Annotated in this window: 53 protein-coding genes, 1 tRNA gene and 2 pseudogenes (1 of these 56 only partly in view); 26 read left to right on the forward strand and 30 right to left on the reverse strand. The window is 32.9% G+C overall.

What is annotated here, in order from left to right:
* Window positions 1–123: 123 nt before the first annotated feature.
* From IGB25_RS07075 to IGB25_RS07085, 3 genes are read left to right on the forward strand one after another with little or no spacing between them, the layout of a single operon-like run.
* Window positions 124–2,340 carry a bifunctional (p)ppGpp synthetase/guanosine-3',5'-bis(diphosphate) 3'-pyrophosphohydrolase gene (locus IGB25_RS07075; RefSeq protein ID WP_211066771.1) on the forward strand — a complete coding sequence of 739 codons (2,217 nt, stop codon included), beginning with the start codon at window positions 124–126 and terminating at the stop codon, window positions 2,338–2,340.
* A gap of 17 nt (window positions 2,341–2,357) precedes the next feature.
* The gene (locus tag IGB25_RS07080; RefSeq protein WP_211066772.1) at window positions 2,358–2,825 is read left to right on the forward strand and encodes a Fur family transcriptional regulator; all 468 of its coding nucleotides are present in this window, start codon (window positions 2,358–2,360) and stop codon (window positions 2,823–2,825) included.
* The gene (locus tag IGB25_RS07085; RefSeq protein ID WP_211066773.1) at window positions 2,825–4,096 is read left to right on the forward strand and encodes an adenylosuccinate synthase; all 1,272 of its coding nucleotides are present in this window, start codon (window positions 2,825–2,827) and stop codon (window positions 4,094–4,096) included. Before IGB25_RS07080 ends, IGB25_RS07085 begins: the two co-directional genes overlap by 1 nt.
* Window positions 4,097–4,100: 4 nt before the next feature.
* Here the strand turns inward: IGB25_RS07085 and IGB25_RS07090 are convergent, their stop codons facing one another.
* The 19 genes and pseudogenes from IGB25_RS07090 to IGB25_RS07180 all read right to left on the reverse strand — a co-directional run bounded on the left by IGB25_RS07090 (window position 4,101) and on the right by IGB25_RS07180 (window position 20,343).
* A complete protein-coding gene (locus tag IGB25_RS07090) occupies window positions 4,101–5,123 on the reverse strand; it encodes a hypothetical protein (RefSeq protein ID WP_211066774.1) in 1,023 nt (340 codons plus the stop codon).
* A pseudogene (locus IGB25_RS15520) lies at window positions 5,120–5,380 on the reverse strand (hypothetical protein); the annotation flags it as partial. The pseudogene IGB25_RS15520 and the gene IGB25_RS07090, both read right to left, overlap by 4 nt.
* A gap of 71 nt (window positions 5,381–5,451) precedes the next feature.
* Window positions 5,452–5,607 (reverse strand): hypothetical protein, encoded by a 156-nt coding sequence (locus IGB25_RS07100; protein WP_211066776.1) that lies wholly within the window; start codon window positions 5,605–5,607, stop codon window positions 5,452–5,454.
* Entirely contained in the window at window positions 5,594–6,217 is a 624-nt protein-coding gene (locus IGB25_RS07105) for a lipid-A-disaccharide synthase N-terminal domain-containing protein (protein WP_211066777.1), read from the reverse strand. Before IGB25_RS07105 ends, IGB25_RS07100 begins: the two co-directional genes overlap by 14 nt.
* A complete protein-coding gene (locus IGB25_RS07110) occupies window positions 6,217–6,939 on the reverse strand; it encodes a glycosyltransferase family 2 protein (RefSeq protein WP_211066778.1) in 723 nt (240 codons plus the stop codon). The genes IGB25_RS07105 and IGB25_RS07110 overlap by 1 nt, the downstream gene beginning before the upstream one ends.
* Before the next feature lie 4 nt (window positions 6,940–6,943).
* Window positions 6,944–7,891, reverse strand: a complete 948-nt coding sequence (locus tag IGB25_RS07115; protein WP_211066779.1) for an NAD(P)-dependent oxidoreductase — start codon at window positions 7,889–7,891, stop codon at window positions 6,944–6,946.
* A 13-nt stretch (window positions 7,892–7,904) separates the two neighbouring features.
* Window positions 7,905–9,197, reverse strand: a complete 1,293-nt coding sequence (locus IGB25_RS07120; protein WP_211066780.1) for a DUF3570 domain-containing protein — start codon at window positions 9,195–9,197, stop codon at window positions 7,905–7,907.
* A gap of 17 nt (window positions 9,198–9,214) precedes the next feature.
* Window positions 9,215–9,427, reverse strand: coding sequence for a DUF4266 domain-containing protein (locus IGB25_RS07125; RefSeq protein ID WP_211066781.1), 213 nt, complete (start codon window positions 9,425–9,427; stop codon window positions 9,215–9,217).
* The gene (locus tag IGB25_RS07130) at window positions 9,424–10,410 is read right to left on the reverse strand and encodes an FAD:protein FMN transferase (RefSeq protein WP_211066782.1); all 987 of its coding nucleotides are present in this window, start codon (window positions 10,408–10,410) and stop codon (window positions 9,424–9,426) included. The genes IGB25_RS07125 and IGB25_RS07130 overlap by 4 nt, the downstream gene beginning before the upstream one ends.
* Complete coding sequence (locus tag IGB25_RS07135) at window positions 10,400–10,828, reverse strand: thioredoxin family protein (protein WP_211066783.1); 429 nt, start codon at window positions 10,826–10,828, stop codon at window positions 10,400–10,402. The genes IGB25_RS07130 and IGB25_RS07135 overlap by 11 nt, the downstream gene beginning before the upstream one ends.
* A gap of 73 nt (window positions 10,829–10,901) precedes the next feature.
* Window positions 10,902–12,278, reverse strand: a complete 1,377-nt coding sequence (locus tag IGB25_RS07140) for an ATP-binding protein (protein WP_211066784.1) — start codon at window positions 12,276–12,278, stop codon at window positions 10,902–10,904.
* Entirely contained in the window at window positions 12,275–12,955 is a 681-nt protein-coding gene (locus IGB25_RS07145; protein WP_211066785.1) for a response regulator transcription factor, read from the reverse strand. The genes IGB25_RS07140 and IGB25_RS07145 overlap by 4 nt, the downstream gene beginning before the upstream one ends.
* A 100-nt stretch (window positions 12,956–13,055) precedes the next feature.
* Window positions 13,056–13,361, reverse strand: coding sequence for a type II toxin-antitoxin system RelE/ParE family toxin (locus IGB25_RS07150; RefSeq protein WP_211066786.1), 306 nt, complete (start codon window positions 13,359–13,361; stop codon window positions 13,056–13,058).
* Window positions 13,342–13,569, reverse strand: coding sequence for an addiction module protein (locus IGB25_RS07155; protein ID WP_211066787.1), 228 nt, complete (start codon window positions 13,567–13,569; stop codon window positions 13,342–13,344). The genes IGB25_RS07150 and IGB25_RS07155 overlap by 20 nt, the downstream gene beginning before the upstream one ends.
* Window positions 13,570–13,753: 184 nt before the next feature.
* Complete coding sequence (locus tag IGB25_RS07160) at window positions 13,754–14,893, reverse strand: efflux RND transporter periplasmic adaptor subunit (protein WP_211066788.1); 1,140 nt, start codon at window positions 14,891–14,893, stop codon at window positions 13,754–13,756.
* 4 nt (window positions 14,894–14,897) lie between these two features.
* Complete coding sequence (locus IGB25_RS07165) at window positions 14,898–19,223, reverse strand: CusA/CzcA family heavy metal efflux RND transporter (protein WP_211066789.1); 4,326 nt, start codon at window positions 19,221–19,223, stop codon at window positions 14,898–14,900.
* A 37-nt stretch (window positions 19,224–19,260) separates the two neighbouring features.
* Window positions 19,261–19,653 (reverse strand): hypothetical protein, encoded by a 393-nt coding sequence (locus tag IGB25_RS07170; protein WP_211066790.1) that lies wholly within the window; start codon window positions 19,651–19,653, stop codon window positions 19,261–19,263.
* Between the two features lie 115 nt (window positions 19,654–19,768).
* Window positions 19,769–20,191 (reverse strand): type II toxin-antitoxin system VapC family toxin, encoded by a 423-nt coding sequence (locus IGB25_RS07175; protein ID WP_211066791.1) that lies wholly within the window; start codon window positions 20,189–20,191, stop codon window positions 19,769–19,771.
* Window positions 20,192–20,196: 5 nt separating this feature from the next.
* Window positions 20,197–20,343 (reverse strand): hypothetical protein, encoded by a 147-nt coding sequence (locus tag IGB25_RS07180; protein WP_211066792.1) that lies wholly within the window; start codon window positions 20,341–20,343, stop codon window positions 20,197–20,199.
* Window positions 20,344–20,531: 188 nt separating this feature from the next.
* Between IGB25_RS07180 and IGB25_RS07185 the strand changes: the two genes are divergently transcribed.
* The 12 genes and pseudogenes from IGB25_RS07185 (at window position 20,532) to IGB25_RS07235 (ending at window position 31,583) form a co-directional block, all read left to right on the forward strand.
* Window positions 20,532–22,235, forward strand: coding sequence for an OstA-like protein (locus IGB25_RS07185; RefSeq protein ID WP_247653666.1), 1,704 nt, complete (start codon window positions 20,532–20,534; stop codon window positions 22,233–22,235).
* Window positions 22,228–23,409 (forward strand): aspartate aminotransferase family protein, encoded by a 1,182-nt coding sequence (locus IGB25_RS07190; protein WP_211066793.1) that lies wholly within the window; start codon window positions 22,228–22,230, stop codon window positions 23,407–23,409. The genes IGB25_RS07185 and IGB25_RS07190 overlap by 8 nt, the downstream gene beginning before the upstream one ends.
* A gap of 157 nt (window positions 23,410–23,566) precedes the next feature.
* Window positions 23,567–24,949, forward strand: a complete 1,383-nt coding sequence (locus tag IGB25_RS07195) for a tetratricopeptide repeat protein (protein WP_211066794.1) — start codon at window positions 23,567–23,569, stop codon at window positions 24,947–24,949.
* A pseudogene (locus IGB25_RS07200) lies at window positions 24,946–25,779 on the forward strand (1,4-dihydroxy-2-naphthoyl-CoA synthase). The gene IGB25_RS07195 and the pseudogene IGB25_RS07200 overlap by 4 nt, the downstream one beginning before the upstream one ends.
* 65 nt (window positions 25,780–25,844) lie before the next feature.
* Window positions 25,845–26,363 carry a PH domain-containing protein gene (locus tag IGB25_RS07205; protein ID WP_211066795.1) on the forward strand — a complete coding sequence of 173 codons (519 nt, stop codon included), beginning with the start codon at window positions 25,845–25,847 and terminating at the stop codon, window positions 26,361–26,363.
* Complete coding sequence (locus IGB25_RS07210; RefSeq protein ID WP_211066796.1) at window positions 26,353–27,840, forward strand: PH domain-containing protein; 1,488 nt, start codon at window positions 26,353–26,355, stop codon at window positions 27,838–27,840. Before IGB25_RS07205 ends, IGB25_RS07210 begins: the two co-directional genes overlap by 11 nt.
* 102 nt (window positions 27,841–27,942) lie before the next feature.
* Window positions 27,943–28,392: a MarR family winged helix-turn-helix transcriptional regulator gene (locus IGB25_RS07215; RefSeq protein ID WP_211066797.1), complete on the forward strand. Its 450-nt coding sequence runs from the start codon at window positions 27,943–27,945 to the stop codon at window positions 28,390–28,392.
* A gap of 4 nt (window positions 28,393–28,396) precedes the next feature.
* Complete coding sequence (locus IGB25_RS07220) at window positions 28,397–29,035, forward strand: NAD(P)H-dependent oxidoreductase (protein WP_211066798.1); 639 nt, start codon at window positions 28,397–28,399, stop codon at window positions 29,033–29,035.
* Window positions 29,036–29,060: 25 nt separating this feature from the next.
* Entirely contained in the window at window positions 29,061–29,456 is a 396-nt protein-coding gene (locus tag IGB25_RS15525; RefSeq protein WP_371815962.1) for a YceI family protein, read from the forward strand.
* Complete coding sequence (locus IGB25_RS15530; RefSeq protein ID WP_371815963.1) at window positions 29,453–29,641, forward strand: YceI family protein; 189 nt, start codon at window positions 29,453–29,455, stop codon at window positions 29,639–29,641. The genes IGB25_RS15525 and IGB25_RS15530 overlap by 4 nt, the downstream gene beginning before the upstream one ends.
* A 116-nt stretch (window positions 29,642–29,757) precedes the next feature.
* Window positions 29,758–30,330 carry a pseudouridine synthase gene (locus tag IGB25_RS07230; RefSeq protein ID WP_211066799.1) on the forward strand — a complete coding sequence of 191 codons (573 nt, stop codon included), beginning with the start codon at window positions 29,758–29,760 and terminating at the stop codon, window positions 30,328–30,330.
* A gap of 509 nt (window positions 30,331–30,839) precedes the next feature.
* Window positions 30,840–31,583, forward strand: a complete 744-nt coding sequence (locus tag IGB25_RS07235; RefSeq protein WP_211066800.1) for a hypothetical protein — start codon at window positions 30,840–30,842, stop codon at window positions 31,581–31,583.
* Between the two features lie 707 nt (window positions 31,584–32,290).
* On the opposite strand, the gene dnaK is transcribed toward IGB25_RS07235, so the two are convergent.
* Window positions 32,291–34,213: a molecular chaperone DnaK gene (dnaK, locus tag IGB25_RS07240; protein ID WP_211066801.1), complete on the reverse strand. Its 1,923-nt coding sequence runs from the start codon at window positions 34,211–34,213 to the stop codon at window positions 32,291–32,293.
* Window positions 34,214–35,094: 881 nt separating this feature from the next.
* Here dnaK and rocD point away from each other — a divergent pair.
* On the forward strand, window positions 35,095–36,375 hold the full coding sequence (gene rocD, locus IGB25_RS07245) for an ornithine--oxo-acid transaminase (protein WP_211064440.1): 1,281 nt from the start codon (window positions 35,095–35,097) through the stop codon (window positions 36,373–36,375).
* 1,337 nt (window positions 36,376–37,712) lie between these two features.
* On the opposite strand, the gene IGB25_RS07250 is transcribed toward rocD, so the two are convergent.
* The 5 genes from IGB25_RS07250 to IGB25_RS07265 form a co-directional block, all read right to left on the reverse strand.
* Entirely contained in the window at window positions 37,713–38,579 is an 867-nt protein-coding gene (locus IGB25_RS07250) for a universal stress protein (RefSeq protein WP_211064441.1), read from the reverse strand.
* Between the two features lie 2 nt (window positions 38,580–38,581).
* On the reverse strand, window positions 38,582–40,195 hold the full coding sequence (locus tag IGB25_RS07255) for a BCCT family transporter (protein WP_211064442.1): 1,614 nt from the start codon (window positions 40,193–40,195) through the stop codon (window positions 38,582–38,584).
* 10 nt (window positions 40,196–40,205) lie between these two features.
* Window positions 40,206–40,436 (reverse strand): hypothetical protein, encoded by a 231-nt coding sequence (locus IGB25_RS15535; RefSeq protein WP_371815871.1) that lies wholly within the window; start codon window positions 40,434–40,436, stop codon window positions 40,206–40,208.
* Between the two features lie 36 nt (window positions 40,437–40,472).
* The gene (locus IGB25_RS07260; RefSeq protein WP_371815872.1) at window positions 40,473–41,342 is read right to left on the reverse strand and encodes a hypothetical protein; all 870 of its coding nucleotides are present in this window, start codon (window positions 41,340–41,342) and stop codon (window positions 40,473–40,475) included.
* Between the two features lie 243 nt (window positions 41,343–41,585).
* Window positions 41,586–41,659, reverse strand: a tRNA-Arg gene (locus tag IGB25_RS07265).
* Window positions 41,660–41,957: 298 nt separating this feature from the next.
* Here IGB25_RS07265 and IGB25_RS07270 point away from each other — a divergent pair.
* Genes IGB25_RS07270 through IGB25_RS07280 form a run of 3 tightly spaced genes read left to right on the forward strand, consistent with a single transcriptional unit; the run spans window position 41,958 to window position 45,133 of the window.
* A complete protein-coding gene (locus IGB25_RS07270; protein ID WP_211064443.1) occupies window positions 41,958–42,464 on the forward strand; it encodes a DUF4199 domain-containing protein in 507 nt (168 codons plus the stop codon).
* 3 nt (window positions 42,465–42,467) lie between these two features.
* Window positions 42,468–43,418 (forward strand): glycosyltransferase family 2 protein, encoded by a 951-nt coding sequence (locus IGB25_RS07275; RefSeq protein ID WP_211064444.1) that lies wholly within the window; start codon window positions 42,468–42,470, stop codon window positions 43,416–43,418.
* Between the two features lie 2 nt (window positions 43,419–43,420).
* Entirely contained in the window at window positions 43,421–45,133 is a 1,713-nt protein-coding gene (locus tag IGB25_RS07280) for a phospho-sugar mutase (RefSeq protein WP_211064445.1), read from the forward strand.
* Window positions 45,134–45,141: 8 nt separating this feature from the next.
* Here the strand turns inward: IGB25_RS07280 and IGB25_RS07285 are convergent, their stop codons facing one another.
* Entirely contained in the window at window positions 45,142–45,819 is a 678-nt protein-coding gene (locus tag IGB25_RS07285; protein WP_211064446.1) for a hypothetical protein, read from the reverse strand.
* A gap of 139 nt (window positions 45,820–45,958) precedes the next feature.
* Between IGB25_RS07285 and IGB25_RS07290 the strand changes: the two genes are divergently transcribed.
* The 6 genes from IGB25_RS07290 to IGB25_RS07315 all read left to right on the forward strand — a co-directional run bounded on the left by IGB25_RS07290 (window position 45,959) and on the right by IGB25_RS07315 (window position 51,323).
* Window positions 45,959–46,855 carry a transcription antitermination protein NusB gene (locus IGB25_RS07290; RefSeq protein WP_247653439.1) on the forward strand — a complete coding sequence of 299 codons (897 nt, stop codon included), beginning with the start codon at window positions 45,959–45,961 and terminating at the stop codon, window positions 46,853–46,855.
* Window positions 46,856–46,915: 60 nt separating this feature from the next.
* A complete protein-coding gene (locus IGB25_RS07295) occupies window positions 46,916–47,407 on the forward strand; it encodes a DUF1573 domain-containing protein (RefSeq protein WP_211064448.1) in 492 nt (163 codons plus the stop codon).
* Between the two features lie 6 nt (window positions 47,408–47,413).
* Window positions 47,414–47,710 carry a preprotein translocase subunit YajC gene (gene yajC, locus IGB25_RS07300; protein WP_211064449.1) on the forward strand — a complete coding sequence of 99 codons (297 nt, stop codon included), beginning with the start codon at window positions 47,414–47,416 and terminating at the stop codon, window positions 47,708–47,710.
* Window positions 47,711–47,779: 69 nt separating this feature from the next.
* Complete coding sequence (locus tag IGB25_RS07305) at window positions 47,780–49,714, forward strand: M1 family metallopeptidase (protein ID WP_211064450.1); 1,935 nt, start codon at window positions 47,780–47,782, stop codon at window positions 49,712–49,714.
* Window positions 49,715–49,769: 55 nt separating this feature from the next.
* Window positions 49,770–50,144: a fluoride efflux transporter CrcB gene (crcB, locus tag IGB25_RS07310; protein WP_211064451.1), complete on the forward strand. Its 375-nt coding sequence runs from the start codon at window positions 49,770–49,772 to the stop codon at window positions 50,142–50,144.
* 18 nt (window positions 50,145–50,162) lie between these two features.
* Window positions 50,163–51,323, forward strand: coding sequence for a GlmU family protein (locus IGB25_RS07315; RefSeq protein WP_371815873.1), 1,161 nt, complete (start codon window positions 50,163–50,165; stop codon window positions 51,321–51,323).
* An 8-nt stretch (window positions 51,324–51,331) separates the two neighbouring features.
* On the opposite strand, the gene IGB25_RS07320 is transcribed toward IGB25_RS07315, so the two are convergent.
* The 4 genes from IGB25_RS07320 to IGB25_RS07335 form a co-directional block, all read right to left on the reverse strand.
* On the reverse strand, window positions 51,332–51,853 hold the full coding sequence (locus IGB25_RS07320) for a porin family protein (protein WP_211064453.1): 522 nt from the start codon (window positions 51,851–51,853) through the stop codon (window positions 51,332–51,334).
* Between the two features lie 275 nt (window positions 51,854–52,128).
* A complete protein-coding gene (locus tag IGB25_RS07325; RefSeq protein ID WP_211064454.1) occupies window positions 52,129–54,009 on the reverse strand; it encodes a LysM peptidoglycan-binding domain-containing protein in 1,881 nt (626 codons plus the stop codon).
* A 38-nt stretch (window positions 54,010–54,047) separates the two neighbouring features.
* Complete coding sequence (gene guaA / locus IGB25_RS07330; RefSeq protein ID WP_211064455.1) at window positions 54,048–55,577, reverse strand: glutamine-hydrolyzing GMP synthase; 1,530 nt, start codon at window positions 55,575–55,577, stop codon at window positions 54,048–54,050.
* 335 nt (window positions 55,578–55,912) lie between these two features.
* Complete coding sequence (locus IGB25_RS07335; protein WP_211064456.1) at window positions 55,913–57,142, reverse strand: HD domain-containing protein; 1,230 nt, start codon at window positions 57,140–57,142, stop codon at window positions 55,913–55,915.
* Between the two features lie 34 nt (window positions 57,143–57,176).
* On the opposite strand from IGB25_RS07335, the gene IGB25_RS07340 reads away from it, so the two are divergent.
* Window positions 57,177–57,671 carry the start of a response regulator gene (locus IGB25_RS07340; RefSeq protein WP_211064457.1) on the forward strand. The gene runs 1,062 nt beyond the window's last position, so only the first 495 of its 1,557 coding nucleotides appear in the window; the start codon lies at window positions 57,177–57,179; its stop codon lies off the right edge, out of view.

Raw genomic sequence — 57,671 nt, forward strand, 5'->3', positions numbered from 1 at the left:
TTATTCTTTTTCTGATTTCTCTTGAAGCATTTTTAATTTTTACTCAAAACTTATTTAATCAATAAAGTCATAAAAAAGTCTTGAAATGATTGACATATAACTAAAATTTTCTAATTTAGTTTTATGCTAACAGAAGAATACATCGACAAAGAAAATAAAGAAATTGCCAAGCAATACAAAAAGCTTTTGCGTATCAGCTATCGATCGTTGAGCAAAAACGATAAAACCCAAATCAGAAAAGCTTTTGAAATTGCCTTAGAAGCTCATAAAGATCAGCGTAGAAAGTCTGGTGAAGCTTATATTTTTCACCCTATAGCCGTAGCACAAATCGTAGCTTCTGAAATTGGATTAGATGCCACTTCAATCATCGTCGCTCTCCTTCACGACGTGGTTGAAGATACCGAATATTCTCTTGCAGATATCGAACAACTCTTTGGTGAAACTGTAGCAAAAATCGTGGACGGTCTCACAAAAATTTCAAGCCTAAAAAAAGATGGAGACATTTCACTCCAAGCTGAGAATTTTAGAAAAATGTTGCTCACTTTAAATGACGACATCCGCGTCATTATCATAAAAATTGCTGACCGTTTACACAACATGCAAACGATGGATGCTATGCGACCCGATAAACAAGTCAAAATTGCCTCTGAAACTTTATATATTTATGCACCACTCGCCCACCGAATCGGGCTTTATAACATTAAAACAGAGCTTGAAGATTTAAGTTTAAAATACACTGAACCTGAAGTTTATCAAGATATTGCTAACAAAATAAAAGAAAGTAAAGAAGAACAAGACCAATATATTAGAGACTTTAGCAATATCATTTCTGAAGCTTTAGACAAAGAAGGATTGAACTACGAAATCAAAGGGCGACCCAAGTCTATCTATTCTATCCGCAAAAAAATAGTGGCTCAAAACATCGACTTTGATGAAGTCTATGACAAGTTTGCCATAAGAATTATTTACAAATCTGACTTGGCTAACGAAAAGTTTTTGGCGTGGAAAATTTATTCTATCGTTACCGACTTCTTTAGACCCAATCCTACCCGATTGCGGGATTGGATTTCTTCACCTAAGTCAACGGGATACGAAGCTTTGCACATCACCGTCATGGGACCAAAAGGTCAATGGGTTGAAGTGCAAATCCGCAGTGAACGCATGAACGAAATTGCCGAAAAAGGATATGCCGCTCATTATAAATACAAACATGGTGATAAAAATATAGACCACGGTTTAGACCAATGGTTGTCAAGACTACAAGAGGCTTTAGAAAACAACACAACCAACGCTGTTGATTTTGTTGAACATTTTAAACTCAACCTATATGCCAAAGAAATTTTTGTATTTACACCACAAGGTGATTTAAAATCCTTGCCTAAAGGTGCAACAGCTTTAGATTTTGCATTTCACATTCATACCGATGTTGGCTTGACAACTCGTGGCACGAAAGTCAATGGCAAACTTACCCCTTTAAGCCATAAGCTAAAAAGTGGAGACCAAGTTGAAGTCATTACTTCTCCAAATGCCAAACCTACGGCCAACTGGCTTGATTTTGTAACCACAGCACGAGCACGTTCTAAAATCAAAACAGCCTTAAAAGAAACCAAAAAACAAATTGCTGAAGAAGGCAAAGAAATTCTTAAACGAAAATTGCGCTCACAAAAAATTCAGCTCAACGAGAAAACCGTCAATGAACTGGTCAATCACTTTAAGCTAAAAACCAGTTTAGATTTGTTTTACCGCGTAGGCAAAGGCACTATTGATAATAAAGAACTCAAAGATTTTGCATCCCAGAAAAACAATGCTTTAGTTTCCTTTTTTAAATCAAAAATCAGACGGCAGTCTAAGCCCCAAAATAAAGAAATTAATGATGATGAAATTTCATCTAATTTTGATCAATTGGTGTTTGGCGATGACGAAGAAACCTTTGATTACACGCTTGCCAAATGTTGTAATCCTATCCCTGGCGATGATGTTTTTGGTTTTTTGACAGTAAATGACGGTATAAAAGTTCATAAAAAAGATTGCCCAAATGCCATACAACTGCAAAGCAATTACGCCTATCGCATCCTAAAAGCCAAGTGGATAGACTCAACCGAAGAAGATTTTAATGCCAAACTCAAACTGTCTGGTATTGACAATCTTGGTCTTGTCAGTCAAGTTACCGATTTAATCTCAAAAAGTTTGAATGTCAATATGAAAAATTTGAACTTTTCAAGTAAACACGGCATCTTTAATGGTGAAATAACCGTAACCATTAAAAACAAAAAAATTCTTAATCAATTGATTGACAAACTAAAAAAAATAGATGGAATTGATAAAGTAAGCCGTGAATAAAGCTTAAATTTGCAATTATGGAAAATTTGAAAAATGTAGAACAAAACAATCAGGCCATTGTTAAAAATGTGTTTACCAAATATTTGGAAGAAAACAAACACCGCAAAACTCCTGAACGCTTTGCCATTTTACAAGAAATCTATGAAAATCAAAATCATTTTGATATCGAGTCGTTGTATATCACGATGAAGAATAAAAACTATCGCGTCAGTCGAGCTACACTTTATAACACTATAGACTTATTACTCGATTGTGGTTTAGTGAGAAAACACCAGTTTGGTAGCACACAAGCCCAATACGAAAAATCTTATTTTGACAAACAGCACGACCACGTCATTCTTTCAGATACTAATGAAGTTATAGAATTTTGTGACCCACGTATAGAATCCATCAAAAAAACAATAGAAGAAGTGTTTGACATCAGTATAGATAAACACACGCTATATTTTTATGGCAAACGCAATCAACCAAAGGACAATTCATAATGACAATAGACTTACTACTTGGCCTACAATGGGGCGATGAAGGCAAAGGCAAAATCGTTGATTATCTCACCAAACAATATGACATTATCGCTAGATTTCAAGGTGGTCCAAATGCAGGACATACCATAGAATTTAACGGCATCAAACACGTGTTACACACCATTCCATCAGGAATTTTTCATCCTAAAGCTATTAATGTCGTTGGTAATGGCGTGGTGATAGATCCTGTAATTTTCAAAAAAGAACTTGAAGGTCTTGACAAATATGATGTAGATTACACCAAATCTCTACTGATTTCAAGAAAAGCACATCTCATTTTGCCAACGCATCGTTTGTTGGATGTCGCTTCAGAAACCGCTAAAGGCAAAGCCAAAATCGGTTCTACTCTAAAAGGTATTGGTCCAACTTATATGGACAAGACAGGGCGAAATGGTATTCGTGTGGGCGATTTAGAGTTTGATGACTGGCAAGACAAGTATCGCCAATTGGCTGATAAACACCAGGCTATGATAAAATTTTACAACGTTGATGTGCAATACGATTTAAATGAATTGGAAAGTGAATTTTTTGAAGCCGTAGAAAAAATTAGAACCCTTCAATTTATCGATTCTGAAGAATATTTATTTCAAGCCATCAAAAGCAACAAAAGTATTTTGGCAGAAGGAGCACAAGGTTCGTTGTTAGATATTGATTTTGGCACTTATCCTTTTGTAACCTCATCAAACACAACTGTCGCTGGAGCTTGCACAGGGCTTGGCATAGCACCAAACAGAATTCAAAAAGTGTTTGGTATTTTTAAAGCTTATACTACACGTGTAGGTAGTGGTCCGTTTCCCACGGAGTTGTTTGATAAAAACGGTAAACAAATGGCAAAAATAGGTCACGAATTTGGAGCTACTACAGGGAGAGCTCGTCGATGTGGCTGGCTTGACTTAATCGCTCTGAAATATGCTGTTGAAGTCAATGGCGTCACAGACTTAATGATGATGAAAGCCGATGTATTGAGCGGATTTAAAAATTTAAAAGTTTGCACTGCTTATCACTATAATGGCAAAGAAATTTCACATTTACCATACAATCTGAGTGCCGAAGATTTAAAACCGATTTACAAAAATTTTAAAGGTTGGGAAGAAGATATTACTCAAGTTAAAACTTTTGATGAACTTCCACAGAACCTTAAAGATTACATCGCCTTTATTGAAGACTTTGTAGATGTCAATATTAAAATTATTTCAGTAGGTCCAGACAGAAAGGAGACTATTTTAAGGTAAAGTTTTATTTGATGGTGTAAACATAAATGATAAAACGTTTCCGTTTTCTATCGCCAGTTCGGTAATAATTTCTATCAAAAACTTGAATTCTAGCTTGTTTTGCTATGTCTGGAAATTTGCTTTCAAATTGATTCACTAAATTTCCCGAAACTAATAATTGAAAATCTTTTTCAGGTAATTGATTTGGATCTATCTTTATTGTATTCTCACCAAATTCCCATATTATTTCAGGTTCTAAGTATTCATAGTAGAATTTAGGTAAATCGGCATTTTGAAGTTTACTGGCTTCTAAGGGATTGTAATTGTCATTTTGTTTAAATAAAAACACACCGCTTTGTCCGATTAAAGTAATCATTAAAATTAAAAATATATTAGCCCAAAACAGTTTTTCGAATTGTTTTCGTTTTAAATTATAAAAAATAAAGTAAGCAATACTCAAGCTCGTTAAACTCAAAATGATATAAAGTAACCAAAAAGAAGAAGTATGAGTTTTAATAATCAAAGGTAAAGCCAAAATTGCAATACAAACAATTCCTAAAATTGAATAATGAGAATAATGAACAATTTTAGAAATAATGTTTTTCTTATTATTAAATAAATATTGCAACACCATTGCTGTATTAAGTGCAAGCGGAATCAAAACTGGAACGAGATACCGAGGTTTCTTTTCAGGCACAACAGACAATAAAATTATAGCTATCACAGTCCACAAAAAAGAAAACTTATAAATCGTTTTGTGTTTTAATTTTGATTTAAAATATGGATATGCCAAACTTACCAAAGCTGGAATCGTCCAAATACCTGATTGAATAAAAAAGCTCCAATAATAATAAAATGGACGTGTGTGATAATCTGTCCAATTTTGGGTTTCAGTTTCTGCTATATCTTTTAAAGTTTGTGGATCGGCAAATCGCACATAGAGATACCAGCTTCCACCAATTGCAACACCTAAGATTAAAAAGCTTAAAACTTTATACCAATGAGATTTAAACTTAACTTTAAAACTGAAATAATATGCTAAAATCATCGGCAGAAACAGAGTATATGATCCAATTGGCTTTTTGACAAAATAGATAAACCAAAGAAAATAGCTCCTAATAATACATTTTGCCATTTTATCATTGGATGATTATTCAGTAAATAATAAAACCCTATAAGCATTGTGGCATGTGTATAAATATCTGAAGGAGCTTCAAATCTAATAACGATAATATAGAACGAAGTTGCTAAGATAAGTGCCGCATAAAAAGCCAATCTTTTAGAACTCCAAATATGGATCAAATTATAAAAATAAACGGATCAACTTATAAAAAGCCAATCTAATTTAGTCGGAACTAAGCCAAATATGGATCAACTTATAGAAACCAATTATTTTCAGTAATCATATCTCGAGCCACATTAAAATTGCGAGCTTCCATAATCGAGACTTGAAGTTCAGCAAGATTAAAGGCAAATAAGCCTAAACTTATCAGAATCAAAAGTAAAATAGGATACTTATCAACGATTTTCAAGTTTCAATAATTTTAAATTTCTAATATATATCACGATTCCAAAACTATGACCAACAACTAAAACAGGATCTTGCCTTAATATTCCATAAGTTAAAATCAAAATAGAACCCAACAAACTAATTACCCAAAAACCCTTGGGCAGACTTGAGATTTTTTGTTTTTCAGAATAAATCCATTGATAAATAAACCGAAAAGTAAACAAGAGTTGAGCTACAATCCCTAAGACTAATAAATAAATAGGAATATTTTCGGTATCAAATAAATTTTGAATATCCATAGTGTTGTTGTTGTAATAATATACAATGATTAACATTGGGAAAATCCATAAAAAAATCCGACTTACTTTTGGAAATTTATGCCATTGACCTTCAAGCTGAATATTTCTAATATATATAAAATAGGTTAAAGACTGACCGAGCATAATGGCAAAATCGTGCCTTAAATAGCCATACACAAATAACAAAATAGACGCTAAAAGACTCATCTGCCAAAAAAATCTTGGGGCAACAACTTGTTTCTGTCTTTCAGAAGCTATCCACTGGTAAAAAGTGCGACTCGAAAATAAAAGTTGTGCCAAAAAACCAACACTATATATCACCCAGTCTTGCATTATGATTTTTCTTCAATTTCGTAGTTGATGTATTTTTTTTTCATCCACAGATATACAAAACAATCTAAAAGCGGACCGAGTAAGCGATTCCATAAACCAAATTTAGATTGACCTGCTAATCTAGGATAGTTTTGAATATCTACTTGTTTGACCTTGCCGTTTTGAAGCATAATCATAGCTGGCAAAAAACGATGTAAACCTTTAAACATTGGGATTCTTTTGGCATATTCAGTTTTGATAATTTTCAGAGGACAACCTGTGTCTTCCATACCATCGTGAGTGAATGTTCGCCTTATGCCATTGGCAATTTTTGAACTCATATTTTTAGTAAAGCTATCTTTTCTGCCGTGATTGCGATTGCCAGTAACCAAATCGTAGTCTCCAATATGTTCTAAGAGCAATTCAAAATCGTCAGGATCGGTTTGCAAATCGGCGTCTATATAGCCTGTTAATGAAGAATCAACATGGTCAAAACCTGCCTTAATAGCCGCACTCAAACCTTGATTTTGAGTAAAACTGATATAATCAAAACAATGAGAATTTTCACATATCGACTTTATCTTGTCTAAACTACCGTCAGTTGAGCCATCATCGACAAACAAAGCCTTAACAGGAACTGAAGCTTTTTGAAAATAATGAGAAAGCGATTCTTTTAAGCGTTCTATATTTTCTTCTTCATTGAAAATAGGGACAATTATGGTGAGTTGTGTATTGTTGCTCAAACTATTATTTTATGTTATACTGAGATTTAAACCATTCTATCTGCTTTCTTATGCCTTCTTCAAAAGAAGTTTTAGGTTGGTAATTTAATAAAAGTTTTGCTTTGTCTATAATGGCTTGTGTTTCTTGCTGATCTCCAGACCTTGGTGGCAGATTTTGAATTTGGATATGTTTTTTTAAAATCTTTTCAACATTCAATACGCCTTCTTGAGTGCTGTGTTTTTCATAATGACCTAAATTGATTATTTCACCATCTAAAGCATTATAAACTTTTATGGCATTGTAAATCCCTTTGACGATATCGCCAACATAAGTATAACTTCTGAGGTGCTTAAGACTGCCTTCATAAAGAGGAAATTTAGTGTCGTTCAATGCACAGCTAATCAGCTTTGTAAACAATTTATCGGGTCTTTCTCTCAGGCTATAAACGGAATATAATCTAAGCGATGAGGCTTTAAAATGTTGTTGACGACTTTCAGACAAAACCATTTGCTCAGTCATGAGTTTAGTTATTCCATAGGTCGATATAGGCTGAGGTGCTACATTTTCTGAAACCGTAGCGTATTTGCCATAAACAGAAGACGTGCTGATATTAAAAAAGTGTTTGAGCTGTTTTTGATGTTTAACAAATTGGATAAGATGATGAGTTGCTAATACATTATTTTCAAGATAACTTTGAAATGTAGAGTCTTTTGAAATACCAGGTTGAGCCGCAAAATGGATGATAAAATCAAAATCGTTGCTTAAATTTTGATACTGCTCAGGAAAACGTAAATCAGCGTTTATAAATTTTACACCAGCATCAGTAATTGCATTGATGTTTTTTTGCTTTAAGTCAACATCGTAATAGGTTGACAAATTGTCAAGCCCATAAACATGAAAATCTTTTGAAGCCAAAAGTTCTGCCATATGAGAGCCGATAAAGCCAGTCGCACCTGTAATTAATACTTTCATATTGCAAAGTTAGTTATTTTAATGCTGAAAAGCTTAAACCAATAGAAGTAAAAAACGCATCAAAATTTTGAGATGTTCGTGAATATTGATTAAATTCTATATTGATGCTTTTCAAACCAAAACTGCCAACCCTAAATTTAGTTAAAGGATCATAATATTTGAAACCCAAACCATATTGATGAGCGTCGTATTCTGATAAATCATAATCTGAAGTGTAATATTCATCTGTCGAAAGTGCTTGATTAAATGCGTTAAAATAATCTGCAGAAGTTTGCGTATAAAAACGATAAGATGGATATAAAGTGTATTTTAAACCCAATTTTATGGGCAACTCAAATTCAATGGTATGAGAATTTATACCCCAATCATCGGTATAAAACCTGTAGTAACTTCTCAATATAAAATTTTCTGAGATATAAAAACTTGTTCTATTGGCCAAGGCAATTTTGAATCTTGAGTCTGGTAATTTCTCAACATCATTGCCGAGAGTAAAATCTTCAGCAACGCTATCTTCTATATCTGCAAACATCACCCTATGATGAGGCGTTGATAGCAAGCCATCTTGTAATATAAAATCAGAAATAAATACGGTTTGAATGCTTTTTGATAAAATTTGAGAAATGTTTAAACCTAAATTAAATGTATTTCTGTTTTCGTTATCAAATTGAGTAAAATTTGGTGCAAAATTTGTTTCACCAACAAAATCAAATCTATTGATATTAAATCCATCTCTAAATTCTATGGGGTAAATTGGACTCAAAAAATCTATAAAGACATTACCACGCAATTGAATTTCGGTGTTTTTTTCATTAAACAAGCGTGAGTAGCTACCGCCAAAGCCTATCGAAGTATAGTCATATTCATTGGCAAACGAAATATTTGCATTCCAAATGGTATTTCTATCGTCTGAAGAATGGCTGTAATTAGCCGATAAAGCGACCCAATTATCTTTTTGAGATTCTCCTGTAGATTCAACAAAAGGATCTGCTCGTCCATCGCCATCAAAAGGATCAATATTGCTTGAAGAAGCTGAAGTATAAGCAGAAACCGAAGCATCTATGGTTAACACATCATCGTCGTTGAGTGGAATTGCTACGTTTATGGTTGGTGCAAAATCTGTGAGTTCTTCTGTGCCACGACCACCTGTTACTGCAAGATTGTCGCCATCTTGTGAATAATAGCTAGATAAGACTTTGATTTCTGTTTGGTCTAAAACTCGTTTTTTGTATTCAGTATTGTCTTGTGCAATAGACTTCATAGAAATCCCGAGCATCAAAAGCCCCACTAACAAAATTTGATATTTCATATTTATTTTTTATTGTATTAATTACATCCACAACCACCACCTGTTTTGCCACCATTGGCACCTGCTGAAGCTTCTCTGTATGATTGAAAAGCTGATTTCATCTTGGCAGCATCACTTTGTGAAAGTTGCATATCAGGATCATTGATTTTGACTTTTTCGTATTCTTTTACTGCTACACAAGATGTAAGCGACAAAAAAACAATTGAGATTAAACTGATTTTCTTTATCATTTTGAATTAATTTTTATTTTATTTGAAAGCACCAATGTTCCATCATCTTTAACTATTATAGCTTCTACATCTGGAAGTTGGTTGATGAGATTAATACCAACTTCTTCGCCCATAACAAACATTGAAGTAGCCAGAGCATCAGCCAATTCAGCTTTTGGAGCAAAAACCGTTGCACTGATAATACCTTTGGTAGGCATACCTGTTCTTGGGTCAATAATATGTGCATAACGCTGACCATCAACTGTAAAAAACTTTTCATAATTACCCGAAGTAACAACAGCCTGACGATTCAAATCAAACAATCCGAAGTTTTTAGTTTTATCCATTGGGTTGGTAATAGCAACCTTCCAAGCCGAACCATCGGGTTGAGTTCCCCAAGTATTCATATCACCAGAAGCATTGATAATTCCAGCTTTAACACCTTTTGACATCAACAAGGCTTTGGTTTTGTCTGCAAGATAACCTTTGCCAATGGCACCAAAACCGATACGCATACCTTTTTGTTTTAGAAATACCGTTTGTTGTTTTTCATCGAGAATAATATTTTGGTAACCAATATTTCTAACGGAAGCCGTTATGACTTCTTTTTTTGGCAAAGTGGTTTCTCTTCCATCAAATGAAAATAAATGTTCAACAGCAAGAAAACTAATATCAAAAGCACCATCGGTGAGTTGTGATATGGCTTTTGAACGTTTGATCAGATCAAACAATTCTTTGTCAACTTTTACGGGTTTGATGCCGGCATTTCTATTGATTGCTGAAGTTTGTGATTCAGGTTTCCACGACGAGATAAGTTTTTCTATGCGATAAATTTCACTGACGGCCGTATCAATATAAGCTTGAGCTATAGTTTTGTTTTGGGCTACAACCGTAATATCAAAATTGCTACCCATCAAACCCAGAGATCGTTTGTGAATTTCTTGTGCTTTAAGGTTTATAAAACTCAAAACACAAATAAACAAAATTGTAAATTTAGTATGCATTTATGGCTTTTATATATGCTTGAGGATCAACATTTTCATAACCAAGTTGATTGAGCACCTTGCCATTAGCATCCATCAATACAACAAGAGGAAAATATCCTTTCGGGTTGTAATGTTCAGCTAACCATTTGTTGTGCTCTTGTTGGTCTTTTGGAAGTTGATTTTTTTTAAAACGCGGAAAATCTGCTTTCAACAAAACTAAGTTGTCCTTAGCATAATTTTGAAATACTTCTGAAGTCCAGATTTTCTTTTCAAGCTTTATGCAAGGTGCACACCAGTCTGAGCCAGAAAAAACTAATAATATTTGTTTATTTTCATCTTGAGCTAATTGCTTGGACTTATCAAGATTTGATTGCCAATCTTGGGCACTCAAGGTCAAGCTAATGAATAAAACAGAAAGTTGGAAAACAAGTTTCATTTTATGAATGTTTTTATAAATAACGCATTTTTTTTTTAATCTTAATATCTACAACATAAATCTTAAGCTAATCTTAAGTTTTAAAATATAAACTAAACCTTGTTATTCCATTTTCAGAAATCACATCTATAGGTATATCAAGGGCTTCTGTCGCTTTCTTAACAATAGCTAAACCTAAGCCATAGCCTATTTCTGAAATTTCGTGATTTTTGTTTCTGTAAAATGGAATAAAGATTTCTTCTAAATCTTCTTTTGAAATTTCAGGACCATAATTTTGAATAAATACAAAAAACCCATCAGAAACATCTTTTGAAAACACACTGATTTGAGATTTGACATCTGCGTATTTTACGGCGTTGGAAATCAAATTATCAAAAATTAAACTCAAGAAGCTTTTTTTAAGATAAACCGTTTTATTTTTAAGGTTTTTATCAAGGTCTAAAACCAAATTTTTTGAAACAATAGGGCGTTTATAATCTGTAAACAATTGTTCTAAGAGTAAATACAAATTAATGTTTTCAAAATCTAAATGTCTATTTAATTTATTGATTCGTGCGAGAATTAGCAATTTTTCAACGGCATCGGTCATTTCGTCAATTTTATGTATGGCTTTTTGCACTTCTCGTCTGTATTCTAATTCTGTTCGTGGTTTTCGCAATAAAATTTCTAAATTACCTTTCATAACAGACAGTGGCGTTCTTAATTGATGAGACGCATCTGCAGTAAATTGTTTTTCGCGTTTTAAGCCTTCATCAATGCGGTCAAGAAAATCGTTAATAGCTACTGAAAGAGTTTGCAACTCATCTCCATTTTCTACCACACTTACACGTTTGTCAAGATTTCCTGTATGAATTTCACTTACCCGATTGGCTATTTTTGTAATCGGTTTTATGGTAATGTTTGAAATAAGTTTAGAGGTAAAAAAAGTAATGATGAGTAAAATAGGATAAATGATCATCAACATATCCTGTAGAGCGTCTAAAACCAATTCGGTATCTCCAAAAGACGTGGCAATGCCAATATAACCAGCAACTTGGCCAGAATGTTGTAATGGAATTTGAATTTGCCTTATAGTATTATTGTTTAATACTTTATTTGTGATAAAGATTTCATTTTGAGACAAATCAAACTCTAAATGTTGACTGTGTAAGTTTGTTGACTTGTCTATAGATTGACCATTTTTATCTACTAATTCAACAAACAATGGATAAACTTCTACTTCAACGTGCTCGCGTTCTAACCATTCTTCTTTGTAAGCAAAATAAATACTGTCTGGCTTTACTTTAATTTCATAAATATGTTTTTGAGCTTCAAATTCTAACTTTTGGTCAATTTGTAATAAACTTTGTTTTTTTACACTTAAATAAATCACGACAAAAACCACCAATGATATACTGGCTATACCTATGACAGAATAAAAAGCGATGCGATTTTTAATAGATATTTTCATGATGCATCAGCCATAAATCCAACACCTCTGACAGTTTTAATCAACTCATTTTTTTTGAGGTTTAGTTTTTTTCTTATCGCATTCATAAACACGTCTAAAACACCAGAATCATAATCAAAATTAATGTCCCAAACATGCTCCAAAATAGCATTGCGTTCACAAACTTTGCCTTTATTTTGCATTAAATATTTTAAAAAATTATACTCTTTTTCGGTTAAGTTAATTTTATTTTCATCACAAAACACTTGGTGTTTACTCACGTTCATTTTGATATGACCTAATTCTAAAATATCATCTATGTTATAAAAAATACGCAAATGGGTTTCTATGCGGGCGAGAAGTTCTTCAAAGTTAAACGGTTTTTTGACATAATCGTTTGCACCACTTTTTAAGCCATCTATGGTGTCTTCAATGGTGTCTTTTGCTGTTAAAAAAATAATTGGAGCTTTAAACTGTTTTGCTCTAAGGGTTTTGCAAACTTCAATGCCGTTTAATTTTGGCATCAACCAATCTAACAAAATCAAATCAACACTGTTTTTTAAAGCCATTTCTAAAGCTTGTTTTCCATCTTTGGCTACTAAAACTTGATATTCTTCTTCCTGAAGACCTTGTTTTAAAAAATTTACAATTTCTTGTTGATCTTCAGCAATAAGGATTTTAAAGCTTGAATTTTGCATTTTGAAATATACAGATTTTTATTGACATTTATTTTTCAACCAAATCAAAAAAACGTATCTTAAAAAGCATTACTAATAGTTCTTATTGTGCAGTCATATTTTATTTTCGCTCGTTCCATATTTCAGGATTTCTACTCGTATGAAATATCGCAATCACTTGTATAGAAGTATTAATAATTCGATAATAAATCACAAATGGAAATTTTTTAATGACATATTTTCTTACATCTTTATGAGCTATAGGAAAAGTAACGGGGTTTTCTTTAATATTCTCAAAACCAAGTTTTATTCTTTGAAAGAAAGTATCAGCAACTTTGGGATTATTCTCATAATAAAATTCGTATGATTTATCTAAGTCCAATTCTGCTTCATCTGATAATTGAAGACTAAACGGCTTTGTTTTCATACTTCTTTTTAATCAAATCCCAATTTTTAAAAGTCGTTTCTCCGTTTTCAATTTTTTGCAATCTTTTATCAAGTAAATCTCTATGTTCTGCTGGTAGCTCATGCAATTCTTCTTTTACATTAACTATCTCGATATAATCAATCTCTTTGATTAAATTAAGAAATGTAGTTATTTTACTCTGCTCCTTTATATTAACTGTAATTTCCATGACAATTCATTTAGTTCAAATATACGGATTTAAAATATTAATCTCAATTTTGGTAATATTAAAATTATTAAATTCATATTCAAGATTTTGTTTGAGAAAATTGACAATTTCTACTTGACCTTAAGCTATTTGGTTTTGAATATTTGACTCTTGCATTTTTAAATATAAATTTTTCCAGTTGACTTTATTTTTCAACCAAATCAAAAACGCCTTGGGTTAGAAATCGGTCAGTGTTTTTAATCGTAAATTCGCTTTGCAAAGCTCGTCTATTTCTTTGTTCAGCTGAGTTTTGGACTTCAATAAATTCAAAGATGAAAGCGTCTTGGGTATCTTCTTTTAGACGCAAAACTTTTAAAGTGTTTTCAGTTTCTACAAAGGCTGAAGCAGGCAAACTCAAGTGAACTTGTGGATTATTTTTAAAATAAGCTTCCACAAACATACCGACCGAAAAGTTGTGAGACTCATCAACAGGATGTGCATGCACGCGAACAGTGCGATTATCGTTAATTTCAGCACCGACCAAATGCACATAAGCCTTAAAAGTTTGATCAGATACTTCAGGGATTTTAAATTCTAAAGTATCGCCAACATTTACTTTCATAATATCTTTTTCAAATACATTTAATTCTAAGTGAATATGTTCGGTATCCAAAATTTCCATCATCATTGTTGATGGTTGAATATGCATTCCTTTTGAGACATTAACTTTTGAAATCTTACCTGAAATCGGGGCGTAAATATTGATTTGTTCTGAAAAATTTCCATCTAAAACCTGATTGATGCTAACATTCATCAATTCTAAGGTGCGGCGTTGTCCTTTGACTTTTGCAGATAGGCTCATATAATCGCTTTTGGCTTTTTGAAAAACCTTTTCTGACACGACATTGTCATTAAACAAGTTTTGTTTTCGTTCAAATTCGGATTCCAAATAATTGAGTTGATTGTAGTTTTCAACAAAATTTTGTTGTAGCTGAATAAAATCTGGATTGGTTAATTGAATGAGTAAATCGCCTTTTTTAACTTCATCACCGATTAAAAGATGCGTTTCGCTGACAAATCCGCTAAAAAAAGAACTCACTTCTGCCCTATTTTCTGGTGGCACATCTATCATTCCTGTGGCTTTAAAACGCTCAGCAAACACTGCAGAATCTGCTTTTTCAATTTTAAAATTACCAGATTTAAACTGGGCTTTGGTCAAAACAATTTCATTATCGTTTGTTTTGACTTGTTTATCTTCACTTGGTATTTCGTTTTCAGTTGAATTGTTACACGCAAATAACATGAGTGATAAAAGACTAAGAATATAAATATTTAGATTTTTCATGATATTAGTTTAAAAGTAAATAATTGAGTTGAATAACAGTTGTGTTGTAATTGGATAATACATCCATATAATTCAGTTTGATTTGCATAGCATTATCAACACTTTGCACATATTGAAAAAAATCGATTTCGCCATTTTTGTAGCTACTTTCAGTGGTTTTTAGTATTTCTTCAGCCACTTGAAGTTGGGTGGTTTCAAAGCGGTTCAAATTTTCTGATTGCGTGGTCAAGGTTTGTAAAAGTTGATTTTGTTTGCTTTCAAGATTTAACCTGGTTTGCTCAAAATTATATTGAGCGACTTGTTTTTGAATATTTTTAGATTTGATTTTAGCTTTATCGCCAAAAAACAATAAGGGGATTTTTATACCCAATTGATAACCATCATAATTTTTATCAATAGCAGAATTGTTTTTGATGAAATAACCCGCATAAAAATCGGGTAGTAATTTGTTTTTTGCCAATTTCCATTCATTTTTAGCCAGTTCAACTTGGGCTTGACTTAAATTAAGATCAGGTTGATTTTCTATATTGATAAAATCGATATCTAAACGCTTAAGTTTTGCATTCTCAACACTGATTTCACGGTCTGTTTGCACTAAATTTTGCAGTTGAATTTGATTATTTTGCAATTGGTTATAAAGTATTGTTAACTGATTTTGAATTTGACTTTGTTTAGATTGTGCGGTTATTTTTTCTAAATAAGTTGATTCGCCTTCTTCAAATCTTCGTTTAGCCATTCTATAAAAATCAGTATAAATACTGTCTAAATATGTATAAATTTGAAGTTTTTGTTGCAAAATAATATGATTTTGATAGGTCAATTCTAAATTTTTGAATTGAGTTCGAGTTTTTAAATCATAACTTAATTCACTGATTTTGGTTTGAGTTTTATTGCGTTTTAAGCGTTTGCCATAAACTGTAGGAAATTCAAAATTTTGAACGCCACCCCATTGGTATAAAGATTGATTGGCTATGGGGTCTAAATCAGCTTCGTCATAATTATTAAACAGCTCTAGTTTGCTAAATTGAAACGCCTGACCTTGAGTCGCTTTTTGACTTTCTATATTTAATTTTGAAGCTTTTAAGCCTTTGTTATTGTTGAGCATTAAGGTTTTTAAACTATCAATACTTTGTGCTTGAGAATTAAATGTAAAACCTAAGCCAATAATAATCAACCAAATACTGGGTTTTAGTTTGAAAGATTTCATATTAAATTTTTTATTTTCTATACTGGAATAGAATACGGGTAAAATGATTAATGTCAGTAATGTAGAAGTGATAAGACCGCCTATTACCACTGTGGCTAAAGGGCGTTGAACTTCTGCACCGGCACCTGTTGAAATTGCCATTGGCAAAAAGCCGAGTGCTGTTGCACTTGCTGTTAATAATACAGCACGCAATCTATCTTGAGTGGCTAGGATGATATTGTTTTTAGTTAGACCTTTACCTTCTTTTTTGAGCTCTTTAAAATATTCTACTAAAATAATTCCATTGAGCACTGCAATACCAAACAAAGCAATAAAACCAACACCTGCTGAAATACTAAACGGCATATCTCTTAACCAAAGTAAAAAAACACCACCAACTGCAGAAAATGGAATGGCTGTAAAAATCAAGAGTGTATCTTTTAATGTTTCAAGAGCAAAATATAGCAAGATAAAAATCAAAGCTAAAGCAATAGGCACAACGATTTTGAGACGTTTTAATGCACTTTGTAAATTTTCAAACTGACCACCGTAAGTTATATTATAGCCGGTTGGTAGTTCTAAATCTTTGTTGATAATAGCCTGACAGTCTTCTACAACAGACTGCAAATCTCGATTTCTCACGTTAATTCCTACCACAATACGGCGTCGAGTTTGATCTCTTGAAATTTTTGCAGGACCTTTATCATAAGCTATATCTGCAACTTCATTTAAAGGAATCTTACCATTGTTTGGTGTATCAATCATTAAATTTTTTAAATCTGACAGCTCATTTCTGCTTTCTTTTTTAAGCCTAACCACTAAGTCAAAACGTCTTTCACCTTCAAAAACAACACCTGATTTTAAACCTGAAAATCCTGCAGTAATCACATCATTAATGTCTTGAATATTTAACCCATAACGGGCAATTTTTTGGCGATTATATTTGACAGCCATTTGTGGTAAACCGACAATTTTTTCAACAGAGATATCGCCAACGCCTTCAACATTTTCAACCAAACTTTTGACTTCGTTGCCTTTTTGAGCCAATATCTGTAAATCCTCACCAAATATTTTAATGGCAATATCTGAACGCACGCCTGTGATGAGTTCATTAAAACGCATTTCTATAGGTTGAGTAAATTCCAACTCCATATTAGGGATGATACTCAGTTTCTCTTTAATGAGCTCTGCAAGTTCTTCCTTAGTTTCAACAGAAGTCCACTCACTTTTGGGTTTAAGCCGAACAATGACATCTGAATCTTGCATCGACATCGGGTCAGTTGGCACTTCAGCAAGACCAATACGAGAGACGATTTGGCTAACTTCAGGAACTTCATCAAGGAGTATTTGCTCAATCCTTGTGGTGCGTTTGACTGTGCTTTCTAAAGATTTACCTGTTTTTAAAATCGGTTGAATCACAAAATCTCCTTCATCTAAAGTTGGCACAAACTCACCACCCATTTTGGTGAATGTAAAAACAGCAAAAGCAAGCAATAAAACTGATGAAATCAATATAAAACCTCTGTGATGTAATGCCCATCTTATACTAGGAAGATACAGTCTTTTAATCGTATTGATCAAACGTGCAGAAAAGTTTTTGTGTTGCAGTTTTGACGGTTTCAAAAACCAAGAACAAGCCACTGGAATCCAAGTAAAACACATAATAATAGCACCGATAAGTGCAAAGCAAAACGTCATTGCCATAGGTCTAAACATTTTACCTTCTACACCGGTCAAGGCCAGAATAGGAATAAATACAATCAAAATAATCAACTGTCCAAAAATGGCAGAATTCATCATTTTGGAAGCACCGCTAAAAGTGATTTTATCTTTTAATTCTTTGATTTTGTCAGTTTCAGTAAAACTAAATTCTTTTGACCGTTCTAGCATTTTAAAAGCGACAAATTCTACAATAATCACTGCACCGTCAATGATGATTCCAAAGTCTAAAGCTCCAAGGCTCATCAAGTTGGCATCAATATTAAAAATGTACATCAAACTAATGGCCGTCAAAAAACTCAAAGGAACCACAGAAGCAATTATCAAACCTGAACGCCAGTCGCCAATGAGTAAAATCACAATAAACATAACGACTAAAAATCCAAGTGAAAGATTTTCAAATATAGTTGTTGTGGTTCTGGCAATGAGTTCACTTCGATCTAAAAATCCATTGATGTATATGCCTTCTGGAAGTGAGCTTTGAATTTCTTCGATACGTTTTTTAACGCTTTGAATGGTTTTGTTTGAATCAGCACCTTTAAGCATCATCACTTGACCTAGCACTTTTTCGCCTTCGCCGTTGCCAGTTATAGCACCAAATCTTGGTGCGTGACCATAATTTACTTCTGCGATATCTTCTATATAAATAGGTTGACCATCTCTATTTTCAACCACAATATTTTTAATGTCATCTAAAGATTTCAGCAAACCTTCACCTCTTATAAAATAGGCTTGGTCATTTTTTTCAATATAGCTTCCGCCAGCAACACTATTGTTTTGCTCTAAAGCCTTAAAAATACTAGAAATACTGACATTTAGGGCTTGCAATTTATCCGTAGAAAAAGCCACTTCATATTCTTTTAAAAATCCACCCCAAGTATTGATTTCAACCACACCAGGAATACCAGCCATTTGTCTTTTTACAATCCAGTCTTGGATGCTACGAAGTTCCGTAGCGGTATAATTGTCTTTAAATTCATCTTCAACTTCTATAGTATATTGATAAATTTCGCCTAAACCCGTTGAAATTGGTCCCATAAAAGGTTTGCCAAATTGTGCGGGAATTTTCTCCTCAGCGGCTTTTATTTTTTCAGCTATGAGTTGGCGTGGTAAATATGTGCCGAGTTTGTCTTCAAAAATGATAGTAACAACAGATAAACCAAATTTTGAAACTGAACGAATTTCCTTAACTCCAGGTAAATTCGACATTTCTATTTCAACAGGATAAGTGATAAATTGCTCGACATCTGCCGTTGAAAGATTACGAGAAGTTGTGATGACTTGAACCTGATTATTAGTGATATCGGGGACAGCACCAATACTAATGTTGTTAAGACTATAAATGCCAAAGCCACATATGCCAACAATTAAAAGTAAAATGAAAAATTTAGATTTTAAACTAAATTCAATAAGTTTAGATAACATAAATTAATATTTTGATTGATAAAAAGAAAAAATGAAATTAACTCCTATCAAAATATTTAGGTGGTTGAAAGGCTTCACCTAAATGTGTAGAAATATAATCGTCTTGATAATTAAAATTTGAATGTTTCTGCGTTTCAAACTCCAAAGGTTCAACTTTGATCTCGCTGAAATTCACAAATACAATTAAAACCTGTGCAGAATGAATATCACCAAAAGGTAAATTTTCGTGACCATCATGTGTATTTTGATGTTGAGCTTTACCACTGCCGTAGTGCAAATCTAAAAAAGTCAATAAATCATCATCAAACTCTTGCTGATGAGTTTGGTAATGCGACCAAAAGTCATCAAATTTTGATAAACTATCTGGATTGATTCCAATAGTCTGAATACCTATAAAAAAAGATAATATGTAAACAGCTATGTTTTGCATAATGCAAATATACAACAAGATACAAAGCATAAACTTAAGATTGGCTTAAGTCAGAAATATTTGTAATGGGTATAGATAAACGACTTTTGGCTTTAAAATTTTCAATAGATTTAAATCACCGTTTATTAAAAGCAAAATCTAAGCCTTGGGTGATATAATCATGAAATTCTCGGTCAGAAGATACCAAGGTTAATTTTTCAGTTATGGCGTGAGCAATAATGGCGTGGTCGTTTGGGTCGTTGTGGTTTTTAGCGATTTTTAGTTTAGAAACAGTATCAATATGATACGTAGTGAAGGGAAGTATTTTAATGTATAATAAATTTTCTATAGCATCAATCAATTCATGAGCTGACTTAAATGGTTTAACTTTTATTTTTCCAATTCTATACAATTGAAGTAATTCCAAAACTGATATGGTGCTGGCATGAAGCTGATTGCTATAGTCACTTAAAATATTTTTTGTCTCACTTGAAAGGTTTTGGGTTTGGCCAGATATAGTAAAAACTAAAATATTAGTATCTAAAAGGTATCTCCCCATCTATTTTATTTGAGCACTGCTTTCATGTCTAATATCTCGCCTGTACCTTGTAATTTTTCCATTGCCAACCAAGTTTTAGATACTTTTTTTGATTTAGTATCTTTTTTTGCCTTAGATTTCTTGACTTTTGTTTTATCTGTTTCTGTAGCCATAACATTTAATTTGATATACAAATATACAAAAACTGTGATCAAATAGGTTAATCTTAAATTTTCTTCAAGTTGATATTTCGGTTATTTGGTATCTAATAAACGTTAATTATCAGGATTTTAACAATTTCACAGCACTTATTAATCAAATTATAAAGGCTTTTGTGTAATTTTGCATAAACTTTTTGAATTTGAATAAGCTCATCATTTTTTGCTTTGTGTTGGTTTGTAGTTATGGATTCTCTCAAAATAGCCAAATTGAATACGAAAGTGAACGCACAAACATCAATGAAAAATTATATCCTGGTGCTTTTATTTTTAATAAAGTTACTAAACAAGTTTTTTTTAAACACGAAGGCATTAAAGTTTGGTGTGACAAGGCTATTTTTTATCAAAAAGAAAATTTTTTTAAAGCCTATGGCAATGTCAAAATGATACAAGATGACACCATCAACATGCGTAGTGCTTATGCAGAATATAATGGCAAAACACAGTTTGCTTTTGCCAGTGAAAACGTGGTTTTAACGACGCCGAGCAACCAACTAACCACAGATTCGCTGTTTTTTGATAGACTCGTTCAAAAAGCGTTTTATAGAAGCGGTGGTAGCGTAAAAGATACCGCAAGCACCATTACCAGCATTCGTGGCACATACGAATTAGAAAATGATAAGTATGCCTTTCGGCAAGATGTAAAAGTTACAAGTCCAGATTACATTATTAAAACCGATATTTTAGACTTTTACACTGAAAATGGACACGCTTACCTCTACGGTCCATCAGTGGTAACAACAGAAAATGGCGAAGTGTATTGCGAGCGTGGTTTTTTTGATACCCGAGAAGATTTTGGATATTTTGTCAAAAACTCAAAGGTTGATTATGAACAACGTACCTTATATGGCGATAGCATCTTTTTTGACCAAAAACGAAATTTTGCCTCGGCAACCAACCATATTGAAATTATTGATACCATCAACCGAACTCGAGTCAAAGGCTATTATGCCGAAATTTATAAAGTAAAAGATTCAGTCATCATTACCAAAAACCCGATAGCCTCAACCTTTCAAGAAAACGATTCTATTCATATCGCCAGCGATACCATGATGATAACAGGTCCGCCAGACCAACGTATAGTTAGAGCTTATCCAGATGCACGACTGTTTAAATCTGATTTAAGCGGTAAAGCCGATTCTATACATTCATCACAAATTACTGGCTATACTAAGATGATAGGAAAACCCGTTTTATGGTCTGCCAATAGTCAGGTTAATGGTGACACTATCATGCTAATTTCAAATCTAAAAACCAATAAATTAGACTCCTTAAAAGTATTTTACAATAGTTTTATGGTTCAAAAAGACAGCATTGAAGGTTTCAATCAAATCAAAGGCAAAGAATTGTTTGGTTTATTTGAAAATAACGAATTAACCGAAGCACATTTTATTAAAAATGCTGAGTCGATTTACTATACCAGAAATGAAGATGGTGAACTTATTGGCATTGATAAAACCTTAGCCTCAAGTATCAAAATTGAATTTAAAGACAAAGAAGTTACCGATATGTATTATTTCAATAACGTCTCAGGAGTTACTTATCCAGAAACTGAACTTCCGCCTAATGCCAGAACTTTTAGAGGAATGGAATGGCGTGGAGAAGAAAAAATAAAATCCAAAGCCGAACTGCTATCTAACAGACCAAAATTTGATTTGACTGTAATTCATGGTTTAAAAGATTTAAAAATAAACGACTCAATTACTACTCCTTTTTATCAACAAAAAGACCTTAACGAAAAATCTAATCTTAAGAAAACAGACACAATTCTAAAACCTATTATGAAACAAAATAAAGGCCTAAAAACCTTAAAACCAAAATCGAAGGTCAAAAACATTAATGAATAAAGAATTTCAAAAATATCAAGCACAAACCACACCGCATCCACTTGGATTAGAAGTTAAATCTGCAAAAGGTAGCTACATCTTTACAACCGATGGCAAAGCTCATCTCGATTTTGTAGCTGGTGTTTCGGCTTGCAACTTAGGACACTGTCATCCTGAAATTGTAGAAGCTATTAAAACTCAAGCTGAGCAATATCTTCATGTTATGGTTTATGGCGAATATGTGCTAAAACCAGCCTTAGACGTGTCAAAAACTTTAGCTCGAATTTTACCACAACCTTTAGAGCAAACCTATTTGGTCAACAGTGGCACAGAAGCCATTGATGGCTCGATAAAATTGGCACGACGGGCAACAGGTCGGTCGCAGATTATCGCTGCAAAACAGTGTTATCACGGTAATTCTTATGGTGCATTAAGTCTTATGGATTATCAGGAACGCACACAACCCTTTGAACCACTTTTGCCAGAAATCAAACATATTGAGTTTAATAACGAAAAATGTTTAGACTCAATTACAACCCAAACCGCCGCCGTCATTCTTGAAACTATTCAAGGTGCCGCAGGTTTTATTTTGCCTCAAAACGATTATTTAAAAAAAGTAAAACAACGCTGTAAAAAAGTAGGTGCTTTATTGATTTTAGATGATATTCAACCAGGATTTGGTAGAACTGGAAAACTTTTTGGATTTCAGCATTTTGATGTGGTTCCAGATATTTTAGTTTTGGGCAAAGCTATGGCATCTGGACTTCCTATTGGTGCTTTTACAGCTTCTCGAGAATTGATGCAATTGTTAAGTGATAATCCTAAATTAGGTCATATCACAACTTTTGGCGGACATCCAGTTGTTGCGACCACCGCTTTAAAAACACTTGAGATTTTAGAAAACACTGATGTCGTCAAACAAATTAATGAAAAAGAATTGCTATTTAAAAGTTTACTAAAACATCCCTTAATTGAAGAAATCAGAGGAAAAGGGTTGATGTTAGCATTAATGATGACAACAGAAGAATTGACCAATCAACTGATTTTAAAAGCCAAAGAACATAATCTGATTTTATTTTGGTCGCTTTATGAAAAAAAAGCCGTACGCATCACACCACCTTTAACAATAGCAGATGACGATATCAAAAAAGGCTGTAAAATCATTTTAAAAATTTTAGATGAATTGACAATGTGAAAGTATCATTAATAAGATAACTATTCTAATAACACAATTTGTAACTTGCACATTTAATAAATTGTTGATTATTTTGTTAACAACCTATTTAAAAAAAACAGAAACCGAATGAAAAGCCTTTTAATTTTAACCAATAAATATTCTAAAAGTCTCTTTTATGAAATTTGAATCCAACGAAGACTTTGATTTCCCTATTGAAAAATTCGAACACATGCTCAAAACCAACAACGTCTTATTTTTTGACGCAGATGAATTTGTTGAAATTGTAGAGCATTATATTGATATGGGAAAACTGACTTTAGCCAAAAAAGCTTTAAAATTAGGTTTAGACCAACATCCTAATTACACAGACCTAAAACTTCTTAAAGCCGAAATTTACATTTTTGAAGACAAACACGCTCAAGCAGAAGACTTGCTGAAATATCTTCAAAAAGTAGATCCCGAAAACGAAGAAATATACGTGCTTCAAGCTAATATATATTCCAAACAAGACCGGCATCTTGAAGCGATTGAAACTTTAGAATACACCTTGGACTTTGCTATTGAACCTTCAGAAATATACAACTTGATAGGTATTGAATATCTGTTTATGGAAAATTTTGAAAAAGCCAAGTTGAGTTATATGAAATGTTTAGACCAAGACCACAACGATTTTACGGCTTTGTACAACATCATTTATTGTTTTGATTTTTTAGACCAACAAGAAGAAGCTATTGCTTACCTCAATCAATTTTTAGATAAAAATCCCTATTGCGAAATTGCTTGGCACCAACTCGGTAAACTTTATTTTGACATTGGCGAAGATAAACGGGCTTTGCAAGCTTTTGATTTTGCTATCTATTCAGACGATTATTTTGTTGGAGCTTATCTTGAAAAAGCCAAAGTGCTTGAACGGCTTAAACAATACAACGAAGCTATTGAAAACTATAAAATTTCAAACCAACTCGACGACCCAACGGCTTATGCCTATTTGAGAATTGGTAAGTGTTACATGAAATTAAACCATACTAACGAAGCTGTTAAGTTTTTTAAAAAAGCCGTTCACGAAGACCCAATGATGGACAAAGCTTGGTCGGCATTGACTGAGTTTTACATGAACAAAAAAGAGTATAAAACCGCTTTGTCATTTGTCAATAAAGCTTTAAATATTGACGGAGAAAATCCGCACCACTGGCGTAATTTTAGTATCATCAATAATGAACTTGGTGATTTTGAAGAAAGCAAAAAAGGACTTCAACATGCCTTAGAATTTGGTAATTATGAATTTGAAAATCTTTTGATGCAAATTGATATTTGTATTGAAGAAAAAAAATGGAAAGATGCCTTAGACACTCTAGATTATGCTCAAGAATTCTATGAAAATCATCCAGAATTTATGTATCGCTTAGCGGGTGTTTATTTTAAACTCAAAAAATTTGATCAAGCTTTAATAACTTTTCAAAAAGCATATCAACAAGACCAAGACTATGCTTTTGAAATGATTGAGCTTTTTCCTGAAATGGCATTTCACGCTGATTACAAATCTTATTTTAAATTATGAATTGGACGACTGTAAAATCTTACACCGACATCACTTATAAAAAATCTAACGGCGTTGCTCGCATTGCCTTCAACAGACCAGAAGTCAGAAATGCTTTTAGACCCAAAACCGTTGCAGAACTTTACGAAGCTTTTCTCGATGCACGTGAAGATACTTCAATAGGTGTGGTCTTGTTTTCTGCTGAAGGTCCATCGCCAAAAGATGGTGTTTATAGCTTTTGTAGTGGTGGCGATCAAAATGCTCGTGGTCATCAAGGCTATGTTGATGATGACGGTATGCCAAGGCTCAATATCTTAGAAGTGCAACGTTTAATTCGTTTTATGCCCAAAGTCGTGATTGCTGTTGTGCCAGGTTGGGCTGTTGGTGGCGGTCACTCTTTGCACGTGGTTTGCGATTTAACTTTAGCCAGTAAAGAACACGCCATTTTCAAACAAACCGATGCCGATGTTACCAGTTTTGACGGTGGTTATGGCTCAGCTTATCTTGCCAAAATGATCGGTCAGAAAAAAGCACGAGAAATTTTCTTTTTGGGTCGAAATTATTCTGCCCAAGAAGCGGTTGATATGGGCATGGTCAATGCCGCTATCACTCACGAAAAATTAGAAGAAGAAGCTTATCAATGGGCACAAGAAATTTTAGAAAAATCGCCAACATCAATCAAGATGCTCAAGTTTGCTTTTAACTTGACTGACGATGGCATGGTTGGCTAACAAGTCTTTGCTGGTGAAGCTACTCGACTTGCTTATATGACTGATGAGGCCAAAGAAGGTCGCAATGCGTTTCTGGAAAAAAGAAAACCTAATTTTAAAAATATCAAATGGATACCATAATTTTTGATTTCAGATTTTAAAATTATTTTATCTAATCTTATTTTTCTTAAAAAGAATGAATCATCATGATAAATTTTCAAAACCAAACTTTAGATCTTGGTGATTTACCTCGTTTTGAAACTGTAGAAGGTCATCCTGTTGACAAAGCTTATTTAAAAGTTTTGAGAATATTATATACATTTTGGTTTCTGTTAGTGTTTTCTGGTTTGTTTTTAAGTGAATATTCAATAGATTTACCTTCATCTATATTTTACTCTATTTTTGGGGGTTTGGCAATTTTATTTTTGCTTATCATACTAAATATCGAATTAGGATTTTCTCGACGAAAGTTTGGCATCAGAGAAAAAGATTTGATTTTTCAAAAAGGTTTTTTTGTATTCAAGCAAACCATCGTACCTTACAAACGCATTCAGCACATAGAAGTCAAACAAGGCTTAGTGTTTAAAGCTTTTAATTTATATACGTTAAAAATTTATACAGCTGGGTCATCCACAGGTGATTTAAGCATTGCAGGACTCAACCGCAACGATGCTGACAAATTGAAAGCCCAAATTCTAAAAGTTGCTGACCTTGATGAAAACTGATTTCTATAAACCTCAGCGACAAAATTTTAGGGGAATTTTGGTCATTTTTTTAATGGATTTAGCCAAACGTATCAAAGAAAATATTTTTGCGTTTTTACCTTTATTGAGTAGCAACATCAGACAAAATTATTGGGAGTTTATTGTATTGGGTTTTACATTATTACTGGTTTTGCAGTTGTTATATTCTTATAAAAGTTATCTGAATTTTAAATTTCATATTCAAGACGGTCGATTTTTTCTAAGACACGGTGTGTTTAAGTTTACAGATGTAGATATTGCTTTTGACAGGATTCAAAACATCAATATCAATCAAAATTTAATACAGCAGATGCTCAATGTGGTTGGCTTTGAAATTGAAACCGCTGGTCAAGGTAAAGCTGAAATCAGCATCAAAGCTTTGAGCCGTGAAGATGCAGTTGAATTAAAACATATTTTACTTGAAAACAAAACAGAAAATATTAATGAAAATATAGAAACACCAACTAAAACTGCCACAAAACCCGAAGTTCTTTTTCATTTGAACTTAAAACGCTTACTAAAAGTTGGTATTAGTTCAAATTATCTCAAAGGTTTAGGTTTGGTTTTTGCATTTATTGCTACTCTATTTCAGTATATCGAAGATATTTTTTCAAACCTATTTGGCGTTCATTTTGAGGAAACCTACCTTAATCAAATTCCTGAAACTCTTGGCTATATTGCTGGTTTTGTGATTTTTATCATAGCAGCTGCATTTATTGTCACCGTTGCAACTTCTGTGATTAAATATTTTGAATTAAAAATCACAAAAGTTGATAACGAGTTTGAAGTGGATTATGGACTTTTTAAACGCGTGAACCAAGTTATCAAAAAGAGTAAAACACAAGTTTTTGAAGTAGAGCAAAACCCCATAAAAGACCTTTTTGGTATCAAAAATATTTTTATAAGTCAAGCCTCTTCTGAAGAGCTTAACAAGAAAAAGAAAATAGGCATTGTAGGCGTGAGCAATGATGAAATCAATATTATGTTTCAATCTTTGTTTGATTTGCCTTATGCTCAAGAATTCGTTGTACGTCAAAGCAGTATGCGATTGATAATCCAATTGATGATACGGTATTTTATATTGAGTTTGGGTGTTGGAATTGGTCTGTATTTCTGGCAAAATTTTTATATCAGCTCAATTGTGTTTCTGATCTTAATGGTAATCTTTAGCATTATTTCATACAAAACTGTAAAGAAAAGCCATATCGGAGTCAATGAAAATTTAATAAAAATTCATTCTGGCTCAATTCACACCAATATGAAATATATAGCCACGCATAAAATTCAATCGTTAGCTTTAAAACGCAATTGGTATCAACAACGCAACCAGCACGCTGACTTGTTGATTTATACGGCTTCTGGCGATGAGCAAATCAGTTATTTAAAACATAAAGAAGCCTTAGAAATCATCAATTTTCTGACTTATAAAGTCGAGTCAAGTCAACACAGTTGGATTTGATATTGTACAATCAAATTAATTTTTATCTAAATATTTAACATTATATTATCAAATTAGAATATATTAAAATTATACATTTGTATATACAATTATTGTTTATACATGAATATTGAATCACATATCAAATCTTTTAAAATACCAGAACATAAAAAGGCTCTGATTAACATCATTTATTCAGCAAACTACATTGATGAAAAAATCAATAATGTGTTGAAACCATTTGATATCAGTATTCAACAGTTTAACGTTTTAAGAATTTTAAAAGGTCAAAAAGGCAAACCTGCAAATTTATCAACGATACAAGAAAGAATGGTAACCAAAATGAGCAATACTACACGTTTAGTAGATAAGCTTATTGATAAAAAATTAGTCAATCGAAAAGTATGTCCTGAAAACCGTAGAAAAGTAGAAATATCCATTACCAAAAAAGGTGAAGATTTTTTAAACAAACTTAACGCTTCTGTTGAGTCTAAAGAGTTAGAAATGACTAATCATCTAAAAACTAAAAACTTAGAACAAATAAATAAATTGTTAAATCAATTAAGACAATAAACTTATGACAACACACGACTACATTCAAAAACTCAACTTTCGTTATGCGACAAAGCTATTCAATCCAGAAAAAAAGTTAAACGATGAGCAAATTAATAATGTAAAAAAAGCAATACAGCTTTCTGCATCTTCTTACGGTCTTCAGCCTTATGAAGTTTTGATTATAGAAGATATCGATTTGAGAAAAAAGCTCAAATCTGCATCTTGGAATCAGCCACAAATAACAGATGCCTCACATCTAATTGTCTTTTGTGCAAACACTAATGTTGACGACCAATATTTAGATCGATACATTAAAAACATTGCTCAAACCCGAAATATTGATGAAAGTGATTTAAGTGGAATGCGTGATATGTTAGCAAACACAGTTCTAAAACTAGATGATGAATCCAGAATAATCTGGGCACAAAAACAGGCATATATTGCTTTGGGCAATCTTCTATCTGCAGTAGCTCATTTTGGCTTTGATGCCTGCCCAATGGAAGGATTTGACAACGAAAAATACGACGATATTTTAGATTTAAAATCTAAAAATTTGCGTGCAACGGTTATAGCGACACTTGGTTACAGAAGTGAAGATGACCAACTACAACATGCTAAAAAAGTGAGAAAATCTCAAAATGAATTATTTACTGAATATTAATTTTAACCTTTAAATACTAAAAACAATGAAAACAAAATCAAATTTTACAAAATCAATTTTGGCAGTAATAATGGCTTTTACTTTAGTAGCCTTTACTACTGATGTAGAAAAGAAAAAAGTCAACATCAAAGATAGCAAAATCGTTTGGTCTGGCGAAACATTAGTGCTTACTAATACTGGTACAATTAATCTTAATGAAGGCTATTTTGAGTTTGAAAAAGGAAAAATTGTTGGCGGTGAATTTACAGTTGACATGACAAGCATTAATGTTACAAACCTTAAAGGTGAAGATAAAACAAAACTTGAAAATCATCTCAGCTCTGAAGACTTTTTTGCAGTCGATAAATACCCAACTGCAAAATTTGTTATCAACACAGCAGAGAAAAATCTAATGGTGTTTATGGAATTTCTGGAGATATGACTATCAAAGGAAAAACTAATCCTATCGCTTTTGATTTAAAAGTAACTGATAATACTGCAACAACCAAATTAGTTATAGACCGAACAAAATATGGCATCAAATACGGTTCAGGTTCATTTTTTGATAATTTAGGCGACAGAACCATTTATGATGAGTTTAAGCTTGATATTAAATTAAAATTCTAAATATTATCATTAAAGTTTATTAATAAAAACGCTCTATATGAGCGTTTTTTTTTATTTACCAAAATTGCGGCAGTGAATTTACATTGATACGTTTTAAATTTGGATAAAAATATTAAATGGTTCACAAACACTATAAACTATACAAACCCTCTGGCTATCTGAGCCAGTTTATCAATAATCAATCTCGGCGTAAAAACAAAAAACTGCTTGGCGAACTATTTGATTTTCATCCTGATACGATGCCAATTGGTCGTTTAGATCAAAATTCAGAAGGTTTACTTTTACTCACAACTAACGGCAAGTTATCCTACAAAATTTTAAAAGGCAATACCGAAAAAGAATATTGGGTGCTAGTCAGTGGTAAAATCACTTTAGAAGCCATTGAATCCCTAAAAAATGGTATTAACATCAGCATCTATGGCAAAACATACAAAACCAAACCTTGCCAAGCTAATCAAATAGAAACCCCAAATTTACCTGAACCTCAACACGCAATAAAACCACAAGGTGGAAATACAACTTCATGGCTATCCATAACTTTAACCGAAGGTAAATTTAGACAAGTACGAAAAATGACGGCAAAAGTAGGGTTCCCTACGCTTAGACTCGTCAGGGTTAGAATTGGACATGAAAAAATCGAGCATTTAAAACCCAAAGAAGTTTATGAAGTGAATGAATTTAATATTTAAAACTCAAAAAAATATAGATATTTATGTTACTAATACCGAATATGGAAGTGTGATCTAAAGCCTCAAAAATATTAACAGAAAAACATAAGTAAATCTCTATCCTTTTTAATTTTGAATGTTAATTTAACATGAGTTCTATTTATTGAAAGCTGTAAATCAGATGATTACATCTTTTTGTTGGCAAATTTTGTCATTGATAACGAAGAATGAGGAGAAATCTCATCCTACTGAGATATCTCGTCGCTCATGCTTCGCTCTGTTGACATGACAAATGATTAAATATCTGAATTTTATATGAATATATTTTATTGGAATTTATATCGAACTTACGTTAATTTACGGAAGTCAGAAAGCATTAGACGTCTTAAACATCAATCTAAAAACAAAAATGATTAAAAAATATTTAGGATAATTTGTATCCTGTTTTTTAATTTGTAAACCGTTGAAATTTGTTTCAACAGTTTTTTTTGTTTAATTTGATGAGTTAACTTCGTTTCAAAATTCATTTTATGGATGACAAACAATTTATTCCTGGCATTTATAACTACTGCGACCGCTGGTGCGAACGTTGTGATTTTACGCAAAAGTGTCGGGTGTTTCACGACACACATAAAGAGATGAACCAAGCTGAAGACAAAGAAGATTTTGCAAAAATCATTTCGAAAAATCTCAATAAAGCTATGGAAATGCTCATCAACTTTGCTGAAGAAAAAGGAATTGACCTAGATGATATTCAAAACGATGATCAAAGTTATAAAGAAGAAAAACAAAAATTTGAAGATGCTAAAAAACATCCATTAGCAGATAAATCAATGCAATATGTTAATGCAGTTGATGATTGGCTCAAAGAAAACAATAGTTTAGATAAAAAACAAAAAACCTTATTAGAAAACATAGATTTAGGCATTCATCTCGACGACACTGATAAAGCACTTCGTGAGATTGAAGAAGCTTTGAATATTATCAATTGGTATCAATTTCAAATTCACGTCAAATTAGTATCAGCGGTAAATTCTTATCCACATGATCCAGAATTTGAAGATACGATTCAAAATAGACATCATTCTTCTGCTAAAATTGCTTTGATAGGAATTGAAAATTCTATGAAAGCTTGGCAGAGTTTATTGGAACTCCTTAAAGATGACGAAGATTTTATATTAGGACGATTAATGGATTTACAACAGCTCAAAACTATGGTTTATAAAAACTTTCCACAAGTTGATAAATTTAAACGTCCTTATTTTGATGATTAAGTTTTAAACCTAAAACTTTGTCATCACGAAAAATAGGACAAAGCGATTTCTAAACTCGTAGTGAGGAAATATAACCTCATCATTCCGAGGAGTAAAATACAGCGACAAAAAAATCTCACGTGTTTTAGCCGTATTAATTTTTACCATTTAAAAACCAAATTAAACAGACTCCCTCTGCAGAGTTATTCGACATCGCAATGACATAGCTCAGAAACATTGATGAAAACCCAGATGGCAGAAAACTCTTTATCATAATAATCTCGATTTTATTATGAATAAAATTTCAGAAACAGTGCTTATGCTCAAATGAATTGGCTTTATAAACAAAGCCCATTTAAGCTATCTGATCTTTTGGGTGTTTGATGAGATATTCAAACTAAACAGAAAATGACTTTATTTAAGCCACTAATGCAATAATTTTTTAGCCACTAATACATTTTTTAAGCCACTAATACACTAATTTTTTAGCCACTAATGCAATAATTTTTTAGCCACTAATGCAATAATTTTTTAGCCACTAATACATTTTTTAAGCCACTAATACACTAATTTTTTAGCCACTAATGCAATAATTTTTAGCTACTAATACATTTTTTGTATCCTCACGAACAACTACATGTTCTTTATGATTTTAAATTCAATAATTAGAAAGCAAAAAAATCCGCTGAAAACTCAGCGGATTTTTAAATACAATTATAGAATTCAGATCACTTGACTTCTTCAAAGTCCACGTCTTCAACATCATCTTTTGAATCTGAATCTTTAGAGTTTTTAGCATCTTGTTGAGCTCCAGCATCAGTTGCATCACCTTGTGCTTGTTGTGCTTCGGCTTGAGCTTTATACATTTCTTCAGATACTTTTTTCCACTCTTCGTTCAGTTTATCAAGTGCTGGTGTGATTTTTTCAACATCACCTGTTTTGTGTGCTTCTTTCAATTCGCCAAGAGCATCTTCAATTGGCTTTTTCTTATCTTCTGGAAGTTTATCGCCAAATTCTTTCATCTGACTTTCTGTTTGAAAAATCATAGCATCGGCTTCGTTGAGTTTATCAACTCTTTCTTTAGCTTTTTTATCAGCTTCAGCATTAGCTTCAGCTTCTTTTTTCATTTTTTCTATTTCTTCTTCAGTCAATCCAGAAGACGCTTCAATTCTGATGTCTTGTTTCTTACCAGTGGCTTTATCTTCAGCACTTACATTGATAATTCCATTTGCATCAATATCAAAAGTCACTTCAATTTGTGGCGTACCGCGTTTTGCTGGTGGAATACCATCTAAGTGAAAACGACCAATTGTTTTGTTGTCTTTCGCCATCGGACGCTCACCTTGTAAAACGTGAATTTCTACACTTGGCTGATTGTCTTGTGCCGTAGAGAAAATCTGTGATTTCTTAGTCGGTATAGTTGTGTTGGCTTCAATCAATTTTGTATTTACGCCACCCATAGTTTCTATACCAAGAGACAATGGTGTAACATCAAGAAGCAATACATCCTTAACATCTCCAGTCAAAACACCACCTTGAATAGCAGCACCAATAGCAACAACTTCATCAGGATTTACGCCTTTGCTTGGTTTTTTACCAAAGAATTTTTCAACCGCTTCTTGCACTGCAGGAATACGAGTTGAACCACCAACAAGAATAATCTCGTTGATATCATTTTTACTCAATCCAGCAGATTTTAAAGCTTTTTCACATGGTGCAATGGTTTTTTTAACCAAATCGCTGATCAATTGTTCAAACTTAGAGCGTGATAAAGTTCTTACCAAGTGTTTTGGACCACTTTGTGTTGCTGTTACATAAGGCAAGTTGATTTCAGTTGATGTAGAAGAAGACAACTCTATTTTAGCTTTTTCAGCCGCTTCTTTCAAGCGTTGAAGTGCCATTGCATCATCTCTTAAATCAATACCCTCATCTTTTTTAAACTCTTCAGCTAACCAGTCAATGATAGTTTCATCAACATCATCACCACCAAGGTGAGTGTCGCCATCGGTAGCTAACACTTCAAAAACGCCATCGCCTAACTCAAGGATAGACACATCGTGTGTACCACCACCAAAGTCAAAGACAACAATTTTTTGATCCGTGCTTTTTTTATCAAGCCCATAAGCCAATGAAGCCGCCGTAGGTTCGTTAATAATTCGTCTTACTTTAAGCCCAGCAATTTCACCTGCTTCTTTTGTCGCTTGACGTTGAGAGTCATTAAAGTAAGCAGGAACGGTAATTACCGCTTCTGTTACATCTTGCCCAAGATATTCTTCAGCTGTTTTCTTCATTTTTTGAAGAATCATAGCTGACAATTCTTGAGGCGAATACAATCTCCCGTCAATATCAACACGAGCGGTATCGTTTTCACCTTTTGTTACTTTATAAGCCACACGCTTGATTTCTTTAGCAGATTCAGAGAACTTATTTCCCATAAACCTTTTAATCGAAGCAATCGTTTTTTCTGGGTTAGTTACAGCCTGACGTTTCGCTGGGTCACCAACCTTAATTTCGCCACCTTCTACAAATGCAATTACAGATGGTGTTGTGCGTTTTCCTTCAGAATTTGGTATTACCGTTGGCTCGTTACCTTCCATTACAGACACGCAAGAGTTGGTTGTTCCCAAATCAATTCCAATTATTTTACTCATAATATTTGTTTTAAATTCTACTTTTAATTCACTATTTAGTTTTCAATCATTATGCCATCACAAAACTTATGACAGGTTGTCAGACTAATAGTGATTATGGCGACAAACGTGCTATCCACTACAAGTGCCAATAGGTGGCAAAAACAAAACTAAGAGCTGGCAGGAGCTTCCGGTGGTCGCTCAGCCAGCTTAAGTTTTGTAAATTTTGCTACCTATCGTCAGCTTTTCGTTACTATCACTGACGCTTTTCAACTCTTTTTATAGTTTAACTGTATTTATAGTTTAACTATTTGTTTGAATGAATTGTGTTTCAATTGTAACTGCTCTTATTTTGAAGGGTAAATACGACGGTTTATTGTTTTTTTTACATCAAAGAGTGTTCTTATATATCAGTTAAGGATATGAAACAAGAAAACAAATGAAATAGACACTTTTGTTTTAAAAAATATATTGTTTAATAACTTATGTTTGAAGTAAAAAATAACTCAGTCTCGTAATGATTTTTAGCTGTAATCTAATGAGAAACAGTTGTGTTTTTATTATAAAGTCTAATTTCGATATCGTTTTACTTTTAAAAATTAATACCTCAGAAGTATTTATTTAATGAATTGTTAATCATACATCTACAATTAGCATTTCGACTTCGCTCAATGCTCAAACATCTAAAGCATCACTTTGTATTAAATAAAATTCTAAAATTTCCAAAAGCTCAATCTAAAGGCTTTTTAAAGTTGAGCTATTTAATTCGAACTCACGCCGAATTAGTGAAATTCCCAAAAACTTTGTTTAAACTCAGATTAAATTAGACATATAAACTTAATGGGATCCGTAAAGAATAAGATATATTGATATTTTTGTAAAAAACTTAAAAATATAACTTTATGACAGTTCAAGATATTCAAACCTCTCAACAAGCTATAGACATAGAAGAAAAGCATGGAGCACATAACTATCATCCTTTACCCGTAGTGCTTAAAGAAGGCAAAGGTGTATTTGTTTGGGATGTTGAAGGTAAGAAATATTACGATTTTTTATCAGCCTATTCAGCAGTAAACCAAGGTCATTGCCATCCAAAAATTGTCAATGCCATGACCAATCAAGCCAATCGCATTACTTTAACTTCTCGAGCTTTTCATAATAACGTGCTTGGTGTTTTTGAAAAATACGCTACAGAATATTTTGATTTTGACAAGCTCTTACCTATGAATACTGGAGCTGAAGCAGTAGAAACCGCAATAAAAATCTGTCGTAAATGGGCGTATGAAAAGAAAGGTATAGATGAGCAGGAAGCCAAAATTGTCGTTTTTGAAAACAATTTTCACGGCAGAACCACAACCATCATTTCCTTTAGCAATGATGAAGGTGCCAGAAAAAACTTTGGGCCTTATACGCCAGGATTTATCAAAGTCAATTATAACGATACTCAAGCTTTAGAAGAGGTTTTAAAATCTGAAAAAAATATAGCTGGGGTGCTTGTAGAACCTATTCAAGGTGAAGCTGGCGTTTTTACACCAAGCGATGAGTTTATCCCGCAAGTCAAGCAACTTTGTAATGACCATAATGTTTTATTTATGGCTGACGAAATTCAAACTGGTATAGCTAGAACTGGAGCTTTATTAGCGGTATGTGGTAAGTGTAATTGTCAAGGTCATTGCGAACGCCAAGATACATACTCAAGACCCGATATTTTAATTTTAGGAAAAGCCCTTTCAGGTGGAGTTTATCCTGTTTCTGCAGTTCTAGCTAATAATGAAGTGATGAATGTCATTAAACCTGGACAACATGGCTCAACCTTTGGTGGCAACCCTGTGGCTCACGCAGTTGGTATGACAGCTCTTGAAGTGGTAAAAGATGAACATCTCGCCCAAAATGCCAGACATCTCGGTCAACTGTTTAGAGATAAAATAAATGAGTATATTCAAAATTCCAAAATTGTTAATTTGGTGAGAGGTCGTGGCTTGCTTAACGCTATTGTGATTAATGATAGTGAAGATTCTTCAACCGCTTGGGACATTTGTATGGCTCTAAAAGACAACGGATTGCTGGCTAAACCTACACATGGCAACATTATTCGTTTTGCACCACCTTTGGTGATTAATCAAGATCAATTGTTAGATTGTGTACAGATTATTACGGAGACTTTAAAGGGTTTTGAGAAATAGGTTTACTCAGGCTGTATAGTTTTAAATCTAAATTATGCATTAGAGTATAATCCTCCATAATAGCCAACCCTTGTCATTCTGAACGGAGCCTGCCGAACCCTTGTCATTCTGAACGGAGCTTGTCGAACCTTTGTCATTCTGAACGGAGCTTGCCGAACCCTTGTCATTCTGAACGGAGCTGTCGGAGTGAAGAATCTTTTGGTGAAACGAACCCCAATTCGTGAGAGAGATTCCTCTACCGAAGCTTCGGTATCGGAATGACATTCTCCTTGTCATTCTGAACGGAGCTTGTCGGAGTGAAGAATCTCTCAGTGAACCAAACCTCACTTGTCATTCTGAACGGAGCCTGCCGACCTCTTGTCATTCTGAACGAAGCTTGCCGACCTCTTGTCATTCTGAACGGAGCCTGCGAAGTGAAGAATCTTTTCGTGAACCGAACCCCAAAACGTGAGAGAGATTCCTCTACCGAAGCTTCGATATCGGAATGACATTCTCCTTGTCATTCTGAACGGAGCTTGTCGAAGTGAAGAATCTCTCAGTGAACCAAACCTCACTTGTCATTCTGAACGGAGCTTGCCGAAGTGAAGAATCTCTCAGTGAACCAAACCTCACTTGTCATTCTGAACGAAGCTTGCCGACCTCTTGTCATTCTGAACGGAGCTTGTCGGAGTGAAGAATCTTTTGGTAAACGAACCCCAAAACGTGAGAGAGATTCCTCTACCGAAGCTTCGATATCGGAATGACATTCTCCTTGTCATTCTGAACGGAGCTTGCCGAACCTTTGTCATTCTGAACGAAGCTTGCCGACCTCTTGTCATTCTGAACGGAGCTTGTCGGAGTGAAGAATCTTTTGGTAAACGAACCCCAAAACGTGAGAGAGATCCTCTACCGAAGCTTCGGTATCGGAATGACATTCTCCTTGTCATTCTGAACGGAGCTTGCCGAACCTTTGTCATTCTGAACGAAGCTTGCCGACCTCTTGTCATTCTGAACGGAGCTTGCCGAAGTGAAGAATCTTTGGTGAAACGAACCCCAAAACGTGAGAGAGATTCCTCTACCGAAGCTTCGATATCGGAATGACATTCTCCTTGTCATTCTGAACGGAGCTTGCCGAACCTTTGTCATTCTGAACGAAGCTTGCCGACCTCTTGTCATTCTGAACGGAGCTTGCCGAAGTGAAGAATCTCTCAGTGAACCAAACCTCAATTCGTGAAAAAGAGTCTCTCTCGTCCTAATTTCGATACAATTCCCAATATTCCAGAATCACTCAATTTGACGGCTTTATTTAATTGAGTTACTTAAATCGAACTCACATTATTTAATAAATACAGAGTAATTTATTGTTGAGTTTTTGTAATAAAAAGTGGCACATAAAGGTCACGGTTAAAAAGTTCTTCTGTTACGCTTCCAACCATTAGGCTTGAAAATGTATTTGCGCCTTTATCAGCAACGATCAAAAAAGATATTTTATGTTTTTTAGCTTCTAAGCGTATTTTAGAAGTCGCATTTGCCTCGCGTCCAGCAATTAACACCGTTTCTAATTCATGAGGATAGTTGAGTTTTTTAATAAAATTTTCAAATTTTTTTTGGACGTGGTTTTCAACTTTGGTTTCTATCTTGGAGCTATTGATATAAGGAGAAAAATGTAATGGCACATTAAAAACGTGAACAGCTTGCGTTTTAGCCTTTATTCTATCCTGAACCAAACTACTGACCTGAAATGCTTTTTTGGATGAATTTGAGAAATCTGTACTTACCCAAACTTTTTTAATATCAATGCTGTCGAGTTTTGGAATCCAAAGCACATTGCTTTTTAGAATGCGAAGTAATTTAAACCCGACAAGACCTGAGCCTTTTTCTCCATTTTTGTTACCCAACAATACTGTGTTGATATGGTATTTCTGAGAAATGTAGTTGATTAATGATTCCGTATAAGGGTCGTCTGAAATTAAAAGTTCCCAATTAGAATTTACATTCATAACCTTGGAGATTTGTTCTTTAAGCTCTTCATTGATAGCTTCTTCAAGATCAATATCTTTTATTTCTTGTTCAATAATTTCTGAAATTTCATATTTTTTGATATTATGAACAAAATAAACTTTTTCAACATCAAAATTCTCTGATAGGTAATTTGCATATTTAATTAAAGTATCGTCAAGGCTAGATAAATCTAATGCAACTAATATGTTTTTAAAAGTATCCATAATTATTCTTTTTTAGAGTTTCGTTTTTGAATGATATTCCTCACAACATCTTCGTATTCTTTTTCTTCTTCTTTTTTTATTTTACGTTTTTCTTTTGCAACTTCTTCTTCTAAACCTTTGTATAAAGAATAGCACATAATCAAAAGTATTAATGCAAAAGGCAAACCAGTTGCGACAGAAGCTGTTTGTAATGCCCCAAGTCCACCGCCGATGAGCAATACTGTCGCTACGGCACCTTCTGCCAAAGCCCAGAAAATGCGTTGTCCAACAGGAGCATCTATTTTTCCTCCAGAAGTCAAACTATCAACAACAAGCGAACCCGAGTCTGATGATGTGACAAAAAATCCTATAATTAAAACAATACCTATAACGCTCAAAATCGAGGAAAAGGGAAAGTTTTCTAAAAACACAAATAGAGCAGTGGCAACATCTTCTCCTACGGCATTGACAATGGCAGTTTCACCACCTAATACATCGTGTAAAGCCGAACTTCCAAATGCTGTAATCCAAAAGAATGTCACTAAAGTTGGAACAATCAAAACACCCAAAACAAATTCTTTAATGGTTCGTCCCTTAGAAACCCGAGCAATAAACATCCCGACAAATGGAGACCAAGCAATCCACCACCCCCAATAAAACACAGTCCAACTGTTTTGCCACGAGGTGTTGGTATAGCTTTCATTCCACAAAGAAATTTCAAATAAACTACTGACGTAATTTCCAATATTTTCAAGATAACTTTCAAAAATGAAAAGTGTCGATCCTAAAACAACCACTAAAACCAACAAGATAACAGCAATTCGCATATTCCATTCACTCAGCACTCTTACACCTTTATCTACACCCAAAACTACCGACAATGTAGCAACAGCTGTTATTCCCGCGATAAGTAATACTTGCGTAGTGATACCACCACTAATGCCAAAGATATGAGATAAGCCAGCGACCACTTGTTGAACACCAAAACCTAAAGATGTAGCTAAACCAAATAAGGTTGCTAAAACTGCGAATATATCTATGATATCACCAATGAGTCCATAGATTTTATCACCTAGGAATGGGTAAAAAACCGAACGAATAGTTAGTGGTAAACCTCTTGAATAGGTGAAATATGCAAGTGCCAAACCAACAAGTGCATAAATTCCCCAAGCATGTAAACCCCAATGTAGAAAGGTATAATTCATAGCTTCTTTAGCGACCTCAAGGGTTTGAGCTTCAGCCATAGGTGGGTTTCCAAAGTGATTAATAGGCTCGGCTATACTCCAAAATAATAAGCCTATTCCCATACCAGCACTAAACAACATGGCAAACCACGATAAGGTTTTAAATTCTGGCTCTGCATCTTTGCCACCAAGCCTGATTTTACCAAATTTGCTAAAAGCTAAAAAGATTACAAAAAACAAAAACACATTAACACACAAAACAAAAAACCAACCACCGTAGTCAGCTACAGTTTTTTGAATTTTGTCAAAATAAGTCTCTGCTGTTTCTTTAAAAATTAAGGTTAATGCAATACCAATTATAATGAGTATTGATGAGGTAAAAAACACAGAACCATTGACTTCTAATCCAAATATCGACTTCTTTTCATCGCTTCTTACTACTTTTTTAGACATAAATATATATTTATCTTGATTTGTTATCGGTTAAAAAATAATATCCAAAATTGATATTAAAACGGGCTTCCCATTTAGCATCAGGGATTCCTACGCTAAAATCATCTATAAAATTACCGCCTAACCATGAATGATTATAGCCAGCAAGATAATCAATATAGGTATATAAATTGCCAGCGGTAACCAAAATGCCTGTCACATTCATAAATGAGTCATTAAAATCATTTACTCTTTTGTGCATATAACCAAAATCATTGTAAAATTGTAGGTTAGAAACTTATTCCCAATCAACCTTTACCGATTTTGAAACGGCTAATGTGTACATTTCATAATCTGTTGCCACTTCATAAGGAGAACCATAAGCCCCCATTTGAATGACATCTCTAGATTCACCAGATGCATTAACGGGGTTGTTATCAATATAGGCAAACTCTGATTTTAAGTTCCAAGAATTAAAGTCTAACTCGTAATGCAATGCAAATCCGTAATGCTCTCCTGTTTCTTCTGTATCAAGATTATATAAACCGCCATATTGACCAGAAATTCCAAACCTATGTTTGTAGCTTGTGCCTAACTTGTAGATAAATTTTCCATTAAATTGGTTCACTTCTTTATTGCGTCCTACAACATCATAAGAATATCGACTAGGGTCTGTCTCTGTTAGTCCTCCAAAGTTTAATTCTTCAGCGTTTTTAAAAAAAGCGAGATAATATTCAAATTTATCTTGAACATTAGAATATTTTATACCCATATCATGATCGTCTTCAAGTCCAGTATAATAAGTGATATTAAAAAACCAGTTATGAGAATTGTATTCAGTAATTCCAAAGGGAACTTGAGTTAGACCCAATTGGAGATTCTCCTTTTCATTAAAATCATAACCTAACCATCCACTTTTCATGAAGTCGCCTCCAAAACTTTCAGAGTAAAAGCGATATTCAGCTTGTAAACGAATCCCTCTATATTCCACATCAGTATTAATTCTAAAAACATCATAGCCAAAATCTCCACCGCGTTCTTTTTGATCACTTTTCCATGAAGATAGATTGTAATTGTATCTTAAAGCTCCTCCTAAATCAACAACAGGCTTATCTTGAGCTAAAATAATTGAAGGATTAATAAAAAGCGACCATAAAATTTTCTTCATAAAAAAGAATGGTTTTCTTCAAATTTCAAAAAAATGTTAAAGAATAACAAACTTAATTAAACCTTTATTAGAAATACTCGACGTATAAAACACTTAAGAAAAGTGTATATTACTGGTAATCATAGCCTATAATAAGAAAAATAATCGTAAAGATTTAGTGCCTGTAAAAATTAAAAAAAGAAAGATTTAATAGATTAAATAAAAAAACATTCTGACCAAATCGCCAGAATGCTTTTTAAAAAGTGATCGCGACAGGATTCGAACCTGTGACCGTCTGCTTAGAAGGCAGATGCTCTATCCAGCTGAGCTACGCGACCAGATAAAAGAATTTTAGAAAATTTATTCTACATTCTTTATTAATCCAATATGCCAAGGTCGGCTTAGAAAGTATCTCGCACATATTGTGTTAGAACAACTTAACTAAGTCTGTGTAAAATTTGACAGAACTAATTCCATTAAATTTAAGGTCTGCAAAATTAATATTTTTTTGGATATAAAAAATTTATAAAAGCATTATTATTGAATTTATTTTAATTTGATAAATCTCAATATTCCTTTTAATGGAGTGAATACTGCTTCAATTGATTTGTTTTATATTTGCTTAGATTTTTAAATATGGAAAACCAAACTTCAAATTATAAAAAACTAAGCATAAACTACGGAATTATTTTTGGAGTATATTCTTCTGCATTATTATGGCTTAGCTACAAATTCAATTTTGAAAACAGTTTATTGATGTCTCTTATTTCTGTCATCGTTGCTGTTTTGGTGGTTTTTTTTCCCATACAACAATTCAAAACCTATAATGACAATATTTTAAAATTGAGTGAAGCTCTAAAAATTGGTCTAATCGTAGGGTTAATTAGTGGTTTAATCTATGGCATTTATACTTATTTGCATTATAAGTCTATAGATGTGGAGTTCATTCCACTTCAATTAGAAGAAAGCAAAAAAGAGCTTGAGCTTAATAGTAGTAAAATGACAAAAGAAGAATTGGAACAAGGTATCGCGATGATAGAAACATTGCTTTCTCCGTTTATGCTTGCCACTTTTGCATTATTTACTTTACTGTTTAAATCTTTTATTATAAGTCTAGTTATTGGCTTGATAAAAAAAAATTAACCTATGCTAATTTCCATCGTTATTCCATTACTCAACGAAGCTGAATCACTTCCAGAGCTTCACACTTGGATAAAAAGAGTGATGGATCACAACAATTTTAGCTATGAAGTTATTTTTATTGACGATGGCAGTTCAGACAATTCTTGGGAGATTATTAAAAATTTAAAAAACAATCACTCTGAAATCAAAGCTATTCGATTTTCAAAAAATTATGGCAAATCTCAAGCTTTACACGCTGGCTTTGATATGGCTGATGGTGATATTGTTTTTACGATGGATGCCGATTTACAAGATAGTCCTGATGAAATTCCAGAAATGATTGAAATTTTAAAAACAAAAAATCTTGACCTTTTATCTGGATGGAAAAAAAAGCGTTATGACTCTGTAATCTTTAAAAATTTACCTTCTAAACTTTTTAATTATGTCGCACGAAAAACTTCTGGTTTAAAACTACACGATTTCAATTGCGGGTTAAAAGCTTATAGAAAAGACGTGGTTAAATCTATTGATGTTAAAGGTGAAATGCATCGCTATATCCCTGTTCTGGCTAAGAATGAGGGTTTTAAACATATAGATGAAAAACCTGTCAAACACCAAGCCAGAAAGTTTGGACAAACCAAATTTGGAGCCGAACGATTTATCAATGGATTTTTAGACTTGGTATCGCTATGGTTTTTTTCTAAATTTGGCAAACGACCAATGCATTTTTTTGGTGCACTTGGGGTTTTGATGTTTGTCATCGGGTTGCTTTCATCAATTTATATTGGTGGCTCCAAACTTTATAAACTATACAACGATTTACCAAATATATTAGTGGTTGACAACCCGTTTTTTTATATTGCTCTATCCAGTATGATTATTGGTGTGCAATTATTTTTAGCTGGATTTATTGCTGAACTTTTATTAAATAATCAGTCTTCAAAATACAGATACAATATATCAGAAAAAATTTAATTATGGATAAAAAAATTATAGAAAAAGCTCAAGAATGGTTAGATAAACCTTTTGACCAAGATACCCAAAAATCTGTTCAGCATCTTATCGAAAATGATTTATCAACTTTAGAAGATGCTTTTTACACTAATATCAATTTTGGAACTGGTGGAATGCGTGGTATTATGGGCGTTGGAACCAATCGAATCAACAAATATACCTTAGGAAAAAACACTCAAGGCATTTGTAACTATCTCAAAAAGGTTTTTCCTGATCAAAAACATAGCGTTGCTATTGCCTTTGATTGTCGTCATAATAGCAAAACATTGGCTAAAGTGGTTGCTGATGTGTTTTCTGCTAATGATGTTAAGGTTTTTATTTTTGAAGATTTAAGACCAACTCCTGAATTGTCTTATGCATTAAAAACTTTAAATTGCCACTGCGGAATAGTTTTGACTGCAAGCCACAATCCACCAGAATACAATGGATATAAAGTCTATTGGCAAGACGGCGGTCAGATAGTTCCACCGCAAGATCATGAAATAATTGAAGAAATCAATCAACTTCAATTCAAAGATGTCTTGTTTAAACCTAAAGAAAATTTAATAAATTATATCGGAGAAGAAATTGATAAAAAATTTATTAAAGATTCCATTCATAACGCCAAAACATCATTAAAATCATCAGCTCGTGAAGATTTAAAAATCGTTTTTACTTCTATACACGGAACAGCCATAAAACTGATTCCGCAGACTTTAACTCAAGCTGGCTATACTCAATTAGCAATTGTCAAAGAACAAGCCGAACCTGATGGCGATTTTCCTACCGTAAAATCACCAAACCCAGAAGAACCTGAAGCTTTAAAAATGGCATTAGATCTCGCTGACAAAAATGAAAGCGATATTGTCATTGGCACAGATCCTGATAGCGATAGACTTGGTGTTGCTGTAAGAGACAACAACCAAAAAATGATTTTACTTAACGGCAACCAAACTATGATTTTAATGACTTGGTTTTTGCTTGAGAAATACAAAAACAATTTAAAAGGAAACGAATTTGTTGTATCAACTATAGTTTCAACTCCTATGATGCGTGTTATAACAGAAAATTATGGCGTTGAATTTACGGAAACCTTAACGGGTTTTAAATGGATAGCTGATTTAATAAAGAAATATCCCAATAAACACTTTATTGGTGGTGGTGAAGAAAGCTTTGGGTTTATGGTTGGTGATTTTGTAAGAGATAAAGATGCTATCACCTCTACTCTGCTTATCTGTGAAATTGCGACTCAACTAAAATCGGAAGGCTCATCTTTGTATAATAAATTGATTGAACTTTATACAGAACATGGCTTTTACAAAGAAGATCTTGTTGCTTTGGTTAAAAAAGGAATTGAAGGTCAAAAAGAGATTCAACAAAAAATGAAAGATTTAAGAGATCATCCCTTAGATAAAATCTGTGGAGAAAAAGTTGTTCTAATTGAAGATTATCAAAATTCTACGGCAAAAAACTTTCAAAATCACAAAACCACAAAACTTGATATTCCCAAGTCTAACGTGTTAATTTATTATACTGAAAACGGTACTAAAGTTGCGACAAGACCAAGTGGAACAGAGCCTAAAATTAAATTTTATATCAGCGTCAATACCAGTTTATCTAAAGTTGAAGATTTTGAAAAAGTTGACAATATGCTAAACCAAAAAATATCTAAGATAAAAACGGAACTCGGTCTATAAAACTACCGCTAAAGCTTATCAGGGTAGCTAATCCTTGATATTTCAGCTTTGGCTATAATGTTGTTTTCCCCTTCAATAATCCATGTCATTGCAACAGGTATTCTGTTTACTGTAATGTATTTATAATAAGTCAATACGCCTTTATCAAAAGGTTTAGTCTTAATATCGGTTGAATAATTTACCTTTTCAATGATATGGGTTTGAGGATGCTTAAAGATTTCAAAATCTGTATCAGACAGGCGAGATTTGTATTTAAAACCAATCAAACTATCTTTTTCAAAAGGTTTCAGTGCTTTATCTGTTTGGATCCAAAAAGGCAAAGCATATAATTCTGCAGACCACAACACGATCTTTTCAAACTTAGATTCCATTTTTTGGGTATTTAAAACCGTATCAAGTTTTGAATTTTTAATCTTAATTTCAGTACCCTCAGTGTTTAAAATCAAGTTACCATCAAAAAAAACAGAATCTTCCGTGCTTAGTTTCAAATGAAATTTAACAGCCTTTTCCGCTTCAAAAGCTCGAGTGTTGTAAGCCGATCGTAAAGGTGATAAAGTGCTATTGTATCTGTTTTTATCGATAGATTTGGACGTGCTTTCATCGCTTTTACTTTTAGCTTTATCTGATTGACAACCAAAAGAAATTATGCAAGAACAAAAAAACAAAACAAAAGATTTTCGTAGCATGACAATTTTTTTTTTAAAATTAAACAATATTATAGAAATTAATTCTGACTATAACAATAAAAAAATTAAATTTGTCGATATGTTAAAAATATAAAGTTCTCTTGACATGCTGACACGAAGACATATTAGAACCAAGGTTATGCAAAGCATTTATGCCACTAAGCATAGCAACTTTGGCAATATCAAAAGCCAAGAAAAGTTTTTGAACAAAAGTATGCAAGATATGTTTGACCTTTTTATAATCAATTTAAACTTGTTGGTCAACATTTCTATGTGTGCAGAAAAATTTTATAACCAAAGTAAAAAAAAACATTTACCAAGCCAAGAGGACAAATCTCCAAACTTAAAATTTGTCAACAACAAGATTTTACAAAAACTTAAAACTTCAAAGATTTTAGAAAAAATTAATCATCAAAAAAAATTAGATATTTGGGACTTTGATGATGAATATCCTGCTTTACTATGGGATGAAATCAAGCAAAGTGAAATTTATTATGAATATTTAAATCATAAAAAATCATCATATGATATTGATAAATTTTATATCATAGAAATTTATAAAAAAATTATCGCCCCTAACGACAAACTTTATGAATATTTTGAAGATCACAAACTCACATGGATTGACGATTTACCCATTGTTAACACGAGTTTAATCAGATTTTTAAAATTTATTCCTAAACATTCCAAAGATTTAAAATTTCCAGAATTATTTAAAAACAAAGATGATTATGAGTTCGGTATTCAATTACTTCAAAAAACACTTCTGAACGAAGATACTTTCAGTAAAGATATTGTTAAAAACACTCAAAATTGGGACAAAGAACGAATAGCAAGCCTTGATTATATCATGCTTTTAATGGCATGCACTGAATTTAATAAATTTCCAAGTATCCCGATTAAAGTAAGCATCAATGAATATTTAGAAATTGCCAAAAACTATTCCACACCAAAAAGCAGTAACTTTATAAATGGTGTCTTAGATAAAATAGTTAAGCAGTATAAAAATGAAAATAGACTGAATAAAAGTGGCTGAGGCTTGATAGAATAAATAATTTATAATACTTTTGAAAAAAATAAACTAAAATACAGAAATATGAAAAAATTAATTTTATGTCTATTAGTAATGTCTTCAATGACATTCACATCTTGCAAAAAAGATGCATCCGAAAAAGTAAAAGCAGAAAACGTTGAAAACGCCACTGAAAGAGATGCTAAAGAAGTGGTTTACCCAACTTTAGATTTTGATAAAAAAACTCACGATTTCGGAACAATTGACGAAGGCGATGTAGTAGAACACACTTTTACTTTTACTAACAATGGAAAAGCACCATTGGTTATCACAAACGCTAGAGGTAGTTGTGGCTGTACTGTTCCAAGTTATACCAAAGAACCTATTGCACCTAGTGAGTCTGGTGAAATGTTGGTTAAGTTTAATTCAAGAGGAAAAAGAAATCAACAAAACAAATCAGTAACTATTACTGCAAATACAGAAAAAGGTAAAGAAACCTTACAAATTAAAGCATTTGTCAATCCTTCAGCTAATGCCAAAAACGCTAAAGCTGGTTCACCAATTCAAGTTAAATAATTTTAGATGGGAGATATAGGAGGCTTATTGCCTATGCTATTGATTTTTGTGGTAATCTTTTTTTTCATGATAAGACCACAAATGAAAAAGCAAAAACAAGAAAAACAATTTAGTGCAAATCTTAAAAAAGGTGATAAAGTCGTAACAAAAAGTGGAATGCACGGCAAAGTTGTTGATTTTAGCGAAAAACTTGATGCCGTTATTCTTGAGACAGGTGCTGGTAAAATAACTTTTGACAAATCTTCTATTTCATTAGAAATGTCTCAAAAAATAAATGCACCAAAAGAAGATAAAAAGAAATAACAACATAATAATTTAAGATAAAAGCCGGGTAATGCTCTCGGCTTTTTTTTGATTAAAAACAAAAAATAAATGAAATCGTATAAGTTTTTTCTATGCTCTTTCTTGTTTGTAGCATTCTGGACTAGTAATGTCAAAGCTCAAGATGTAAATCCTAACAATCAAGAACTCTTTAGTGAATTTAAGGATAGAACTGGCAATAGCTATCGTTCAGCCAATGGTGTTCCGGGTCCCGAATATTGGCAAAATCAAGCCAACTATAAAATTGATGTGAGTTTAAATCCTGAAAATCACAAAATAAAAGGTCAAGTAAAGATTGAATACATCAACAACAGTCCATTTGATTTAGATTATGCTTGGCTTTTCCTTGAACAAAATAGGTTCACACCAACTTCAAGAGGAACTTTAACAACACCATTAGATGGAAATCGATATGATGGCGATATTGATGGTGGATATAGTTTGTCTAACATTAAAGTCGAAACAAATGGCACTTCAAGTAGCAAGCATATTATCAATGATACACGTATGCAAGTCTTTTTTGAAAAACCACTTAAAGCTAATGGTGGTAAAGCTAATATAAGTATGGATTTTGAATTTAAAATTCCAGAAAAAGGCATGGATAGAATGGGAAGATTAGAAGTTGAAGACGGTGTGATTTATGCTTTAGCTCAATGGTATCCAAAAATGGTAACCTTTGATGATATTAATGGTTGGAACGTTATGCCTTATCTCGGTGCAGGAGAATTTTATTTAGAATACGGAAATTTTGAATATTCTGTAACTGCTCCAAGAGAATATATCGTTGTTGGTTCTGGAGAATTGCAAAACCCAAAAGAGGTTCTGACAAAACAACAACAAAGAAGATTAGATAAAGCTAAGCAATCAGACAAAACACAATTCATTATTAAGCCAAACGAAGTCGGTCAAACTGATAAAATCAGGACTGATGGTGATAACTTTACGTGGAAATTTAAAATACAAAACTCAAGAGACGTTGCCTTTGCGACCTCAAAAGCCTTTATATGGGATGCCGCAAAAATCAATTTACCAAATGGTAAAAAAGCCTTAGCCCAATCTGCATATCCTAAAGAAAGCTATGGCGAAGATGCTTGGGAACGTTCTACCGAATATACAAAAGTCGCCATCGAGCATTATTCTATAAAATGGTTTCCATATCCCTACAAAAATGCAGTTAACGTTGCCAGTAATGTTGGTGGTATGGAATATCCTGGCATTGTATTTTGTAGCTATAAATCAAAAGGTGAAAGCCTATGGGGCGTTACCGATCATGAATTTGGACACATTTGGTTTCCTATGATTGTTGGCAGTAACGAAAGACGACATGCCTGGATGGATGAGGGTTTCAATACTTTTATCAACCTCTACTCTACTGATGCATTCAATGATGGTGAATATCCTAACCGAATGCTAATGGCTAAGCAAAGTCTGATTCCGTGGTTTTTAAGTCCAAATAGAGAAGCTATCAGCACTTTCCCTGACGTTGTACAAACGCAAAACTTAGGCATTGTAGCTTACTATAAACCTGCTTTAGGTTTATATATTTTAAGAGAATATATTCTCGGTTCTGAACGATTTGATTTTGCATTTAAAAGCTACATCAAAGCTTGGGCATACAAACACCCTACACCAACAGATTTCTTTAATATCATAGAAAATGCCGCAGGAGAAAACCTAAGCTGGTTTTTTAAAGCTTGGTTTTATGGTAATGATAATATTGACTTAGCCGTCAATAAAGTTGAAAAATCTGAAATAGGTTATAAAATTGAATTTGAAAATTTTGGTATCCCAATGCCTGTTGTTTATAATGTCTATTACCAAGATGGAAGCAAAGATGAATTAAGGTTACCTGTTGAAATTTGGCAAAGAGGTGATACTTGGACTACAGCTATAAAAACCGACAAAACGATAAAAAAAGTTGTGATTGATCCTAATCGTATTTTACTTGATGTTAAGCCTGACAACAACCGTTGGGAAACTGAGTGATAAAGCCTTTAGAATCAATTCAGAGTTCAAACATGTTTTGATATTATTTTAGATTATGGCTTTAAGTAATATTCTATGGGTATTTTTAGGTGGAGGCATCGGAAGTGTTTTACGCTTTGTCGTTACAAAAACTTTTAGCCAAATATTTGCTAACTTGTATTGGGGTACATTAAGCGTTAATCTTGTTGGGAGTTTATTAATAGGTTTATTGATAGGTTTTGAAATTAAATCAATCCTACATCAACCGATATTGCTTTTACTCGCAACAGGGTTTTGTGGTGGCTTTACTACATTTTCAGCATTTAGTTTAGAAAGTTTAAACTTGATTAAATCTGGACAATATCTGTACGCAACATCCTATATTCTAATCAGTATTATTCTCGGAATCATAGCTGTTGGTTTAGGATTTTATCTTGCAAGACAAATATAAAATCAAAAATATGTAATGATGAATATTGTATTTATTGAACCCTTTCGGCATCAACTCCTGCCACTGACTTATACTAAGCCTGTTTCTGAGATAAGATGTGGGATTTTGAAAATGAAAGAAAAATGGGAAAAAAGATTACCTGAAGCTGATTTTTCTAATTTGACAGAAAATTACCTTAAAACCCTTTGGCCAAGCCAAATCGAAAAGGATAATATTTTTGTAAATGCCTCTGTTTTTCCAACTCCAAAGTTGATTGATCATATTACAAAATTAAAATCTAATCAAGCACTTTTTTCCGATGATGTGGTTGTCGCCTACAGATCTGATGCACCTGAAAAATACAATGAAGTTTTAAAATTCAAAGATAAGCTTAAATTTTTAAAATGGCTTTGGGATATTTTTGCTTTCAATCATGAAGCTATTACTGATGATTTCAAACTCATAACCCAAAACAGAGTTTCTGAGCCAATTCCAGAGCATATTTTAGCTATTAATCCCAATCAAATATTTATTGAAAAGGGCGCAAAACTTATCAATGGTACTTTAAATGCTTTGGATGGTCCAATTTATATTGGTAAAGATACAGAAGTTATGGAATCCGTAAATATTCGTGGTCCTTTTGCATTATGTGAAAATGCAGTTGTAAAAATGGGGGCAAAAATTTATACAGGAACCACCATCAGACTTTTTTCTAAAGTTGGTGGCGAAGTAAGCAATTCCGTCATTCAAGGATTTTCAAATAAAGGTCATGATGGTTTTTTAGGAAATTCTGTTATTGGAGAATGGTGCAATCTTGGAGCCGATACCAACACATCTAACTTGAAAAACAATTATGCATCAGTAAAATTGTGGAACTATAATCAAGAGAAATTTGTTGATACTGGTTTACAGTTTTGTGGACTTATCATGGGCGATCATTCTAAATGCGGTATCAATACCATGTTTAATACTGGAACTGTAGTTGGTGTAAGTGCTAATATTTTTGGCGAAGGTTTTCCTCGAAATTTTATACCAAGTTTTAGTTGGGGTGGCAAAAATGGTTTTATCACCTATAAATTTGAAAAAGCACTTGAAGTTGCAGAGATTGTCATGAAAAGACGTAACAAAAAGTTAAATGATTATGATGTTGATATATTAAAAAGCGTCTTTGAAATTTCTCAACAGTATAGACAACATTGAAACACTTTCTATAAAAAGGAATAACCTATAGCTAATGTGAAATTACCATTTTTACCGTCGCTATTTTCAAAAACATCAGTTAGACCAAAAACATAACGGACATCAGCTCTCAAACCGAATGGCAAGTCAACACCTAATCCAGCTGCACCAGACAAATCAAAACTTTTAGTTTCAAGAAGGTTCGGAAGGTTGTCATCAATAAGGAAACCAAATTGTGGCCCAAGTTGAACATTTAAACCTCCAATCAGATAATATTTCAGTAAAACAGGCACATTGATATAATCTAAATCAATGTCTGAATCTTCAAATTCTGCACCTTGTCGTGAATAAAGCAATTCTGCTTGTAAACCAATTTTACTGATTTTAGTTCCTACAAAAAAACCAGCATTGAAACCAGTTTTGTTATCAAAACCACTGACATCACTTAAAGTTGAAAAATTAGCCCCAATTTTGACCCCTAAATCAATTTTTTGTGCATGAGTTAGTTGTGCAGTAATCAATATAGCAAAAAGAATTTTTAAGATTTTCATAGTTTTTAAATTTTGGTTTTGTCCAGATAAGTTATCGTGCTAATTTAAGATTAAATCTTCAACATAATGAGTTATAAATGTTATTTTAAATGTCGCATAAATATCTCCTTAAAACACAAGTCGGTATCATACTTTTTATCAACAATATTATTCATTCAAATCGGTATTACATTTACACAAAAAGAACTAATAGCAACAACCTTTTTCTGACAGTAGTTAAAACTAAATCTCAAATATAATCAATAAATATCCAAATTTGATAATTTCTATGGTTTCTAATTTAGAATTTCAACATCAAAATCTTTATTGTATTTGATAATATATAAGCCTTGGTTATGATAAACATCTTCCATAAAGGCTTGATTATAGCTAAAACGATTTTCGGTATATTCTGTATAAAGTTTTAGAGTTTTTGGATCTTTTAAATCACCATCGTAGGCTAATCTCAAAAGAATATCATAAGTCATATCAAAAGCCCTAGTTACATATTTGTTTGGAGCATAACCATATTCTTTAATAAAGTTTTGTATAAAATCATTGCTTTCAAGTACTTCATTTTTGGAAGTGCTGACATAGGTAAATGACAAAGCACAAAGAGCCGCATTATTGATAACTTCGCCAAAAGCCTCATTTCGGTCTGAAGTTAGCAATTTGATGTTATAGCCTGCTATATCTTCATCTTGACTTTTATTCAAACTATACAAATGATTTATTACACTTTCTGAAACTCCAATCTGATCGGTTTCTAAAATAACCATGTTGTCTTTTTCAGAATTTAACAATTCCTTGAGAGCATCTTTTTCGACAAAGGGTTTATCAACTTTAAAAAACCTCGCATTAGGGAAAGTATATTTATATTTATCATAAGTTTCTTTTGAAGCACTGTCTATGATAAAAACAAGTTGGGTTTGATCAGTGAAAGTACTATCTATATAAGTAATTAATGTTTCGGTTTTTAAATTTTGTTTAGGTAAAGTGTTAAAGACAAAAGATGATGCATTTTGAGATTTTGAGATAGGTATAAATACAGGAATATTTCGAGTAGAATTATGTTTACTCAGTAGCTCGACATTTGAATTTGTGATTGGTCCAATAATAGCATCTCGATCGTTTAAGTCATTAGCTGTTAAGATAGACTCTAAAACTAAAGCATCTTTTTTGGTATCAAATATTTTTAAATCCGTATAAATTCCTTTTGATTTTGCATAATCTATAGCCCATTTCACGCCTTGATAGATATCTAATGAAATACTAAAAAGCTTATTTTTTTTGATGACAGTTTGTGGTTCAACACTGACACTATCTTTTTTAAACTGATCTAAAGAAAATGGTAAAAAAAGTGCTAGTTTTTTTTCGTTATAGTTTTGAACATAATTTTCTAAATTGATAATTTTATTTTCAGTAATCTCAGTGATTTGCTTGGGTAATTTTATTATCATCCCAGCTTTTAAACCTTCTCTTCTTACAATTGGATTTAGCTTATAAATTATATCTTCACTCACTTTAAACTCTTTGGTTAAGCTGTATAAAGTTTGATGTCTAGGAACTTCATAATATTGCAAATCTATTGCCAAAATATCAAGATTAGAATTTTCTTCTTCTGCTGAATAGCTTGGTATAACTTTGACTAATTGTCCAGTTTGAACCTCTATTATATTTTGATTGAGACTGTCAAAAGCTTTGATGCTCATACCGTATTTTGAAGCGATATCGGCTTTTTTTTCTCCTGGTAAAACAATATGTTTAAAAGCCGAAAAATTTGAGTTTTTTATACTTTGGTTAAAATCTATTTTTTGATATTCCTCAGGCAATTTATAGGCGGGTAATTTTAAGACTTCACCTGCCTGAAGTTCTCTATCATATAGGTTAGGATTAAAGGCTTTGATATCTGCAATACTTAAATTAAAACTTTTTGAAATACTATATAAAGTCTCTTTTGTTTTTACCCTGTAGCGAAGAAAACCAAAATTTTTAGACTCTGCTTTTGGAATCACTATTTTTTGCTGACCAATAGCTTTTGTGTTTTTTAAATCGGGATTATATTTAAGTAACAAATCTAATGAAATGTTATTGGCTTGTGCAATACTTTGTGGTGTATCGTCTGGTTTGACATCATACACTACATAGTTTTGAGCCTGAACAATTTTCAGACTCATTAAAATAAAGAAAGTAAAACAATATTTAAACTTCATACTTATTCCCATTCAATTGTTGATGGTGGTTTTGAACTGATGTCATAAACCACACGATTAACGCCTTTGACTTGATTGATAATTTTATTAGAAACACTTTGCAAAAATTTGTAGGGCAAATCTACCCAATCAGCAGTCATACCATCTGTTGATTCTACAGCACGTAAAGCTACAACTTTTTCGTAAGTACGCTCATCTCCCATTACGCCAACAGAATTTACTGGTAATAGCATAGCACCAGCTTGCCATACCTTATCGTACAGTTTCCATGTGCGGAGTGTTTTTATAAAAATATGATCAACTTCTTGTAAAACACTAACTTTTTGAGGCGTGACGTCATCTAAAATTCTAATGGCTAAACCTGGACCAGGAAACGGGTGGCGTCCTAAAAGTTTGGAAGAAACACCTAATTCTTTTCCTACGCGACGCACTTCATCTTTGAACAACATTTTTAAAGGTTCAACAACTTTCAGTTTCATATATTCTGGTAATCCGCCAACGTTATGGTGTGATTTGATGGTAACCGAAGGACCATTGACCGAAACCGATTCAATCACATCAGGATAAATTGTACCTTGAGCTAAAAAGCTTACGTCTTTAATTTGATGTGCTTCGTCATCAAATACTTCTATAAAAGCATTGCCAATACGTTTGCGTTTGAGTTCGGGGTCAGTCACGCCTGCCAAAGCGGCATAAAATTTTTCGGAAGCATCAACGCCTTTGACGTTTAGTCCCATATTTTTGTATTGGTCTAAGACTTCATCAAATTCGTTTTTTCTCAGTAACCCATTGTTTACAAATATGCAATACAGATTTTTGCCAATAGCTTGATTTAGAAGAACCATGACAACCGTTGAATCAACGCCACCACTTAAACCCAAAACAACTTTTTGGTTGCCAATGGTTTGTTTTAACCATTCAACACTTAAATCTACAAATTTAGCGGGCGTCCAATCTTGAGGAACTTGAGCAATTTTGACCAAAAAATTTTCAAGCAATTTCAAGCCATCTGTGGTATGATAAACTTCAGGGTGAAATTGAATGCCATAAGTATCTTCATTTTCAAATTGAAAGGTCGCAAACTTAACATCTTCTGTTGAAGCTATACAATGTGCATTTGGTGGTAACTTTGTGATAGTGTCACTGTGAGACATCCAGACTTGTGAGCCTTCTTTAATACCTTTGAATAACGGATTATCTCGTTTGATGTCTTCTAAATGGGCTCGACCAAATTCTCGGGTATTTGAAGCTTCAACACTACCTCCGTTTTGCTGCACTAAGTGTTGGGCACCATAACAGATTGCCAAAATTGGTAATTGTCCTTTTATCTGTTTTAAATCAGGTATTGGTGCATTGGCATGCCTTACTGAAAATGGACTTCCCGAAAGAATTACAGCTTTAAAACTGGATAAATCTTTTGGAATTTTATTAAAAGGTTTGATTTCGCAATAAATGTTAAGTTCTCTTACACGTCTAGCAATCAATTGTGTGTATTGAGAACCGAAATCTAAAATGAGGATATTTTTTTGCATGAACAAAAGTAAAAATTTGAATTTTAATTCTATACTTTTTTAGGCAGTTTATACGGCTTATTTTTAAGCTTAAATTTTTTTAAACCCACAATTTAAGTAATCAAATTTAGATATTTAATACCGAATGCTATTTCAAATATGCATAAATGCTCCTTAAAATATCAGTTTGTCGCAGACTATCACGTCGGTATTATACCTTTGTCTTTTCATTAACGATATTTAAAACGCGAACATCACATTAAATATTGTTGCCATAGCAGTGATTCGTTGTTGGATTGAAAAGCTAAATACTGGCAAAGTTAGTTCCAGCACTTTCAATGTTGGACATCATTTCTCTATTGCAGTCCTTTAGGATAGCAGATATAATACTTAACCACAGGTTGAGCTAAGGTTTTTAAATTCAATTGATCCGAAACTTGAGAGACTTCTTTGATTTTTTCATTTTTAAACAAAATCATAATCTGCTGATAATCATAGTTATACGCTTGATTTGACGTCTTGCCTTCAAAGAAAAAATATTTAGCTTCTTCTGAAGTGATGTTAAATTGTTTTTGAATATTGTGTTTTATATTTTCTATTTTTTTGGCTTTAAAAGCTTTGTTTTTCAACTTGACTTTAAACAATTTTCTGTTGATAAGCATTTGGCATAGTTTACTCAAAATTCGATCTGAATGGTTTTGCCATTGTTTTATGGCAGTCATAATATCATAATCATCAAGTTGAGCGAAACGTTCTAAAATTTCAAGGCTAAAATTGTCATACAAAATGTTGTGATTTAAAAAGTAAGACAGACTTGAGTTGGATTGCAATTCATTGCCTTTTTGAATTAATTCTTTAGCTCTTTGAAGTATTTTTATCAAAATCAATTCTGCACCAAGGCTGGTTTTGTGCAAATAGACTTGCCAATACATCAAACGTCTCGCTAATAAAAATTTTTCTACTGAATAAATGCCTTTTTCTTCAATCATCAATTGATTGTCTCTCACATTAATCATTGTGATTAATCTATCAGAATTGATATTGCCTTCAGCCACGCCAGTGTAAAAACTATCGCGTTTTAAATAATCCAACCGGTCAATATCTAATTGACCTGCAACAAGTTGGGTTAAAAATTCTTTATCATAATTACCTTTAAAAATTTTAATAGCTAAATCAAGTTTGCCATTAAAATCTTGATTGAGCGTTTCCATAAATTCTAAAGATAAATTTTCATGGCTCAAACCTTCAATCAAACTATTTTCTAAAGCGTGTGAAAAAGGACTGTGACCAATATCGTGAAGCAAAATAGCTATGAGTGTAGCTTCTTCTTCGTCTTTGGTAATTTTAATACCTTTAAATTTTAAGGTTTGAATAGCCTTTTGCATTAAATACAAACAACCCAAAGCGTGCTGAAAACGCGTGTGTTGTGCACCAGGATAAACCAAATGCGACAAACCCATTTGCGAAATTCGCCTAAGTCTCTGAAAATAAGGATGTTCAATTAAATCAAAGATGAGTTCGCTTGGAATGGTAATAAAACCATATATTGGGTCGTTTATAATCTTGAGTTTGTTTTGTTTTTTCAAAATAATTTCGCTTAATTTCAGCAAATATAAATATATGACTAAGATAAAAATACTTTGGGTGGATGATGAAATTGATTTGTTAAAACCACATATCATGTTTTTGACTAAAAAAGACTATGAGGTTACGACTTGTCAAAGTGGTGTGGAAGCCATAGAAACCATTGACAATGAACGTTTTGACATTGTGTTTTTAGATGAAAATATGCCCGGACTTTCAGGCATCGACACCTTAGCTGAAATCAAAGCTAAACAAAACAACTTGCCTGTGGTGATGATTACTAAAAGTGAAGAAGAGTATATCATGGAAGAAGCCATTGGTTCTAAAATTGCAGATTATTTGATTAAACCCGTCAATCCTAATCAAATTTTGTTGAGTTTAAAAAAGAATTTAGACCACAGCCGATTGGTCTCTGAACGCACAACTTCGCATTATCAACAAGCGTTTAGAAAACTGTCTATGGATTTGTCGCAAGTCAATTCTCATCAAGAATGGGTAGAGCTTTACAAACAACTCTTGTATTGGGAAATG

It is taken from the genome of Flavobacterium sp. CS20 (assembly GCF_018080005.1).
Lineage (GTDB): Bacteria > Bacteroidota > Bacteroidia > Flavobacteriales > Flavobacteriaceae > Psychroflexus.

Coding starts and splice junctions, on each gene's coding strand:
- IGB25_RS07075 (WP_211066771.1), top strand. CDS start 124: ATGCTAACAGAAGAATACATCGACAAAGAAAATAAAGAAATTGCCAAG.
- IGB25_RS07080 (WP_211066772.1), top strand. CDS start 2,358: ATGGAAAATTTGAAAAATGTAGAACAAAACAATCAGGCCATTGTTAAA.
- IGB25_RS07085 (WP_211066773.1), top strand. CDS start 2,825: ATGACAATAGACTTACTACTTGGCCTACAATGGGGCGATGAAGGCAAA.
- IGB25_RS07090 (WP_211066774.1), bottom strand. CDS start 5,123: ATGATTTTAGCATATTATTTCAGTTTTAAAGTTAAGTTTAAATCTCAT.
- IGB25_RS07105 (WP_211066777.1), bottom strand. CDS start 6,217: ATGCAAGACTGGGTGATATATAGTGTTGGTTTTTTGGCACAACTTTTA.
- IGB25_RS07115 (WP_211066779.1), bottom strand. CDS start 7,891: ATGAAAGTATTAATTACAGGTGCGACTGGCTTTATCGGCTCTCATATG.
- IGB25_RS07120 (WP_211066780.1), bottom strand. CDS start 9,197: ATGAAATATCAAATTTTGTTAGTGGGGCTTTTGATGCTCGGGATTTCT.
- IGB25_RS07125 (WP_211066781.1), bottom strand. CDS start 9,427: ATGATAAAGAAAATCAGTTTAATCTCAATTGTTTTTTTGTCGCTTACA.
- IGB25_RS07130 (WP_211066782.1), bottom strand. CDS start 10,410: ATGCATACTAAATTTACAATTTTGTTTATTTGTGTTTTGAGTTTTATA.
- IGB25_RS07135 (WP_211066783.1), bottom strand. CDS start 10,828: ATGAAACTTGTTTTCCAACTTTCTGTTTTATTCATTAGCTTGACCTTG.
- IGB25_RS07140 (WP_211066784.1), bottom strand. CDS start 12,278: ATGAAAATATCTATTAAAAATCGCATCGCTTTTTATTCTGTCATAGGT.
- IGB25_RS07145 (WP_211066785.1), bottom strand. CDS start 12,955: ATGCAAAATTCAAGCTTTAAAATCCTTATTGCTGAAGATCAACAAGAA.
- IGB25_RS07150 (WP_211066786.1), bottom strand. CDS start 13,361: ATGAAAACAAAGCCGTTTAGTCTTCAATTATCAGATGAAGCAGAATTG.
- IGB25_RS07155 (WP_211066787.1), bottom strand. CDS start 13,569: ATGGAAATTACAGTTAATATAAAGGAGCAGAGTAAAATAACTACATTT.
- IGB25_RS07160 (WP_211066788.1), bottom strand. CDS start 14,893: ATGAAAAATCTAAATATTTATATTCTTAGTCTTTTATCACTCATGTTA.
- IGB25_RS07165 (WP_211066789.1), bottom strand. CDS start 19,223: ATGTTATCTAAACTTATTGAATTTAGTTTAAAATCTAAATTTTTCATT.
- IGB25_RS07170 (WP_211066790.1), bottom strand. CDS start 19,653: ATGCAAAACATAGCTGTTTACATATTATCTTTTTTTATAGGTATTCAG.
- IGB25_RS07175 (WP_211066791.1), bottom strand. CDS start 20,191: ATGGGGAGATACCTTTTAGATACTAATATTTTAGTTTTTACTATATCT.
- IGB25_RS07180 (WP_211066792.1), bottom strand. CDS start 20,343: ATGGCTACAGAAACAGATAAAACAAAAGTCAAGAAATCTAAGGCAAAA.
- IGB25_RS07190 (WP_211066793.1), top strand. CDS start 22,228: ATGAATAAAGAATTTCAAAAATATCAAGCACAAACCACACCGCATCCA.
- IGB25_RS07195 (WP_211066794.1), top strand. CDS start 23,567: ATGAAATTTGAATCCAACGAAGACTTTGATTTCCCTATTGAAAAATTC.
- IGB25_RS07205 (WP_211066795.1), top strand. CDS start 25,845: ATGATAAATTTTCAAAACCAAACTTTAGATCTTGGTGATTTACCTCGT.
- IGB25_RS07210 (WP_211066796.1), top strand. CDS start 26,353: ATGAAAACTGATTTCTATAAACCTCAGCGACAAAATTTTAGGGGAATT.
- IGB25_RS07215 (WP_211066797.1), top strand. CDS start 27,943: ATGAATATTGAATCACATATCAAATCTTTTAAAATACCAGAACATAAA.
- IGB25_RS07220 (WP_211066798.1), top strand. CDS start 28,397: ATGACAACACACGACTACATTCAAAAACTCAACTTTCGTTATGCGACA.
- IGB25_RS15525 (WP_371815962.1), top strand. CDS start 29,061: ATGAAAACAAAATCAAATTTTACAAAATCAATTTTGGCAGTAATAATG.
- IGB25_RS15530 (WP_371815963.1), top strand. CDS start 29,453: ATGACTATCAAAGGAAAAACTAATCCTATCGCTTTTGATTTAAAAGTA.
- IGB25_RS07230 (WP_211066799.1), top strand. CDS start 29,758: ATGGTTCACAAACACTATAAACTATACAAACCCTCTGGCTATCTGAGC.
- IGB25_RS07235 (WP_211066800.1), top strand. CDS start 30,840: ATGGATGACAAACAATTTATTCCTGGCATTTATAACTACTGCGACCGC.
- dnaK (WP_211066801.1), bottom strand. CDS start 34,213: ATGAGTAAAATAATTGGAATTGATTTGGGAACAACCAACTCTTGCGTG.
- rocD (WP_211064440.1), top strand. CDS start 35,095: ATGACAGTTCAAGATATTCAAACCTCTCAACAAGCTATAGACATAGAA.
- IGB25_RS07250 (WP_211064441.1), bottom strand. CDS start 38,579: ATGGATACTTTTAAAAACATATTAGTTGCATTAGATTTATCTAGCCTT.
- IGB25_RS07255 (WP_211064442.1), bottom strand. CDS start 40,195: ATGTCTAAAAAAGTAGTAAGAAGCGATGAAAAGAAGTCGATATTTGGA.
- IGB25_RS15535 (WP_371815871.1), bottom strand. CDS start 40,436: ATGCACAAAAGAGTAAATGATTTTAATGACTCATTTATGAATGTGACA.
- IGB25_RS07260 (WP_371815872.1), bottom strand. CDS start 41,342: ATGAAGAAAATTTTATGGTCGCTTTTTATTAATCCTTCAATTATTTTA.
- IGB25_RS07270 (WP_211064443.1), top strand. CDS start 41,958: ATGGAAAACCAAACTTCAAATTATAAAAAACTAAGCATAAACTACGGA.
- IGB25_RS07275 (WP_211064444.1), top strand. CDS start 42,468: ATGCTAATTTCCATCGTTATTCCATTACTCAACGAAGCTGAATCACTT.
- IGB25_RS07280 (WP_211064445.1), top strand. CDS start 43,421: ATGGATAAAAAAATTATAGAAAAAGCTCAAGAATGGTTAGATAAACCT.
- IGB25_RS07285 (WP_211064446.1), bottom strand. CDS start 45,819: ATGCTACGAAAATCTTTTGTTTTGTTTTTTTGTTCTTGCATAATTTCT.
- IGB25_RS07290 (WP_247653439.1), top strand. CDS start 45,959: ATGCAAAGCATTTATGCCACTAAGCATAGCAACTTTGGCAATATCAAA.
- IGB25_RS07295 (WP_211064448.1), top strand. CDS start 46,916: ATGAAAAAATTAATTTTATGTCTATTAGTAATGTCTTCAATGACATTC.
- yajC (WP_211064449.1), top strand. CDS start 47,414: ATGGGAGATATAGGAGGCTTATTGCCTATGCTATTGATTTTTGTGGTA.
- IGB25_RS07305 (WP_211064450.1), top strand. CDS start 47,780: ATGAAATCGTATAAGTTTTTTCTATGCTCTTTCTTGTTTGTAGCATTC.
- crcB (WP_211064451.1), top strand. CDS start 49,770: ATGGCTTTAAGTAATATTCTATGGGTATTTTTAGGTGGAGGCATCGGA.
- IGB25_RS07315 (WP_371815873.1), top strand. CDS start 50,163: ATGAATATTGTATTTATTGAACCCTTTCGGCATCAACTCCTGCCACTG.
- IGB25_RS07320 (WP_211064453.1), bottom strand. CDS start 51,853: ATGAAAATCTTAAAAATTCTTTTTGCTATATTGATTACTGCACAACTA.
- IGB25_RS07325 (WP_211064454.1), bottom strand. CDS start 54,009: ATGAGTCTGAAAATTGTTCAGGCTCAAAACTATGTAGTGTATGATGTC.
- guaA (WP_211064455.1), bottom strand. CDS start 55,577: ATGCAAAAAAATATCCTCATTTTAGATTTCGGTTCTCAATACACACAA.